Annotated in this window: 54 protein-coding genes (1 of these 54 running past the window's edge); 51 read left to right on the top strand and 3 right to left on the bottom strand. The window is 52.8% G+C overall.

The features are described 5' to 3' along the window. The 20 genes from IEW70_RS14400 to IEW70_RS18560 all read left to right on the top strand — a co-directional run. Positions 1-259 carry the final stretch of a ClpP family protease gene (locus tag IEW70_RS14400; RefSeq protein ID WP_188648612.1) on the top strand. 518 nt of this gene lie to the left of the window's left edge, so only the last 259 of its 777 coding nucleotides appear in the window; the start codon falls outside the window, past its left edge; it ends in the stop codon at positions 257-259. After that, positions 256-459 (top strand): YlzJ-like family protein, encoded by a 204-nt coding sequence (locus tag IEW70_RS14395; protein ID WP_188648611.1) that lies wholly within the window; start codon positions 256-258, stop codon positions 457-459. The genes IEW70_RS14400 and IEW70_RS14395 overlap by 4 nt, the downstream gene beginning before the upstream one ends. A 462-nt stretch (positions 460-921) precedes the next feature. Next, complete coding sequence (locus IEW70_RS14390) at positions 922-3,291, top strand: FtsK/SpoIIIE family DNA translocase (protein WP_188648610.1); 2,370 nt, start codon at positions 922-924, stop codon at positions 3,289-3,291. Positions 3,292-3,510: 219 nt separating this feature from the next. Continuing rightward, on the top strand, positions 3,511-4,542 hold the full coding sequence (locus tag IEW70_RS14385) for a BMP family lipoprotein (protein ID WP_188648609.1): 1,032 nt from the start codon (positions 3,511-3,513) through the stop codon (positions 4,540-4,542). A gap of 69 nt (positions 4,543-4,611) precedes the next feature. Further along, a complete protein-coding gene (locus tag IEW70_RS14380; protein WP_188648608.1) occupies positions 4,612-6,138 on the top strand; it encodes an ABC transporter ATP-binding protein in 1,527 nt (508 codons plus the stop codon). After that, positions 6,135-7,202, top strand: a complete 1,068-nt coding sequence (locus tag IEW70_RS14375) for an ABC transporter permease (protein ID WP_188648607.1) — start codon at positions 6,135-6,137, stop codon at positions 7,200-7,202. Before IEW70_RS14380 ends, IEW70_RS14375 begins: the two co-directional genes overlap by 4 nt. Continuing rightward, entirely contained in the window at positions 7,195-8,127 is a 933-nt protein-coding gene (locus tag IEW70_RS14370) for an ABC transporter permease (protein ID WP_188648606.1), read from the top strand. The genes IEW70_RS14375 and IEW70_RS14370 overlap by 8 nt, the downstream gene beginning before the upstream one ends. A gap of 206 nt (positions 8,128-8,333) precedes the next feature. Further along, positions 8,334-9,638, top strand: a complete 1,305-nt coding sequence (yfmF, locus tag IEW70_RS14365; RefSeq protein ID WP_188648605.1) for an EF-P 5-aminopentanol modification-associated protein YfmF — start codon at positions 8,334-8,336, stop codon at positions 9,636-9,638. Further along, a complete protein-coding gene (yfmH, locus tag IEW70_RS14360) occupies positions 9,619-10,899 on the top strand; it encodes an EF-P 5-aminopentanol modification-associated protein YfmH (protein ID WP_188648604.1) in 1,281 nt (426 codons plus the stop codon). Before yfmF ends, yfmH begins: the two co-directional genes overlap by 20 nt. 265 nt (positions 10,900-11,164) lie before the next feature. Then, positions 11,165-11,974, top strand: coding sequence for an elongation factor P 5-aminopentanone reductase (gene ymfI / locus IEW70_RS14355; protein ID WP_188648603.1), 810 nt, complete (start codon positions 11,165-11,167; stop codon positions 11,972-11,974). 104 nt (positions 11,975-12,078) lie between these two features. Next, the gene (locus tag IEW70_RS14350) at positions 12,079-12,333 is read left to right on the top strand and encodes a DUF3243 domain-containing protein (protein WP_188648602.1); all 255 of its coding nucleotides are present in this window, start codon (positions 12,079-12,081) and stop codon (positions 12,331-12,333) included. Between the two features lie 192 nt (positions 12,334-12,525). After that, positions 12,526-13,302 (top strand): DUF3388 domain-containing protein, encoded by a 777-nt coding sequence (locus IEW70_RS14345; protein ID WP_188648601.1) that lies wholly within the window; start codon positions 12,526-12,528, stop codon positions 13,300-13,302. 23 nt (positions 13,303-13,325) lie between these two features. Beyond that, positions 13,326-14,003, top strand: a complete 678-nt coding sequence (locus tag IEW70_RS14340) for a helix-turn-helix domain-containing protein (RefSeq protein WP_188648600.1) — start codon at positions 13,326-13,328, stop codon at positions 14,001-14,003. 87 nt (positions 14,004-14,090) lie between these two features. Next, entirely contained in the window at positions 14,091-14,513 is a 423-nt protein-coding gene (locus IEW70_RS14335; RefSeq protein WP_188648599.1) for a hypothetical protein, read from the top strand. Between the two features lie 27 nt (positions 14,514-14,540). Then, positions 14,541-15,800, top strand: a complete 1,260-nt coding sequence (locus tag IEW70_RS14330; protein ID WP_188648598.1) for a helix-turn-helix domain-containing protein — start codon at positions 14,541-14,543, stop codon at positions 15,798-15,800. 142 nt (positions 15,801-15,942) lie between these two features. Continuing rightward, entirely contained in the window at positions 15,943-16,800 is an 858-nt protein-coding gene (locus IEW70_RS14325) for a helix-turn-helix domain-containing protein (protein ID WP_188648597.1), read from the top strand. A gap of 306 nt (positions 16,801-17,106) precedes the next feature. Continuing rightward, a complete protein-coding gene (gene pgsA, locus IEW70_RS14320) occupies positions 17,107-17,691 on the top strand; it encodes a CDP-diacylglycerol--glycerol-3-phosphate 3-phosphatidyltransferase (RefSeq protein ID WP_188648596.1) in 585 nt (194 codons plus the stop codon). 29 nt (positions 17,692-17,720) lie between these two features. Next, entirely contained in the window at positions 17,721-18,971 is a 1,251-nt protein-coding gene (locus IEW70_RS14315; protein WP_188648595.1) for a competence/damage-inducible protein A, read from the top strand. Further along, positions 18,971-20,554, top strand: a complete 1,584-nt coding sequence (locus IEW70_RS14310) for a DEAD/DEAH box helicase (RefSeq protein WP_188648594.1) — start codon at positions 18,971-18,973, stop codon at positions 20,552-20,554. The genes IEW70_RS14315 and IEW70_RS14310 overlap by 1 nt, the downstream gene beginning before the upstream one ends. A 94-nt stretch (positions 20,555-20,648) precedes the next feature. After that, positions 20,649-20,792 carry a 3-oxoacyl-[acyl-carrier-protein] synthase III C-terminal domain-containing protein gene (locus IEW70_RS18560; protein ID WP_373285978.1) on the top strand — a complete coding sequence of 48 codons (144 nt, stop codon included), beginning with the start codon at positions 20,649-20,651 and terminating at the stop codon, positions 20,790-20,792. A gap of 66 nt (positions 20,793-20,858) precedes the next feature. Here IEW70_RS18560 and IEW70_RS14300 read toward each other — a convergent pair whose 3' ends face one another. Beyond that, positions 20,859-21,170 (bottom strand): metal-sulfur cluster assembly factor, encoded by a 312-nt coding sequence (locus IEW70_RS14300; protein ID WP_188648593.1) that lies wholly within the window; start codon positions 21,168-21,170, stop codon positions 20,859-20,861. A 185-nt stretch (positions 21,171-21,355) separates the two neighbouring features. Here IEW70_RS14300 and recA point away from each other — a divergent pair, with 185 nt between their 5' ends. The 14 genes from recA (at position 21,356) to IEW70_RS14230 (ending at position 35,180) form a co-directional block, all read left to right on the top strand. Then, entirely contained in the window at positions 21,356-22,414 is a 1,059-nt protein-coding gene (recA, locus tag IEW70_RS14295; RefSeq protein WP_188648592.1) for a recombinase RecA, read from the top strand. A 20-nt stretch (positions 22,415-22,434) separates the two neighbouring features. Beyond that, positions 22,435-23,088, top strand: a complete 654-nt coding sequence (locus IEW70_RS14290; RefSeq protein ID WP_188648591.1) for a RecX family transcriptional regulator — start codon at positions 22,435-22,437, stop codon at positions 23,086-23,088. Then, positions 23,085-24,071 (top strand): metallophosphoesterase family protein, encoded by a 987-nt coding sequence (locus IEW70_RS14285; RefSeq protein WP_188648590.1) that lies wholly within the window; start codon positions 23,085-23,087, stop codon positions 24,069-24,071. Before IEW70_RS14290 ends, IEW70_RS14285 begins: the two co-directional genes overlap by 4 nt. 4 nt (positions 24,072-24,075) lie before the next feature. Further along, on the top strand, positions 24,076-25,554 hold the full coding sequence (locus tag IEW70_RS14280) for an AAA family ATPase (protein ID WP_188648589.1): 1,479 nt from the start codon (positions 24,076-24,078) through the stop codon (positions 25,552-25,554). Further along, positions 25,529-25,789: a hypothetical protein gene (locus IEW70_RS14275; protein WP_188648588.1), complete on the top strand. Its 261-nt coding sequence runs from the start codon at positions 25,529-25,531 to the stop codon at positions 25,787-25,789. Before IEW70_RS14280 ends, IEW70_RS14275 begins: the two co-directional genes overlap by 26 nt. Then, the gene (locus IEW70_RS14270) at positions 25,776-26,453 is read left to right on the top strand and encodes an ATP-binding protein (protein ID WP_188648587.1); all 678 of its coding nucleotides are present in this window, start codon (positions 25,776-25,778) and stop codon (positions 26,451-26,453) included. The genes IEW70_RS14275 and IEW70_RS14270 overlap by 14 nt, the downstream gene beginning before the upstream one ends. A gap of 285 nt (positions 26,454-26,738) precedes the next feature. Continuing rightward, positions 26,739-28,283, top strand: a complete 1,545-nt coding sequence (rny, locus tag IEW70_RS14265) for a ribonuclease Y (RefSeq protein WP_188648586.1) — start codon at positions 26,739-26,741, stop codon at positions 28,281-28,283. A gap of 48 nt (positions 28,284-28,331) precedes the next feature. Continuing rightward, positions 28,332-29,123: a TIGR00282 family metallophosphoesterase gene (locus IEW70_RS14260; RefSeq protein WP_188648585.1), complete on the top strand. Its 792-nt coding sequence runs from the start codon at positions 28,332-28,334 to the stop codon at positions 29,121-29,123. A gap of 91 nt (positions 29,124-29,214) precedes the next feature. Beyond that, a complete protein-coding gene (locus IEW70_RS14255; protein WP_040387185.1) occupies positions 29,215-29,475 on the top strand; it encodes a stage V sporulation protein S in 261 nt (86 codons plus the stop codon). A 72-nt stretch (positions 29,476-29,547) separates the two neighbouring features. Continuing rightward, on the top strand, positions 29,548-30,495 hold the full coding sequence (locus tag IEW70_RS14250; RefSeq protein ID WP_188648584.1) for a dipeptidase: 948 nt from the start codon (positions 29,548-29,550) through the stop codon (positions 30,493-30,495). Positions 30,496-30,875: 380 nt separating this feature from the next. Continuing rightward, positions 30,876-32,639 (top strand): 2-oxoacid:acceptor oxidoreductase subunit alpha, encoded by a 1,764-nt coding sequence (locus IEW70_RS14245; protein ID WP_188648583.1) that lies wholly within the window; start codon positions 30,876-30,878, stop codon positions 32,637-32,639. Next, on the top strand, positions 32,626-33,492 hold the full coding sequence (locus tag IEW70_RS14240) for a 2-oxoacid:ferredoxin oxidoreductase subunit beta (RefSeq protein ID WP_188648582.1): 867 nt from the start codon (positions 32,626-32,628) through the stop codon (positions 33,490-33,492). The genes IEW70_RS14245 and IEW70_RS14240 overlap by 14 nt, the downstream gene beginning before the upstream one ends. Before the next feature lie 74 nt (positions 33,493-33,566). Beyond that, positions 33,567-34,313 (top strand): MBL fold metallo-hydrolase, encoded by a 747-nt coding sequence (locus tag IEW70_RS14235; RefSeq protein WP_188648581.1) that lies wholly within the window; start codon positions 33,567-33,569, stop codon positions 34,311-34,313. Positions 34,314-34,532: 219 nt separating this feature from the next. Next, positions 34,533-35,180: a hypothetical protein gene (locus tag IEW70_RS14230; protein WP_188648580.1), complete on the top strand. Its 648-nt coding sequence runs from the start codon at positions 34,533-34,535 to the stop codon at positions 35,178-35,180. A gap of 112 nt (positions 35,181-35,292) precedes the next feature. On the opposite strand, the gene IEW70_RS14225 is transcribed toward IEW70_RS14230, so the two are convergent. Continuing rightward, positions 35,293-36,051 carry a tetratricopeptide repeat protein gene (locus IEW70_RS14225; RefSeq protein ID WP_188648579.1) on the bottom strand — a complete coding sequence of 253 codons (759 nt, stop codon included), beginning with the start codon at positions 36,049-36,051 and terminating at the stop codon, positions 35,293-35,295. 217 nt (positions 36,052-36,268) lie between these two features. Between IEW70_RS14225 and tdh the strand changes: the two genes are divergently transcribed. From tdh to glnA, 17 genes are all read left to right on the top strand, one after another. Beyond that, the gene (gene tdh, locus IEW70_RS14220) at positions 36,269-37,309 is read left to right on the top strand and encodes an L-threonine 3-dehydrogenase (protein ID WP_188648578.1); all 1,041 of its coding nucleotides are present in this window, start codon (positions 36,269-36,271) and stop codon (positions 37,307-37,309) included. Between the two features lie 49 nt (positions 37,310-37,358). Further along, positions 37,359-38,534, top strand: coding sequence for a glycine C-acetyltransferase (locus IEW70_RS14215; RefSeq protein WP_188648577.1), 1,176 nt, complete (start codon positions 37,359-37,361; stop codon positions 38,532-38,534). A gap of 216 nt (positions 38,535-38,750) precedes the next feature. After that, complete coding sequence (gene miaB / locus IEW70_RS14210; protein WP_188648576.1) at positions 38,751-40,232, top strand: tRNA (N6-isopentenyl adenosine(37)-C2)-methylthiotransferase MiaB; 1,482 nt, start codon at positions 38,751-38,753, stop codon at positions 40,230-40,232. Further along, a complete protein-coding gene (locus IEW70_RS14205; RefSeq protein ID WP_188648575.1) occupies positions 40,232-40,654 on the top strand; it encodes a YlbF/YmcA family competence regulator in 423 nt (140 codons plus the stop codon). The genes miaB and IEW70_RS14205 overlap by 1 nt, the downstream gene beginning before the upstream one ends. Before the next feature lie 144 nt (positions 40,655-40,798). Continuing rightward, positions 40,799-41,260, top strand: a complete 462-nt coding sequence (cotE, locus tag IEW70_RS14200) for an outer spore coat protein CotE (RefSeq protein ID WP_188648670.1) — start codon at positions 40,799-40,801, stop codon at positions 41,258-41,260. 133 nt (positions 41,261-41,393) lie between these two features. Further along, positions 41,394-42,791 carry a putative amidoligase domain-containing protein gene (locus tag IEW70_RS14195; protein ID WP_188648574.1) on the top strand — a complete coding sequence of 466 codons (1,398 nt, stop codon included), beginning with the start codon at positions 41,394-41,396 and terminating at the stop codon, positions 42,789-42,791. A gap of 95 nt (positions 42,792-42,886) precedes the next feature. Beyond that, positions 42,887-45,625 carry a DNA mismatch repair protein MutS gene (gene mutS / locus IEW70_RS14190; protein WP_188648573.1) on the top strand — a complete coding sequence of 913 codons (2,739 nt, stop codon included), beginning with the start codon at positions 42,887-42,889 and terminating at the stop codon, positions 45,623-45,625. Further along, entirely contained in the window at positions 45,618-47,630 is a 2,013-nt protein-coding gene (gene mutL, locus IEW70_RS14185) for a DNA mismatch repair endonuclease MutL (RefSeq protein WP_188648572.1), read from the top strand. Before mutS ends, mutL begins: the two co-directional genes overlap by 8 nt. Further along, the gene (locus tag IEW70_RS14180; RefSeq protein WP_188648571.1) at positions 47,630-48,415 is read left to right on the top strand and encodes a class I SAM-dependent methyltransferase; all 786 of its coding nucleotides are present in this window, start codon (positions 47,630-47,632) and stop codon (positions 48,413-48,415) included. The genes mutL and IEW70_RS14180 overlap by 1 nt, the downstream gene beginning before the upstream one ends. Then, positions 48,412-49,341: a tRNA (adenosine(37)-N6)-dimethylallyltransferase MiaA gene (gene miaA / locus IEW70_RS14175; RefSeq protein ID WP_188648570.1), complete on the top strand. Its 930-nt coding sequence runs from the start codon at positions 48,412-48,414 to the stop codon at positions 49,339-49,341. Before IEW70_RS14180 ends, miaA begins: the two co-directional genes overlap by 4 nt. Before the next feature lie 40 nt (positions 49,342-49,381). Continuing rightward, entirely contained in the window at positions 49,382-49,627 is a 246-nt protein-coding gene (gene hfq / locus IEW70_RS14170; protein WP_188648569.1) for an RNA chaperone Hfq, read from the top strand. Positions 49,628-49,726: 99 nt separating this feature from the next. Next, complete coding sequence (locus tag IEW70_RS14165) at positions 49,727-50,701, top strand: AAA family ATPase (RefSeq protein ID WP_229752011.1); 975 nt, start codon at positions 49,727-49,729, stop codon at positions 50,699-50,701. An 84-nt stretch (positions 50,702-50,785) separates the two neighbouring features. Then, a complete protein-coding gene (gene hflX, locus IEW70_RS14160; RefSeq protein ID WP_229752010.1) occupies positions 50,786-52,018 on the top strand; it encodes a GTPase HflX in 1,233 nt (410 codons plus the stop codon). 26 nt (positions 52,019-52,044) lie between these two features. Next, positions 52,045-53,328 carry a methionine gamma-lyase family protein gene (locus tag IEW70_RS14155; protein ID WP_188648568.1) on the top strand — a complete coding sequence of 428 codons (1,284 nt, stop codon included), beginning with the start codon at positions 52,045-52,047 and terminating at the stop codon, positions 53,326-53,328. A gap of 2 nt (positions 53,329-53,330) precedes the next feature. Then, on the top strand, positions 53,331-53,810 hold the full coding sequence (locus IEW70_RS14150) for a DUF456 domain-containing protein (RefSeq protein WP_188648567.1): 480 nt from the start codon (positions 53,331-53,333) through the stop codon (positions 53,808-53,810). Positions 53,811-53,999: 189 nt separating this feature from the next. After that, on the top strand, positions 54,000-54,434 hold the full coding sequence (locus IEW70_RS14145; protein WP_188648566.1) for a MerR family transcriptional regulator: 435 nt from the start codon (positions 54,000-54,002) through the stop codon (positions 54,432-54,434). Between the two features lie 49 nt (positions 54,435-54,483). Next, the gene (gene glnA, locus IEW70_RS14140) at positions 54,484-55,824 is read left to right on the top strand and encodes a type I glutamate--ammonia ligase (RefSeq protein WP_188648565.1); all 1,341 of its coding nucleotides are present in this window, start codon (positions 54,484-54,486) and stop codon (positions 55,822-55,824) included. Between the two features lie 714 nt (positions 55,825-56,538). On the opposite strand, the gene IEW70_RS14135 is transcribed toward glnA, so the two are convergent. Then, complete coding sequence (locus tag IEW70_RS14135; protein WP_188648564.1) at positions 56,539-57,330, bottom strand: YheC/YheD family protein; 792 nt, start codon at positions 57,328-57,330, stop codon at positions 56,539-56,541. Positions 57,331-57,671: the final 341 nt, after the last annotated feature.

The raw sequence follows: 57,671 nt of genomic DNA, 5'->3' as shown, positions 1-57,671 counted from the left end.
TCCGCAGACTTTTGAATATATGGAAAAGATGCAGGAGCGGGTGATCCGTTTTGTTGCCCGTCATTCCAACATTACGGAAGAGAAATTCCGCGAGTTGATGTTCCGCACCGGCGAACTGGCCCGAGATATCGGTACCAATGTAATCGGACGGGATGCCGTCCATCATGGATTGATCGATCAGGTGGGCGGGTTGTCAGACGCTTTGGAAGAACTGAATCGTCGGATCGAGATGAATCGAAACGGAGGCGTCATTCAGTGATTCATTATTCGGTGGTCCCTGCGGACATGGTGTTTTACGATCCCACTCTGCCGCAGCCGGAATATCGGGAAGCCGTGGTGGAAGGGGTTCCCATGTTGGTGGAGCAAGTGGGTCTTCATGATACGAGGATCGTCCGCTTGCTCTCAATGGACCCCGCACACTACCTCGATCCCCGCTTCCAGCCGGGTAGTCGGTTATAGTTTTAACACCTAAAGAGGTTTTTCCGACCTCTCAGCTTATCCAGTGTAACAGAGAATCCCGTCTCTCCCTTTCTGACATCACAGATAAATATAGCGTGGCTATGGAGTGCAGCGACACGTAGCACGACGAAATGCCCCGTGAGGTGCGATGACGAGGCGCGAACCAAGGAAAATGCTTTAGTGTGCCCACGGGCAAGGGAGCAACGGGCAAAAGAGTCGAAGCGATCCTACAGGTTTGTCATCGATCTGAGAAGCTTTTTCCAAGCTTCTTTTCTTTTTGGCAGGAGATCACCGAAGGGGATCACGAAATGGTAGGCGAAGATTGGCTGCCCTTTCCATGTTATAATAAGGTGAGGGCTGGCGAAAAACGCCATGGAATCATATGGGAAATCCGGCGTTGCAGCGCGAAAGGAGCGACATTTTGTTCCGCAACGAGGCATCATAGAGAAAAGGTGATTGTACATGGCGAAAGGAAAAAAGAAAAAAGAAAACAAGCAAACCAAACAAACAGGCCTGAAACGGGCGATCCGTTACGAACTGTACGGGATCGGCATTTTCACCTTATCCTTGATGGCGATGGCCAACTTGGGGGCGACTGGGCGTTCTCTTACATACTTGTCCCGTTTTTTTGTAGGAAACTGGGACTTTTTACTCCCTCTTGGCGGTATCGTTCTGTCTGTGTATGTGATGGTGCAGCGGCGGTGGCCGAAAGAGTGGTCTCCCCGGTGGACGGGGATTTTGCTGATGGTGCTTGCCTTTCTGATTATGAACCATATGGATACCTTTGACACGCTCGAAGCCAAAGGCCAAGGCGGCCCCATCCTGGCGACGACATGGAAATTGGTGTTGGAGGAGCGCGAGTCCCGTCTTCCCACGGACATCGGAGGAGGTATGGTGGGCGCTTTTGGTTATGCCTTGTTTTATTATCTGTTTGATCGGACGGGCTCCACTATCGCCGTGACGGCGTTGGCTCTGGCGGGTGTGTTGTTGACTACCGGCTTTTCCTATGTCACCGCTTTTCGGAAACTGCGTGCCTGGTGGCAAAACAAAGTGGCCGAGTGGAAGCGGGATCTTTCCCGCCGGTTTACGGCACTGCAACAAAAGAAGGAACAAGGAGACTCTTCCGGCTTCACTCGGAAAGCGAAAAAGCGAGACTGGCTGGGGAAAAAAGCTCCTCAGTACGAACAGTTGGAAATGCCGGTCATTCATGATTTTGCGGACCGAAGTGAACCGGCGGCGGAGGAAGATTCCAAACCGTCTCCCGATTTGGCAGCATCGATTCTGGGCCAGGCCAAACCGGCACCCGGCTCCGCTTCTGGCTCGGGAGCGGAACAAGCGGCAGAGAAACCGAAGGAATCGGAAAAAGACGGTACGGTTGTGGTACAGTTCCACCCTGAAAAAGAGATGGCGGAATATCGCCTTCCATCCTATTCTCTTTTGGATAAGCCGAAAAAATCCGGCAGGCAGCAAGAACGCCGCGGCATGACGGAAAACGCGAAAAAGCTGGAAGCCACCTTAGAGAGTTTCGGTGTCAAGGCAACGGTCACCCAGATCCACAGGGGGCCCGCTGTCACCCGATACGAAGTACAGCCCAGCACAGGGGTAAAAGTGAGCCGAATCGTCAATTTGGCGGATGATCTTGCACTGGCTTTGGCGGCCAAGGATATTCGGATAGAGGCGCCTATTCCGGGAAAAGCCGCGGTGGGGATCGAAGTGCCCAATCCCGAGGTTTCCATCGTCAGCCTGCGGGATGTGCTGGAAAGCTCCCAGTACCATGAGTCCAAATCCAAGCTCTCCCTGGCGCTGGGGCGGGATATTTCCGGTGAAGCGATCGTGGGGGATCTCACCAAGATGCCTCACTTGTTGGTGGCTGGTGCCACCGGGGCAGGAAAAAGTGTCTGCATCAACGACATTATCTGCAGCATTTTGTATAAGGCGAAACCCAATGAGGTCCGTTTCATGATGATTGATCCCAAGATGGTGGAACTCAACGTGTATAACGGAATTCCCCATTTGTTGGCGCCGGTAGTGACAGATTCCCGCCGGGCTGCAGTGGCGCTGAAAAAAGTGGTGGCGGAAATGGAGAAGCGGTATGAATTGTTTGCCAAATCCGGCGCACGGGATATTGAACGATATAACCAACTGATCCAAGAGCAGAAAGATCGTCCACCGTTGCCGTATATTGTGGTGATTGTCGACGAACTGGCGGATTTGATGATGGTGGCCCCCGCTGATGTAGAGGATGCCATCTGCCGGCTGGCACAAATGGCGCGCGCGGCGGGAATTCATTTGATTATCGCCACTCAGCGCCCGTCGGTGGATGTGATCACCGGTGTGATCAAGGCAAACATCCCCTCCCGGATTGCTTTCGGTGTGTCTTCCCAGGCCGATTCCCGCACCATTTTGGATATGGGCGGCGCAGAGAAGCTGCTGGGACGCGGGGATATGCTGTATTTGCCCGTAGGCGCATCCAAGCCGATTCGGGTACAAGGTTCCTTTGTGTCGGATAAAGAGGTGGAGGCGGTGGTTCGCTTTGTGAAGGACCAGCAGGAAGCCCGCTACCAGGAAGAGATGATTCCCGAGGCAAAAGAAGCCGAGGACGGGGAAACAGTGGAGGACGAATTGTATCCCCAAGCGGTGCAGCTGGTGGTGGAAGCGAAAACGGCATCCGTTTCTCTTTTGCAACGACGCCTGCGCATCGGCTATACCCGGGCAGCTCGCTTGATTGACGCCATGGAACAGAATGGGGTTGTCGGCCCTTATGAAGGCAGCAAGCCGCGGGAGGTGCTGGTGCATCCGGAGCAGTTGCAGCAGCAAAACATCCCGATGTAGATCGAAGGGAGGAAAACAATAGGCTAGCAATTCATACAAACGCATGGTATAAATGTAAAGGGATAACCCTTTTGAAATAGGAGGAGTTGTCCAACCGCAGCGGTTCGGCCGTTGTCCTTCGGGACTGCGGCATCCAAAATGTCGAAAAAGGCCGAATCGGATGAGGATTGGCACTTGTTCGGGTATCCCTTTATTTTTCTATCAAGGGGGTTGCTTGGGATGAGCAAAAAAGGATGGGCTATCCTGATGCTCAGTCTGGTGACGGTGCTGGCCATCAGCGGGTGCGGGGCTGCCAACAATCAGGCTGACGGCGGGTTCAAGGCGGGGCTGGTGACGGATACCGGCGGGCTGAACGACGAGTCGTTCAACCAAACAGCTTGGGAAGGCATGGAAAAAGCTAAGAAAGAGCTGGGGGCCGATGTGAAGGCATTGGAATCCAAGCGGGATGAAGATTACATACCCAACCTGACCCGGTTTATCCGTGAAAAACGGGATATCACCTGGGGAATCGGTTTTAAGTTTGAAAAGTCGATGCGGGATGTAGCGGAGCAGTTCCCGGATGCCAAACTGGGCATCGTCGACTCCAATATGGGAGGAAAGATTCCTTCCAATGTCGTTGCGGTCACCTTTAAAGAAGAAGAAGGTTCCTTCCTGATGGGTGTGATCGCGGGATCCATGACCAAAACGAACAAAGTCGGTTTCATCGGTGGAATTACGTCCCCTTTGATCAAAAAATTTGAAGCTGGCTATGTAGCGGGGGTACATGCGGTAAACCCCAAGGCAAAAGTGGAAGTGGTCTATGCGGAAAGCTTTACGGATGAGGCCAAAGGACGGACGATTGCCGCCAACATGTATGATCAGGGCGTAGATATCGTTTACCATGCTTCTGGCGGTGTGGGCAAAGGGCTCTTCAACGAGGTGAAGACCCGGAAGAAGGGGAAGTATTGGGCGATCGGGGTGGATATGGATCAGTCCCGGCTGGCACCGGATCATACCTTGAGCTCCATGGTGAAAAGGGTGGATGTGGCTGTCTTCGACGTGATGAAAGATCTGAAGGACGGCAAGTTTGCCGGCGGAAAACAAGTCGAGCTCGGTTTGAAGGACCAGGCGGTTGCTGTGGCGGATACCACGGATAAATACGTGCCGGCTGACGTGATGAAAAAGGTGGAGGATTACAGGCAGCAAATTGTCGACGGGAAAATCAATGTGCCTGCAACAGACGAGGAATTGAAAAGCTTCCTCAAAAAATAACCGATGGAAAAGAAAAAGGGCTGGCCCCCAAGCTGGCCCTTTTTTCGGGTGGGCAAGGAGGGTGAAAAAATGAATGCAGTGGAAATGAGGGGGATCACGAAACGATTTCCCGGCATTGTCGCCAACGATCAGGTTCATCTATCGGTCAATCAGGGAGAGATTCATGCGTTGCTGGGAGAAAACGGCGCAGGCAAATCCACTCTGATGAATATCCTATTCGGTTTGTATCAGCCGGATGAAGGAGAGATTTTCATCCGGGAGAAACCGGTGAAAATCACTGGGCCGACCAAGGCAGCAGCATTGGGAATCGGCATGGTTCACCAGCACTTTATGTTGGTGGAACCTTTTACAGTGACGGAAAATATTATCCTGGGGGCCGAACCTACGAGCAGAGGCTGCATCGATCGGCATCGGGCTGAACGAGAAGTGAGGGAGATTTCTGAAAAGTACGGCTTGCGTGTGGATCCAACCGCGCGGATTCGGGATATTTCCGTCGGGATGCAACAACGGGTGGAAATTTTGAAAACTCTCTACCGGGGCGCTGAAGTACTGATTTTTGACGAACCGACAGCGGTATTATCCCCCCAGGAGATCGACGAACTGATGGAGATCATGGAGAATTTGGTGCGGGAAGGGAAAACGATCATCTTTATTACGCACAAGTTGAAAGAGATCATGCGGATCTGCGATACCGTAACGGTGATTCGCAGGGGAAAAACGATCGGATCCACTTCCGTGAAGGGAACCAGTGAACAAGAGCTGGCTTCCATGATGGTGGGGCGCGAAGTCTCGTTTTCGGTGAATAAGCAGGAGTCACGCCCCGGAAAGACGGTGTTGAAGGTCCAGTCTCTCACTGTAAAGGACAGTCGTGGAGTGGAGGCGGTCCGAGGGTTGGATCTGGAAGTCCGGGCGGGAGAAATCGTCGGCTTGGCCGGTGTGGATGGGAATGGTCAATCGGAGCTGCTGGAAGCCATCACGGGTTTGCGCAAGGCTCATGCGGGGGACATCCTGCTGAATGGCGAGGCGATTACCCGGCTTCAGCCTAGGGCCATTGCCCGCCGGGGTGTGGGGCATATCCCGGAAGACCGGCAGAAACGAGGGCTGGTGCTTGATTTTTCCATCGGGGAAAACATGGTGCTGCAGACCTATGACCAGACCCCTTTCGCCAAAGGGTTTCTTTTGCGTTATCCGGAGATTTTCCGTCATGCAAAGCGGCTGATCGAAGATTTTGATGTACGCACACCGGATGAACAAACACATGCCCGGGCTTTGTCCGGCGGGAACCAGCAAAAAGCGATCATCGCCCGGGAAGTGGACCGGGATCCGGATCTTTTGATTGCTGCACAGCCGACACGGGGGCTGGATGTCGGGGCCATCGAATTTATCCATCGCCGTTTGGTGGAGCAACGGGACAAGGGAAAGGCTGTTTTGCTGATGTCATTGGAGCTGGATGAGATATTGAAATTAAGTGATCGGATCGCCGTCATGTATGGAGGACGGATTGCTGGTTGGCTAAACCCGAAGACAACGAACGAAGAGGAAATCGGCCTCTTGATGGCGGGCGGCAAGGTGGGGGAGGAAGTGGCACAAGGATGAAACACTTGGAACAGATACACAACCAGTCGGCATGGCTGACTTCGTTGATCTCCGTCCTGTTGGGGATGCTTGTTGGCGCTGGGATGATGCTGGCGGCAGGATATGATCCTTTGCTGGCTTATGGTGCCCTCTTTCAAAACGCAATTTTTCAGCCCTATGATTTGGGAGAAACCATCCGCACCATTACACCATTGATCTTGACCGGTTTGGCTGTGGGTTTGGCTTTTCGGACAGGATTGTTCAATATCGGGGTGGAAGGGCAGATGATCATCGGCTCCCTGGCTGCCGCCATTGTGGGGTTGAAGTTTTCTTTGCCGCCGGTGTTGCACTCAGCGGCCGCTGTGGCCGCTGCAGCTGTTGCCGGAGCATTGTGGGCCTTCATCCCGGGATTGTTAAAAGCGGTTCGCGGTGTACACGAAGTCATCACCACCATTATGATGAATTTTATTGCATTAAACTTGTCCAACTGGTTAGTTCGGACCTGGTTGTCCAACGGGGCCGATTCCACGGACAAAATCAAAGAATCCGCTTCATTGCGCTGGGATTTGCTGTCGCAATGGTTCGACAACTCCCGCATTCATTTGGGTATCATGATCGCTCTCTTGGCGGCTTATGGGATGTATGTGTTGCTGTGGAAGACGACGTACGGATTTGAATTGCGAGCTGTTGGTTACAATCCCCATGCTTCTGAATATGCGGGAATGAATGTCAAACGCAGCATCCTCTCCTCGATGATGATCAGCGGGATGTTTGCCGGACTGGCAGGAGCGTGTCAGCTTTTGGGCACCTCCGGATATTTGTCTATCCGCGGCGGTTTTGAAGGAATCGGCTTTGATGGGATTGCTGTCGCACTCCTGGGAGCCAATGCTCCGATCGGGATTTTGCTGGCAGCAGTGTTGTTCGGTGTGCTGACCTACGGCGGCGGAAACATGCAATTTGCTGCAGATGTTCCTTTCGAAGTGATCCGGGTGGTGTTTGCGGCGATTATTTTGTTCGTGGCAGCCAATCTATCCCAATCGATATTCAGCCGCGCTCGCGGAATGAGGAGGGAACCTCATGCTTGATGTGATGGCCAATATCCTTCAGACAACGGTGCTGTATTCCACTCCGCTGGTTCTGGCTGCGATGGGGGGATTATTCTCCGAGCGTTCCGGTGTGGTCAACATCGCGTTGGAAGGCCTGATGACCATTGGGGCATTTACTGCAGCGGTGGCCACGTTAGCTACGGGCAACCCGTGGTTGGGACTGGCGGCGGCGATGTTGTCCGGAGTGGCGTTTGCCTGGCCCCATGCGGCAGCTTCCATCCGTTTCAAAGCCGACCAAGTGGTGAGCGGTGTCGCCATCAACTTTCTTGCTCTGGGTACGTCCGTCTACTTGGTGAAACATCTCTATGATTCGGGACAGACGCCGACTGTTCAGGAAACGTTAAAGCGGATGCCGATTCCGGGTTTGGATCAAATTCCTGTGATCGGTCCTTCGCTGTTCAATGCGTTCCCCACAACCTATATCGCTTTGGTGGTGTCGATTTTGTCCTATATCGTGTTGTACCGCACCCCTTTCGGCATGCGCTTGCGGGCGGTGGGGGAACATCCCAGGGCAGCGGAAACCATGGGGGTAAACGTTGTTCGCATGCGCTATACGGCGGTGTTGATCAGCGGGGCTTTGGCAGCTCTGGGCGGTGCCGGACTTTCGATTGCCATCGGGAGTGAATTTAACCAGAATACGGTGGCCGGACAAGGGTTTATCGCTCTAGCGGCGCTTATTTTCGGCAAATGGCATCCTTTCGGTGCCTTGGGAGCGGCATCGTTCTTTGGATTTGCCGTCGCCCTGGCCTTAATGGGTCAATTCTTCGGATTGACGCAATATGTTTCCAGTGAAGTGCTGAATATGCTTCCCTATGTCTTAACGATTCTGGCTTTGGCAGGTTTTGTCGGGCGGGCGGAAGCGCCGGCTGCGATCGGCAAAGTATATGAAACGGACAGCCGATAGAAAAGGCGCCCCATTCGCGGGCGTCTATTTTTCTAAGGATGACGATGCCAAGAAATCGTTTCTCTTTTTCCATCAGGGCAAATAGGATATATCACATGCCTTCTGTGGAATACTAGATCTGAGAATTTTGACCGTCCCTCTCTCTTTCAAGGGACAGAACTGTTACACTATAATGGTGAGGAATTGTGAGAAGGAGAGGTGTCTGTGTGAACTATCTAAGGTTTGAAACAGTTCCGGTAGGCAACCTTCGGGTTCATGTCTGTTCGACGGACAAATTTAAGACCAACGCCCTATCCATCATGGTTCAGCAATCGCTGACTCCGGAAAATGTAACGCGTACGGCGCTTTTGCCCAGTGTACTCCAACGGGGGACCCGGTCCATTCCTTCCACGTTGGAATTGAAACGCAAACTGGAAGACCTCTATGGTGCCAGCTTATTCGGCGATGTCTATAAACGGGGCGAACGCCATATTATCCAATTCGGCATGGAGCTGGCCAACGAGGAGTATTTGACAGAAACTTCTTCCCTGCTGGAGGAAGGGGTAGCTTTTCTCGGAGAGGTGGTCAACCATCCCGCGGAGGAGAACGGTGCCTTTAAAGCATCCTATGTGAAGGCGGAAAAGAAAAATCTGAAGCAAAAAATCGAGAGCCTGATGGATGATAAGATCCGGTATGCGGCTCAACGGTGCGTGGCGGAGATGTGCGAGGGAGAACCCTACAGCTTGTTTAACCACGGCCGCGTGGAAGACTTGGAGGGGATTCAACCCGACAACCTGTATACATATTTCGAGGAATTGATCTCCGGCCGCCCGATGGATATTTACTTTGTCGGCAAGCTGTCGGTGGATGAAGTGGTGCGGTTGGTGGAGAAACATTTTCCTGTATCGGAAGGGAAACGGCAGGATGTGCAGGTGTCTAACGTCCAGCATCCGGTGCAGAAAGTCAAAGAAGTCGTCGATCGGATGAATGTGAACCAGGGCAAACTGAACATGGGTTGCCGCACGCAAACATCGATCGCGGACGACGATTATATTCCGCTGATGGTATACAACGGAATTCTCGGCGGCTTCCCCCACTCCAAACTGTTCATCAATGTGCGGGAAAAAGCCAGCCTGGCTTATTATGCAGCCTCCCGTCTGGAAAGTCACAAAGGGATTCTCACTGTGCAATCCGGCATCGAAATCGGCAACTATCAAAAGGCGGTCGACATCATTAAGGAGCAATTTGATCTGATGCAGCAAGGACAATTTTCCGATAAGGAATTGGCACAGACCCGCGCGATGTTGATCAACCAATTGAGAGAGCGCCAGGATCGGCCTTTTGACCTGATCGATGCTCACTATCACGGTGTGTTGAGCGGAAAAGACCGGCCGTTGGATGACATGATCCGTCAAATCCAGCAAGTAAGCAAAGACGAGATCCGCAAAGTAGCTGAAAAGGTGCAGCTGGATACCATTTATTTCCTTCGGGATAAAAAGGAGGGAGCTGCCGATGGAACGGATCGAGCATAAACAGTTGAAAGAAACCCTCTATCACGAAACCCTGCCGAACGGCATGGAAGTATACCTCTTGCCAAAGCCTGGCTTTTTCAAAACGTATGCCACCTTTACCACCCGGTACGGCTCCATCGACAATCATTTTCAACCGCCGGGCAAAGAGGAGCTGAAGGTTCCGGACGGTATCGCTCACTTCTTGGAGCACAAAATGTTCGAAGAAGAGGACGGAGATGTGTTTGCCGAGTTTTCCAACCAAGGAGCGTCCGCCAACGCTTTTACCAGCTTTGATCGGACAGCATACTTGTTTTCCTGTACGGAACAGGTAGAAAAAAACTTAACCACACTGATCGATTTCGTACAGCGCCCCTATTTCACAGATCAAAATGTGGAGAAAGAAAAAGGGATTATCGGGCAAGAGATTCGCATGTACGATGACAATCCGGATTGGCGTTCCTATTTTGGTCTGATTCAAGCGATGTTTCAAAACCACCCTGTGAAAATAGACATCGCAGGAACGGTGGAGTCGATCGCTAAGATCAACAAGGAGCTGCTTTACACCTGTTATGAAACCTTCTACCATCCCAGCAACATGCTGCTGTTCGTGGTGGGGCCGATCGATCCCGATAAGATCATGGAACTGGTCCGGCAAAACCAGGCAGCCAAAGAATACGGAAAACAAGAAGAGATCCGCCGCTTCTACCCAGATGAACCGAAGAAGGTTGCCGAGAAAAGGAAAGAAGTGCAGTTAAGTGTAGGAATCTCTAAGTGCTTGTTCGGCTTTAAGGAAAAAACAATCGGCTTGTCGGGAGATGATCTGGTACGGCAGGAGCTGGCGACGGAAGTGATGCTGGAAGCGTTGTTTGGTCCGGGATCGGATCTGTATCAATCCCTTTATGATGACGGGTTGATCGACGACAACTTCAGTTACGACTATTCGCTCGAACATGGTTACGGCTTCTCCATGGCCGGGGGGGATACACCCGACCCCGATACGCTGGTAAAACGCATCGAAACGGAATTGCCCAAGGTGAGACAGACAGGGATTCGAGAGAATGTCGTCGAGCGAATCCGGAAGAAGAAATTGGGCAATAATCTCCGCCTTTTGAATTCACCGGAGTGGATTGCCAACCAGTTTACGCGCTATCGGTTTAACGAAACGGACCTGTTCCGCATCGTACCACTCTTGGAGGAGCTGACACCGGAAGATGTGAATGCCCGCTTGCAGGAACACATCGACTGGGACTGCTTTGCCGTCTCCATCGTTCGGCCCCACTAATCCACACGAGCGTGCCCTACGGGGCACGCCGATGTTGCTGATACAGGCTCAGCAGTTGTATAGAGGCGGGAAGAAGCCCTTCTGCTAAGTCGCGACTTCTGAACGGCGTACCTAGCGGAAAAAAGTGGGAGCGAGGCGAAAACGAGCCATATATAGCATTTCCTTTGGCTCGGGCCTCGGTCATCGTTTTTTGCGGACAGTATGACATCTGACGTCGGAAAGGGAGCGACGGGTAGAAGGGCGTTCTCTGCTTAACTGGACAGGTTTGTCATCAACTCTTACGTGCCCTACGGGGCACGCCTTTTTTCGGGAGGGGAGAAAACTGAAGCCGCTAAAGAATCAAGTCGCTTTCGTTTCCGGAGCCAGCCGGGGGATTGGGGCAGCTGTGGCTGTGGCACTCGCGCGTGAAGGGGCGGATGTGGCAGTGGGTTATTACCAGTCGGAAGGCCAGGCACGTCACGTAGTGGAGAAGTGTCGGCAAAAGGGAGTACGATCCCATGCCTATCCGATGAATGTGGCGGAGGAGACAGATGTGGAGCAGGCGTTGTTGGAGGTGCAAAATACACTGGGGTCCCCGGACATCTTGGTGCACAGTGCCGGTATTACGGGTGACAGCCTGTTGTTTCAGGATGTGACTCCCCAAGAGTATGACCGGGTGATGGATGTCCATGTCAGAGGGGCTTATCACTTGATCCGACATACCATACCGGATATGATCTCTCGCAAACACGGGCGAATCATATTGCTTTCCTCGATTTGGGGAGAAGCGGGCGGTGCCGGTGAAGTGGTGTACTCTGCCGCGAAAGGTGCGATCAACGCCTTGGCCCGGGCGCTGGCCAAAGAGCTGGCTCCTTCCGGAATCACGGTCAATACCGTATCTCCGGGCGCGATTGACACGGATATGCTCCGGGCTCAGTTAAGTGAGGAAGAGCTGGAATCCCTGGCCACGGTGATTCCAGCAGGGCGGTTGGGAAAGCCGGAAGAAGTGGCCAAAATGGTGGTTTATCTGTGTCACCCGGATGCAGGCTATGTGACGGGACAAGTGATGCATATCAATGGCGGGTGGTACCCGTGAGCGCCCTCTCGCCTCTCTTTTTTCTCCGGTATCTGCATAAGCCGAAGGTGTTTGATTCATATTACCCATAGAGAAAACCTGTTAAGGCAAAAGGAGGACTTCACATGTCCGTTTTAGACAACTTTCAGGATTGGAAAAACTTCTTAAGTGAGCGTGTCCAACAAGCGCAAAAGATGGGGATGAATCAAGACACGATCTCCGAGGTGGCATATCAAATCGGAGATTATCTGGCCCAGGATGTAGAACCTAAGAACGAACAAGAGCGGGTTCTGAAAGAGTTGTGGAATGCTGCCGACGAACAAGAGCAGAAAACGATGGCCAATTTGATGGTCAAACTGGTCTCTGAAAACAAACAGTGATTTCTGTATCGACAGAAACCGACACAAAGGTGGGAAAAACGCCCGAATGAAGGGCGTTTTCTTTTTTTGACAAGGTGAATGATTTTGTCGAACAGGCTTATCTTCTTGTGAAACATATGATATACTATTAATCAAATTTGCTCTGGTCTTTCAATTCTGGTGAATTGTGCGATAACGAGGGGAGGGGTGCGAGTGGACGGGCATGAATGGTACCTGGAATACCAGATTCACAAAAACCGTCCAGGTTTGCTGGGTGACATTGCCTCGCTGTTGGGCATGCTTTCCATCAATATTATTACAATCAACGGGGTCGAACATAAACGGCGGGGGATGCTTCTGCGCACGGACGACCGTGAAAAGATTCATGCCTTAAAACAAATTCTCAACCGTGTAGACAACATCACGATCACGGCCATTCGCCCCCCGACCCTGATGGACCGTTTAGCTGTACGACACGGTCGTTATCTGGACCGGTGCCTCGAGGACAAGCGAACCTATCGTTTTACGCGGGATGAATTGGGGTTGTTGGTGGACTTTATGGCGGAGTTGTTCCAAAAGGAAGGTCATCAAGTGATCGGGGTGAGAGGCATGCCCCGCGTTGGAAAGACGGAGTCCATCGTTGCTTCCAGTGTCTGTGCCAATAAGCGCTGGACTTTTGTTTCCTCGACACTCTTGCGCCAAACGGTGCGAAAACAGTTGGCCGTGGATGAAATGACTCCCAACAACGTCTTTATCATCGACGGAATCGTCTCCACCTTAAGGTCTACGGAACGACACCACATGTTGGTTCAGGAAATTATGAGAATGAATGCAACGAAGGTGATCGAACATCCGGATATCTTTGTTCGTGAAACGGAAACCACCATGGACGACTTTGATTACATAATCGAACTGCGAAACGACCCAGATGAAATCATCACTTACGATGTTTTGGCCAACAGCGATTTAACTGGATTTGAGTTTCGTTGAACGGCGGATAGGAGGTGTACCCCTTGTCAGGGATTGGCTTGCAATTAAAAGAAACAAGGGAATCGCTGGGAATTTCCCTTGAAGAAGTGCAGCAGACAACCAAAATTCATATTCAGTATTTGCGGGCGATGGAATCAGATCAGTTTGATTCGCTGCCCAGTCCGTTTTATGCCCGGGCATTTTTGCGTACATATGCGCACAGTCTTGGCGTAGATGCTCAGCCCTTGTTGGAACGATACGATCTGTTGATCGGTGGAGGAAAGCCGGTCAAGCGGGAACCCGCACAAAACACCATGGAGCGCCGGGAGAGGCCTTCTGCCAACACCCAACGCTTCCGTACGGAGCCGCGTCTGGGCAGAACATACTCCACCCGTTCTCAGCGGATGGCGCCTCCCCAACCCAACCGCCAGCCTTCTCGAGGACAAGCTTTCCAGCATACGCAGCGGTTGAAGACAGGTGCTTTAAACCAGCAGGCGACGGGTCGTTTCCGCACGGTGAAACAACCTCAGCTCCCTTCTTCCGGACAGCAAGGAAAAGGGAACGTACCGCAAACGACCCAGCGTTCCTTACCGGCAGCTTCACCCGCCCACCGCGGGGTTTCACAAAGCACGCAACAGATGGACGCCTTGTCGCAAACTTCCTCTTTTACACCCCGACGGGTAGCTCTTGAAGCCAAACGGGGGGTGGAAGAGACGGCATGAAAAGCCAAGAAAGCGGCAACCCGCAGATGGATCGTCGGTGTAGCGGCCATCGGTGCGTTGCTGTTGGTGCCGATCGGTGGATACTACATGCTCATGGGTGGTTCCAACTCAGCCGAACAAGCCTCCGATAAACAAGATCAAGTGAACATGGCCAGTCAGGATGACGGGGATAGCGTAGCCAACGCCAAGGTTCCTCAAACCACTACGCTGACCAAAGTGGAGACAGGCGAAGATTTGGAAGGGGACTTGTACGAGCTCAAGGGAGCTGAGGATCTGAATGTGGAAATCAAAGCGGTGAAAGGCGAATGCCAGCTGCAATACGGATATGGAGTGAATCAGGAAGAAGAACGATTCACCCTGGAAATCGGTGAAAAGAAACAGATCGAAGGAAAAGACCTGATCTGGTTCCGATTGTCCAAACCTTCCAACGTGGAGATTAAAGTCAGCGGGCAAGAAATTGACACAACAGCTCAAGATGTCGCCAAGAGCTACCGTATCAAGAAAAAATAATGTATTTAACTGCAGGAGGTGGGGCGGTTGTCGGCTGAGATTGGCAGCCAGCTGAAACGCGCCAGGGAGGCTGCCGGGTATACGCTGGAAGCTTTGGAACACGAAACCCGGATTCCCCGAAAATATTTGGTCGCTTTGGAGTCGGGCCAACTGGACAGCTTGCCCAGCCCCTACTATGTTCGTTCTTACTTACGCGCCTATGCTCATTGTGTCGGGTTGGATGCACGGAGCTTGCTGAAACGGTATCGAGACGCCGAGGCTGAAGGGAGCTCTTCCGGAACGATGGGTCTCAGCCGTACTTCCCGGATGCGACGGGTCCGGGAGCCATTGGAAAACACGGGATCCCGCCATTCCCTTCCCTCGTCAACATCCGTGGAAGAAACCTTCCCCCAAAAACCTCAGACATTCGATCGTGAGGAGGACGGGGAGATTTCCTTGCTGTCTCGTTCTGCAGGACGCAAGAAAAAAGGCGGTTTCTGGAGCCGCAAACGTCATAAAGGTGTAGATACAGAATCGCCACGTGACGAAGCGGCTGCTTCCTTGGAGGAGACGAACCAATTTCCTGCCGGAAGTACCGGGCGCCGAGTAAAGATGCCTCCGGATCTTCCCGCACCTCAAGAGATCGGTCTCCCCTCACCGGTTGAAGCACCGGAAAGGGAGAGGGGGAGCGAGGAGGAGAGCGTTCAGTTGAGCCGGCGCACCCGCCGGTCGGCTGAAGATTTACCGGCGGGCTCCCGTACGGACCGGTTGAGTCGTACCGCGAAATCCAAGAGCTCGGATGAAGAAGACGGTCCGATCGGTATCTGGTATACGCGTTTTTTGATTGTGGGGGCATTGCTGCTCATTCCAGCGGCTCTGTGGCTTTTGTATACAGTCGCTTTCGGTGATTCGCCCAAGGAAAACTCCGCAGGCAACAAACAGACCGAAGCCAGCCCGGAAAAGCGGGATCAACCTCCCTCGATCCAGGAGAAGAAAGGCGATCCAAAGTTGACACCGATGTCTCAGAATGAAAATGGCGCAGACCATTACGAATTGACGAATGCCGAGGAGATTCAGTTGGAGATCGAAGCGGAAGGCGAATGCTGGCTCGACATTCGTTCCCAGGAAGTAGGGGCATCGCTGAAGGAAGCCACCTTGCAAAAAGGAGATTCTCTCAGCTATACCTATAAAGACGGAGATGAAATTTGGATCGAAATGGGGCGTCCAGAAGAAACGAAGATCAAAGTAAATGGGCAAAAATTAAACGTAGATGAAACGAAAAAGATTCATATCACGTTGTTGCGTTAGAAAGCTCTCCAATTTGCGGGAGCTTTTTGACATTGCAGGGACTCTCGGGTATACTGAACGGGAAATTCTCGGGTGATGGGCCTCTCTGTTTTTTGGAGGTCGTTGCGTGCGGGGGATGTGACCTCAGGAGGTGCAAGGCGCCATGTCCAAACCGACGGAACAACTTCGGCAATCGCGAAAAGCCGCAGGACTCAGTCTGGAAGATGTACAAAAACATACCAAGATCCAAACGAAATATCTTGAAGCTGTGGAAGAAGGGGACTTTTCCCTGCTCCCCGGAAAATTTTACGCACGGGCTTTTATTCGATCTTATGCGGAGTTTCTACAGGTGGATCCTACTCCGATCTTAGCTTACTTTGAATCTGCGGTTGCATCGGAGCAGCCCGCTGATGAAACTGAGGATTCTCCATCCAAGGAATCTCCTGTCCCCTCCCTGAGCCGCAGCGAACGGTTCGCCCGTCGGCGTCGGCCCAAAAGGAACTTTCTTCCCCCTATATCGCCAAAGTCCATCGGACCCAAGTGGTACGCGGGGCTGTTGCTGGTTTTGTTTGTCCTGTTGATCCCCATTGTCATCTATGCCTTTGGTGCTTTTGATGAACCGCAGCCAAAGGATCCGACCGCTGAGAGAAACAAAGACGGCGTCCAAGCTCAACGTGTTGGCGATGGGCAATCAGGCAAAATGGCCGATGTGCAACTGGTCAAGCCTTCGGAAACGCACAAGTTCGGCGATGTGTTTCACATATCCAAAGCCGGCAAGGTGGAAGTGACTCTGAAGGCGAAAGAAGCTACTTGGTTCCGTTATCGTGCTGGTGGTCCTACCGAGGAAGTAACCGCGGAAGGTGAGCTGCAGCCGGGAGAAACCAAAACGTTTAAACATCCGAATTGGGTTTCTCTGCGGGTAGAAAACCCCAGTGCGGTGGAATTGAAAGCAAATGGCAACGTGATTGACACCACGGGTGAATCGTCTCCGCATACGTATCAATTTCAGTTGAAAAACTGAGTAATAGAGCGGATAACGCCTCCTGCGGCGATTATCCGCTCTTTTTTTTGACATAGCGGAATTGCTTATATTATACTTACGAAAGAATTGGAGTAGGTTCATGATGGCAACATGTGTCTTCCGTTGGTCTGATCCATTGGGCAATCGATTGGCAGGATCTGCACTTCCAATATAGATAGCATGTAAGGACAGAGGTCATCGCGGCGCGTGGTTTGATTGGGTGGCGGCCTCTCGGGGCGCAACCGTCTTTTTTTATTTTTGACTGCACGCTGCGGTGTGTTGATCTCGCAGGGGAGGTTCGCTGACGTGAATCTGGCCAATAAAATCACCCTGGTTCGTATTTTCTTGGTTCCTGTGGTGATGTTGTTTTTACTGGTAAAATACGATCTGGGTCGTGTCCAGCTTGGTAACGAGGTGATCACGGTCAGCGAAATCATCGCGGCCTTGATCTTTATTTTGGCTGCGGTAACAGATGGACTGGACGGTTATATCGCCCGTAAAAAGAAGCTGGTCACCAACTTAGGTAAGTTTCTGGATCCACTGGCAGATAAATTGCTGATCTCAGCAGCACTCATCTCGTTGGTGGAAATGCAGCGACTCGATGCCTGGATCGCTATCGTCATTATCAGCCGAGAATTCGCTGTAACGGGGTTACGGCTGGTTGCCGCAGCTGAAGGACACGTGATCGCAGCCAGTGCCATGGGAAAACTGAAAACCATTGTTCAGATTATTGCTATTGTAGCTCTGATGTTGAACAACTTCCCGTTTTCATCCATTTCACTTCCCTTTTCTCGAATTTTTGTGTGGCTGGCGGTTATCGTGACCGTGTGGTCCGGGGTGGATTATTTTATTAAAAACAAAACCGTGATCCGTTTTTCCAAGTCCCGGTAAAGGCTGGATGAAGGGAAAGGAAGAGATTGATGCGAGCGGAACTGATCGCAGTTGGTACTGAATTGTTGTTGGGACAAATCGTCGACACCCATTCGGCCTATTTATCACAGGAATTGTCCCGGCTGGGAATTGACGTCTATTACCACTCCACGGTCGGTGACAATCGGGGCCGGCTGCAGGAAGTGATCCGACTGGCAAAAAGCCGTTCCGATATCGTGATCTTTACGGGCGGCTTGGGGCCGACGGAGGATGATCTTACGAAAGAAGCCTTGGCGGAGGTACTTGGGGTCTCTTTGATCGAACATGCCCCTTCGTTGGAACATATACGGGGTTTTTTCAAAGCACGAGGGTTAACCATGCCGGAAGCCAATCGGAAACAGGCCATGGTTTTCCCCGGTGGTGTGGTATTTCCCAATCCCAACGGAACTGCCCCTGGTGTGGCAGTCACACATGACCAAGTTACATACGTGTTGTTGCCCGGCCCACCTGTGGAGTTAATTCCGATGTTTGAAGACCACGTGCGTTCCTTTTTGCACGGCCTGCTACCTCACGATGAAGTGGTCGTTTCTCGGGTCTTGCGTTTTTATGGGATTGGCGAGTCTCATTTGGAGGAAAAAGTGGGCCACATCCTGCGGCAACAATCCAATCCCACGATTGCCCCCTTGGCCAAGGAAGGGGAAGTGACGCTGCGATTGACCGCAAAAGCTGCAAGTGAAGCGGAAGCGCAAGCGCTGATTCAACCTGTCCGGCAAGCATTGCTGGAAGTTGTCGGAAAGTACTGTTACAGTGATAATGATGAGCCCTTGGAACGGATTTGTATTCGACGGCTGACGGAACAGCAGCGTACGGTGGCTTTGGCCGAGAGTTGTTCCGGAGGATTGCTGGCGGAAACGCTGACCTCGATTCCGGGAAGCAGCCAAGCAGTGAAAGGCGGGATCGTTTCCTATTCGAACGAGGCAAAAGAACGATTGCTGCAAGTACCCGCCTCTGTCTTGGAGCGCTTTGGCGCCGTCAGTATGGAGGCCGCCTTACACATGGCGGAGGGAGCCAGAGCAGCTCTGAACACCGACTTTGCCCTCAGCATCACCGGTGTCGCCGGGCCGGAGCCGGCGGAAGAAAAGCCGGTCGGATTGGTGTATGTCGGTTTGGCGGAAAAGGGACAACCTTCCCGGGCTTACCGGCTTCAGTTGAGCGGGTCCCGTCGCAAGATCCAGATCCGTTCCGTCAAACATGCGATGTTTATTCTACAGGAGCGACTAAAGAAAGGTGAAACGACATAATGAAGCAATTTGACGACTTTCAATTGGATTCCCTCGTGTTAAAAGGGATTCGGGAAATGGGTTTTGAAGAACCTTCTCCCATTCAAGCAGAATGCATTCCTGCAGTGTTACGGGGCGAAGATGTGATTGGTCAAGCACAGACCGGAACGGGAAAAACAGCGGCCTTTGGCATCCCGCTGTTGGAACGGGTGAACGCTGCACAAAAGCGGGTGCAGAGTGTCGTATTGGCGCCGACACGTGAGTTGGCGATTCAAGTGTCGGAAGAACTGCGGAAGATTGGGAAGCATAAACGGGTACGGACCCTCCCCATCTACGGTGGACAATCCATCGGCCGCCAGATCAAGGCGTTGAAACAAGGGGTGCATGTGGTGATCGGAACACCCGGCCGTATGTTGGACCATTTGCGTCGTGGGACCCTCCGCTTGGATGATGTGGAAACACTGGTCCTGGATGAAGCGGATGAAATGTTGGATATGGGGTTTATCGATGATATCGAAGCGGTGATGCGCTTTTTGCCCGAACATCGGCAGCTCTTGCTTTTCTCGGCGACGATGCCTTCGGGGATCCGTCACCTGGCACGGAAATACATGAAAAAACCCCGTTATATTACGGTCAGCCGCGGTGAAGTGACTGCACCGGTGATCGAACAAGTTTATTATAAGGTCTTGGAAAACGGGAAACTGGAATCTTTGTGCCGTATTTTGGACAGCGAAGAAGTGGAACAAGGGATTTTGTTCGGCCGTACCAAAAAAGGTGTGGATGAGTTGGCTGAAGCCCTGCAAGCCCGAGGCTATCTCGCTGGCGGTTTGCATGGCGACATGGCTCAGCAGCAGCGGGACCGGGTGATGAACGCCTTCCGCCGCGGGGATCTGGAGCTGTTGGTGGCTACCGATGTGGCGGCCCGTGGAATTGATGTGGGCAGCGTCTCTCACGTAATCAACTATGATATTCCGCAAGATGCAGAAAGCTATGTCCACCGCATTGGCCGTACGGGACGCGCCGGCCGGACCGGAATGGCACTGACTTTGGTTACACCCCGGGAGATGAAACAGCTTCGCTCCATCGAAGAGGAGATCGGTGACCGCTTGATTGCAAAAGAGCTGCCCACGTTGGAAGAAGTAGCAGAGCGGCAGCAAAAGGTGCTAATCGAACAGCTGGAGGAGACGATCCAATCCGATGAGCCCATCTCCATCTTCGAAGAGATGGTGAAAGAGCTCACCTCCCGTCACGATGCGGAAAAAGTGGCTATGGCCGCCTTGCATCTGGCCTTTGCCGACCGTTTTACCGCCAGCAACGATGCGGTATACGACTTTGGAGAAACGGGGGCATCTCCCGGTATGGTCCGCTTCTTTATCAACGTGGGCCGCAATGCCAACATTCGCCCGCCGGAACTGGTCAAGGCCATCGCCGAACAGGCGGGCATTGCAGCGAAAAAAGTAGGGCGGATCAATATCTACGACCGTTTTTCCTTTGTGGAAGTGCCGGAGGAGGCAGCGCCCTTCGTCTTCGAGGCGTTGCGCCAAACGAAGATCAACGGTGCCCGGGTCAATCTGGAACCGGCCCGTCCTCGCAACCTGTCGTAATTAGAGAAAGAAACCTGTTGACATCTTGTCAGCAGGTTTCTTTCATTTTCCAGTCAACCGCTGAAATCAGGAGTCAGCGGACCGATAGCGAAATATTTTTTTCCTTTATTTTGGCAATAACTCTGCGGCCACGATTCCACTGGCCTTTGATATTGCGGTCAAAGACGGCCGGATCAAGCGCGGGAATCACATTGTCCTTACTGCTTTTGCGGGGGATTGGTTTGGGGCTCGTTGTTGATGGAGTATTGATAAAAAAACCCCGGAAGATGTGCAATCTCCGGGGGTTGAATACCAGGCTCTCCGTTTAGTGAATGCCCAGGGCCATTTTGGCATAGCGAGACATGCGGTCTTTCGTCCACGGCGGATTCCAGACGATTTCCACTTCTACATCCTTGACGCCGTCCACTTGTTTGACGGCGTTGGTCACCATTTCGTTGATCATTCCGGCCAGGGGGCAGCCCATCGCGGTCAGGGTCATGGTGATTTTCACGTTGGCTTCGTCATCGATGTCGACGCCGTATACCAGTCCAAGGTTGACGATATCGATATGAAGTTCCGGATCTTCCACTTCTTCCAGAGCTTCCATGATCTCTTCCTTCATCTTTTCCTTATCCATATCTTTCCCACTCCTTTGCCTGCGGCTCTCCGCTATACTATTTAATGTACCACAAGCGTGTCGGCAGTAAAACCCGGCCAAGAACCAAAAAAACGAATAAATGTTCGCAAATGATCTTGGCAGGGATTCCAAAACAATGTATGATGAGGGTATCGTGATAGACGAATCGAAGGAGTGAAGCATACATGTCCGACCGCCGTCAGGCACTGGAAATGGCCTTGAGACAGATTGAGAAACAGTTCGGCAAAGGATCGATCATGAAGATGGGGGAAGACACCGGCCGCCGGGTGGAGACGGTCTCCAGCGGTGCCCTCGCCCTGGATATCTCGCTGGGTGTGGGAGGTTATCCTCGCGGGCGGATCATCGAAGTGTACGGGCCGGAATCTTCGGGGAAAACGACCGTTGCTTTGCATGCCATCGCTGAGGTGCAGCGGGAGGGCGGTCAAGCGGCATTTATCGATGCGGAGCACGCCCTGGATCCGGTCTATGCGCAAAAGCTGGGTGTTAACATCGACGAGCTGCTGCTCTCCCAGCCGGATACGGGAGAACAAGCCTTGGAAATCGCCGAAGCCCTGGTACGCAGCGGTGCCATCGACATCATCGTAGTGGACTCTGTGGCAGCATTGGTTCCCAAAGCAGAAATCGAAGGGGAGATGGGCGACTCCCATGTGGGTCTGCAAGCCCGCTTAATGTCTCAGGCCCTCCGGAAATTGTCCGGTGCCATCAGCAAGTCGAAGACCATCGCCATTTTTATCAACCAGATTCGGGAAAAGGTCGGCGTGATGTTCGGCAATCCGGAAACGACCCCGGGTGGAAGGGCTCTCAAATTCTATTCCAGTGTTCGGCTTGAAGTGCGCCGAGCAGAAACCATCAAGCAAGGCAACGAGATGGTGGGGAACCGCACGCGGATTAAAGTGGTGAAAAACAAGGTGGCCCCGCCCTTTAAACAGGCGGAAGTGGATATCATGTACGGAGAAGGTATCTCCAAAGAAGGCAGCATACTCGATATCGGCAGCGACCTGGATATCGTGAAGAAGAGCGGCGCCTGGTACTCCTTTGAAGGGGACCGTCTCGGCCAGGGGCGGGAAAACGCCAAGCAGTTCTTGAAAGAAAATCCCACTATAGCCAAACAAATCGAGAACAAAATCCGTGAGCACTACGAGTTGATTCCCGCTGAATCCCAAGAATCTGCCAAACCCGCAGAAGAGGCCGACGAATCGCTTTCGCTGGATACGGAGCAGTAATGCTGTTTAGGTGACTCATCATGGGAATCATCACCAAAATCGAACGGCAAAAAAACCAAGCGCCGCGATATAACATTTATATCGACGGCGCTTTCCGGTTTGGCATTCATGAGGATGTACTGGTCAAGCATGCCTTGTCCAAGGGGATGGAAGTCAACCCGGAGGAGATCGAGGCGATTTTGCATGCGGAGGAAATGAGCAAGGTTCGGCAGGCAGCTCTCCGCTATATCGGTCATCGGCCGCGAACGACAGAGGAAGTACGGCGTTATCTGCTCGGTAAGGGGTATGAAGGCGAACCGGTCGCTGAAATCCTGCAGGAGATGCAGCGGCTCAACTACCTGGATGACCGCCGGTTTGCCCGAGAGTGGGTGGAATCGCGCAGCACCTCCAAAGGTTATGGCCCCCGTCTGCTGCGTCAGGAGCTGGAACAAAAAGGAGTTTCTGGTCAATATATCGAAGAAGCATTGGACGAACTGGATCAAGAGGAGGAACGGCGGTTGGCAGAGCAGGCGGCGGAGAAACGGTACCGGCGTCTGTCGAACCAGCCATGGCCGGTGGTAGAACGGCGCCTGGGTCATTTTTTATTGCGGAGAGGGTTTCCGCAGCCTCTGGTGATGGACATTCTTCGCCGTTACCGCTCCCGCCACTGTGAACAGGAGGAGGGATGGTCATGATTCGCCTGTTGTATGTGACGGATACCCATATTCGGGGAACGGCTCCCCGTAGCCGGACAGACGACTTTGTGGCCGCGTTACGGAACAAATTACAGGAAGTGGTAGAGATCGCCCGCAAGGAGCGGGTGGATGCGGTGCTTCATGGTGGCGATCTGTTTGACCGTCCAGATATCTCCCCGGCGGTGGTTCGGGAGTTTGCTCGGTTGCTGCGCCGGTTTGAGGTGCCGGTTTACACTGTCGCCGGCAACCATGACATCTACGGGCATAATCCCGATACCGTAGATCGTTCGATGCTGGGATTGCTGGATGCTTTTGGAACGGTTCGCCTGCTCCGCTCCGGAGAGAAAATCGTAATGGAAAAAGAAGGGCTACGCATTCAGCTGTCCGCCCAACCCTTTCATTACGATCTTGACAAGCGGGATCCCCGGTTGGATTATGCGGTTGCCAACGAGACGGGTGCGGACTTCTGCGTACATATGGTGCATGGGATGGCAGTGGATCGGGCGTTGCCTGAAGGAGTAGCCCACTCCATGGTGCACGAGCTATTTTTCGATGAGGTAGATGTACTCTTGACCGGCCATTATCATGCCGGCTTTCCTTTGCAACACCGGGATGGCAAATATATCGTGAACCCTGGTGCCTTGGCACGGATCAACAATCACCCTTCGGAAATGCGCCGCATCCCCCAGGTGGCTTTGCTGGATTTTGACGACACGATTCATATCCGGGTGATTCCGATCCAGTGTGCCGCTCCCGGTGAAGAAGTGCTGGACCGCTCCTACTTGGAACAGGCAGCCTATCGGGAGGAAAAAATGGTATCCTTTGTGCAGGAAGTTCGGGCCGCCGGGGAGTTTCGCGGCTTAGACGTGGCCGACATCGTGGAAGAGATCGCCCGGCTGGAAGGAATTGAGGACGACGTGAAGTTTGAAGCGATGCGCCGGATCGCCGTGGTGCAGGAGCGCCTGGGTTCGGAAGGGGGTTGAGAGGATGAAACGATTGGACAAACTGCATATCGAAAACTTTCAATCCCACGAGTCGACAGAGATCGTCTTCTCTGATGGGTTGAATGTATTTGTCGGCCCTTCTGACAGCGGAAAAAGCGCCATCTTGCGGGCGCTCAAATGGGTATTGTACAACCAGCCCAGGGGCAGTGAGTTCATTCGCACCGGGGCATCCCGATGCCGGGTAACCCTGACGCTTTCGGATGGGGTGGAGATCATCCGGGAGCGCTCCAGTTCCCTCAACCGCTACATTCTGCGCCAGCCTGACGGCTCGGAGCAGGTCTATGAAGGCTTTGGTGGCAATGTCCCGGAAGAGATCTTGGAAGCTCATGGAATGCATCCTTTGCGCTTGGATCAGGACTGGTATATCCCCGCGCAGTTCGGCACTCAATTGGAAGGCCCCTTTTTGTTGTCGGAAACCGGCGGTGCGCGGGCCAAATCCATCGGCCGGGTGAGCGGCGCTCACATCATGGACATCGCGTTAAAGGAGACGGTGCGGGACCGGCAACGGGTAGCGAGCAAGATCAAGTACCGGGAAGAGGATCTGGAACGGGTACAGGAAGCACTGAAGCCCTATGAGAATCTTGCGGAACTGATGCAACGGCTGGAAGAGACAAAAGGGTTGCATGCCTCTGCTTCCCGCCGGCAGGAGCGTCTGGAGCGCCTGCAACGGTTGCGGGAGCTGTGGTTGCAATGCCGTCGGGACAAACAGGTGATCGAGGAAAAACTTTCGGCGTTGTCCCGGTTGGAGCGGGGAGAGCAACTTTTGATCGAGATCGAGCGGAACCAAGACCAGCGCCGGCGCTTGTTGCGGCTCCGGGAAGATTGGCAGCGATTCAAGGACGAGCGGGGCCAATGGCAACAAGTACAGGAGCAGACCCGCCATTGCAAAGAGGCAGAAGATCGGGTGCAGGCGTCGGAAGAAGCGCTTCGTTTGCTGCTACGTCTATGGAAGGCTAAAAAAACGTGGCAGGACTGTCAGGCACAAATCACCCGGCTGAAAGGGATCCGAGAGCGGATGGAGGTTCTTCCGCAAGCGGAGGCGTGTTTGATCTCCATGGAAGACCGTTTGTCCCGACATCAACGCCTTCAAGCGGTGCTCCCTCGATGGGAGCAGGTAAGCCGCGGGATGACAGAAACCAAACGATGGTTACAACAAACGGATCGTCTGGTGGACGCGGCCGCGGTGATGGAGCATGCGGAAGAAAAGCTGTCCAGGCTGCAGACTCTGGCCGCAAGGGCCGGGAAGTTGCGGGAGCTTCGCCAGCGCTTATCCGACGGTTACGCCTACAAGAAAGACCGGGAGGAAGAAGTGGAGCGATTGACGCAGGAGCTGGTGGCGGAATATCGGAAGCTGGACAAGTGCCCCACGTGCGGATCCGCCATCAATGCTAATCTGTTGGAACATGTGATGGAGGAATATCTGGGAGGGATCACCCATGCAGCAGCCGGAAGAGAGGATTAAAGAGCTGAAATCGGTGTTGGAAAAAGCGAAAAATCTCCGGTACAAAGCGGAGTTGCGCTTGGAACACCTGGAACGGCAAGAGGAAGAGATTTTGCAGGAATTAAAAGAGCTGGGTGTTGAGCCGGAACAATTGGATGAAGAGATTGCCAAGCTGGAGAAGGAAATCGATGAACAGATCCAGCAAGCATGGGAGCTCTTGCCGCGGGAGCTGATCGAGCGCCATGGATCGGCTTAAGTCATTGGAACAGCTGGCGGCATCCATTGAAGCGGTACGAGAAGAAGCGCTAAAACGGGAGGCGCGAAAAGAAGAGTTGGAACGCCGTAAGAGAGAGATCGAAGCGGAATGCAAACAGCTGGGGCAAGAACGGGAACTTTTTGACAAGGTGCGGGTGCTGCTTCAAGAATCTGCCGACTATGCTCGGATGCAGGCCAAAGAGCAGATGGAGGGTTTGGTCACCAATGCACTCCAATATGTCTTTGGTCCGTTGTTCCGCTTTGAAATCGAACTCTTTGAGCACAGCGGCAAACCCTCGGCGGAATTTTATGTGATTACCGAGTGGGAAGGGCAGACAGTGCGGACCAAGCCCCAGGATGCTCGGGGCGGAGGGATCGTGGACATCGTTTCCCTGGCGCTTCGGGTAGCGATGGTGGAAACCTTCCGTCCGCGTCCAGAAGGACCGCTCATTTTGGACGAGCCGGGGAAGCATGTCAGTGCCGACTATGTAGTACCTATGTTGGAGTTTCTGAAGTCGATAGGAGAAACATTCGGTCGTCAAGTCATCCTGGTGACCCATGATCCCCACCTGAGCGAAGGAGCGGATCAAGCTTACCATGTCAGTATTCATGGGGGGCGCACGGTGGTCTGGCCCTCCCGTTTGCTTGACAATGGGACAAACTAAATAATACAATTGGATTGTATCTTTTTTTCTTCCTCAATGAGGTGTACATAATTTGTCGGAGATGAAAAGATGCTGGATGATTGGATGGAATCTAATTTACCCTGTAAGAAACAGGGCTAGGGGTTAATGAACGTCAACATTGGAACCAGGGTGCGCCGAAAATTCCACCCGCCCTTCGTTTGACAGGGTAGGCTTGCCTGACCAACCGATGGAATGTTTTGGGACAGACCGATTGCACTCGGTCTTGTTTTATACTTATAGAAGGGAGGAGGTGGGTAGCGGTAAATGGTTGATTTTGTTTTGCTATTGTTGCTGTTTCTCCTCGGTGCCGCTATGGGGTTGGCCGCTGGATATTGGATTCGCAAATTAACGGCGGAAGCCCGGATCGGCAGTGCGGAAAAAGAGGCGGAACAGATTATCGATAAAGCGCGCAGTGATGCGGAAGCGATAAAAAAGGAAAAGGTCCTGGAGGCGAGGGATGAAGCCCATCGTCTGCGGACGGAAGCCGAAAAAGAAATCCGTGAACAGCGCAATGATTTGCAGCGTCTGGAACGCCGTCTGATGCAGAAGGAAGAGACCTTGGACCGGAAGCAGGAAGCACAGGAGAAGCGGGAAGAAGCATTGGCTCGCCAAGAAAGCGAGATCCAAACCCGCAAAGAAGAAGTGGAAAAACTGTACCGGGATCAAGTGGCGGAATTGGAGCGCGTGTCCGGGTTGAGCACAGAAGAAGCCAAACAGATCATTCTCAACAAAGTGGAGAGCGAAATGCGCCATGAAACGGCGCAGATGATCAAAGAGATGGAACAGCAGGCCATCGAAGAGGCTGATAAACGGGCGCGAAGCATCCTGTCCCTGGCGATTCAGCGCTGCGCGGCGGATCATGTGGCGGAAACCACCGTTTCGGTGGTCAACCTGCCAAACGATGAGATGAAAGGCCGGATCATCGGTCGCGAAGGGCGCAACATTCGAGCCCTCGAAACGCTAACCGGGATCGACCTCATCATTGATGATACGCCAGAAGCGGTGATCCTGTCGGGTTTCGATCCGATCCGGCGGGAAGTGGCCCGTGTCGCGCTGGAGAAATTGGTTGCCGATGGTCGCATTCACCCGGCGCGTATTGAGGAAATGGTGGAAAAATCCCGCCGGGAAGTGGATGAGCGGATTCGGGAATACGGGGAGCAAGCCACCTTTGAGACGGGGGTGCATGGATTGCACCCGGATCTCATCAAAATCCTCGGCCGGCTCAAGTTCCGTACCAGTTACGGCCAAAATGTGCTGAAACACTCGATGGAAGTGGCGCATCTGGCCGGGTTGCTGGCTGCGGAATTGGGTGAGGACATCCATTTGGCCAAGCGTGCGGGTCTACTTCATGATATCGGGAAGGCGATCGATCACGAAGTGGAAGGTTCCCATGTGGAAATCGGCATTGAACTGGCTAAGAAGTACAATGAGCACCCAGCAGTCATCAACGGAATTGCCTCTCACCATGGGGATGTGGAGGCTACCAGCGTGATCTCCGTCCTGGTGGGGGCTGCGGATGCTCTGTCTGCAGCACGTCCGGGAGCCCGTCGGGAAACCCTGGAAGCGTATATCAAACGCTTGGAAAAGTTGGAGGAGATCTGCGAATCCTTCGACGGCGTGGAAAAATCCTACGCCATTCAGGCGGGCCGCGAGGTGCGGATTCTCGTGCGCCCCGATGAAATCAGTGACAGCGAATCGACGCGTTTGGCCCGTGAGATCAAGAAACAGATAGAGAATCAACTGGATTATCCGGGGCACATCAAGGTCACGGTGATCCGGGAAACCCGTGCTGTGGAATATGCTAAATAAAGTGGCCTATCGCCACTTTTTTTTCTTAGAGAGCTTGGAGGCGTACACATGCGAGTGTTGATGATCGGAGATATTGTCGGGAGACCGGGTCTGTCGACCCTGTATCATTTTTTACCCCGGTTGAAACGGTCGTTCCAGCCGGATGTCGTCGTAGCCAACGGAGAAAATGCAGCGGACGACGGACGGGGCATCACCCGTGGGATTGCGCGGGAGATGTTTGGTGCCGGGGTCGACTGTATCACCCTTGGGAATCACGCCTGGGATAAACGGGAGATTTTCGATTTTATCGATCAGGAAGCTCGCATGGTGCGCCCTGCCAATTTTCCGGAAGGAACACCCGGCCAGGGCTATACCGTGATCCCGTCGCCTCGGGGAGAGTTGGCGGTGGTCAATCTGATGGGCCGTTCCTTTCTTTCCACCTTAGATTGTCCTTTTCGTGAAGCGGATGCCATCCTGAGGACGCTCAAAGGAAAACCGGTGCTGGTGGACTTTCATGCCGAGACGACATCGGAAAAACAAGCGTTGGCGTGGTATTTGGACGGCCGGGTGTCGGCGGTCATCGGCACGCATACCCATGTGCAGACCGGGGATGAACGGATTTTGCCCCAAGGTACCGCCTACTTGTCAGATGTGGGCATGGTCGGTCCCTACGACTCGATTCTCGGAATGGAAAAGGAATCTGTTGTCAAGCGGTTTGTCACGCAGCTTCCGGTTCGCTTTGAGGTGTCGGGTGGACGAACGCAGTTTAACGCCGTTCTTTTGGATTTTCACCGTACTTCCGGTTTGGCAGAGAACATTCAACGTATTCGGATCGATGATGATCAACCGTGGTTTGATTGATCATCATTCTTTTTCAATAGCAGGAATTTATGAAAGATTGACGAATATATTAAAAGTGGACTCACTCCAAACCATCGAGGAGGTACCTGACATGGAAGTATTAAAAGTTTCAGCAAAGTCCAACCCGAACTCCGTCGCTGGTGCACTTGCAGGTGTCCTGCGGGAACGAGGCAATGCCGAGATTCAGGCGATTGGGGCAGGTGCACTAAACCAATCTGTTAAAGCGGTTGCAATCGCAAGAGGATTTGTAGCACCCAGCGGCATCGACTTGATCTGTATCCCTGCATTTACCGACATTGTCATCGATGGTGAGGAACGTACGGCCATTAAGCTGATCGTGGAACCTCGCTGATGTACCAACCAAATCAGAGAACCTGTTTATCTCGCATAGACAGGTTTTCTTTTCGTATGGAGGAACCCTATCATGCAATGGATGGACGGCCACTGTGATACGTTATTTAAAATATGGAAATATTCATTATTCAAGAAACAACTCTCTTTTTACGAACGGGGTCCACTCGATGTAAATTTTCCAACCGCCAAAGAAGCGGGACTGGGGTTGCAGGTGTTTGCCCTATTTGTTCCTGACTGGATTCCGCGCAGCCAGAGCTGGCATTTGGCTTTGACTCAAGTGGATCTGTTTTATGAACGGATTGTTCAGGATGGAGCCCGTGTTTTACCCGTTTTGTCCAAAGAAGATCTGTTTCGGGTGAAAGAGACGGGAAAGCTGGGTGCTCTCCTTCACCTGGAAGGGGCGGATGCTTTGCAGGGCGAACTGAGCCACTTGCGTCTATTGCACCGGTTAGGGGTACGGCAGCTGGGGCTTACCTGGAATCATGCCAATGAAGCGGCAGACGGGATCGAAGAAGACCGCAACGGCGGGCTGACTCGTTTCGGTCGTTCGGTGATTGAGGAGATGAAACGGCACCAGATGATTCTCGATGTCTCCCATTTATCGGTGAAGGGGTTCTGGGAGGTGACCGAGGCCGATCTGCCGATTCTGGCCTCCCATTCCAACTGCAGGGCTTTGTGTCCCCACATACGCAATCTGGAAGATGATCAGATCCGTGCCTTGATCCGGCGGAACGGCATCATTGGAATGAATTTTCTGCCCAAATTTGTGAGTGAACCGGCGGAAAAAGCGACGATCGATAAGGTCCTCCGCCATATCGAGCATATTTGTTCTCTGGGCGGTGAAAAACATGTCGCCCTCGGTTCTGATTTTGACGGAATAGAGGATAAAATCCCCGGATTGGAAAATGTGGCCGATTTGCATCGGCTGAAAGAAGCGTTGATCAAACGGTACCCCGACCATCTCGTCCGGGGATGGATGTGGGAAAACGGGTATCGGTTTTATCAAAGGAATCTATGAGACTTGGGAAACTTTTATAGTCCAGCGTTCGCAGACTGCCCGGTTGACTGCAGTTTTCGGATGCTGGGTTCTTTTTTTGGAAAAAAGGCCGAATGTTAAGAAAAAACCGGTTTTGTAAACAGGCTTTTAAACTTTCATAAAATCGAGCAAATCCCCTGTTAATTTTTTGTGATCGCTCTATAGAGGGGAGGAAAGGCGATATTGAAGAGAATTTCAAGTGTGAACGGTTGCGTTTTTTGCAGAAGGGGTCTAGAATTGAAACAGAAAACAGCGTATCGGAACACCACAGGACCGAATGCCCGGCCTTGTGGGGCTTCGGTATGTTCATACAACCCCATGGTTGAACGAGTTGCAGGGAAGACCTAAAGGAGATGAGTTCATTGATCAAGCAGCTTTCGTGGAAAGTGGGCGGACAACAGGGGGAAGGAATCGACAGTACCGGCGAGATATTCTCGATTGCCCTCAATCGCATGGGATATTATTTATACGGTTATCGTCATTTTTCTTCTCGGATTAAAGGTGGTCACTCCAACACCAAGATCCGAATCAGTGTTCGCCCTATCCGCGCTGTTTCCGACGAGCTGGATGTGTTAGTTGCGTTCGACCAAGAAACCATCGATCTCAATGCCCATGAGTTGCATGAAGGCGGTGTCATTCTGGCTGACGCCAAGTTTAACCCGACATTGCCGGAGGGAGTATCGGCTCAGCTGTTTGCTGTTCCCTTTACCAAAATAGCACAAGACGTCGGCTTGGCCCAGATGAAGAACATGGTGGCTGTGGGTGCCTCCAGCGCCCTGTTGGGATTGCCGCTGGAAGCATTCCAAAGTGTGATCGAAGAGAAATTCTCCCGTAAGGGCCAGCAAGTGGTGGACAAAAACATGCAGGCCATCCAGCGGGGGGTTGAATATATAACCGAACAAACCGGAGGTCCGCTGAACGCGTTGCGGCTAGAAAAATCCGATGGCAAAAAGCGGCTCTACATGATTGGAAACGATGCCATCGCCCTCGGTGCCTTGGCGGCAGGTGCCCGCATCATGGCGGCGTATCCGATTACACCTTCTTCTGAAATTATGGAATATCTGATCAAGCAGTTGCCGAAGTTTGGCGGTACCGTTGTGCAAACGGAAGATGAAATCGCTGCCATATCCATGGTTATCGGTGCCAACTACGGCGGGGTGCGTGCGCTGACGGCATCCGCCGGACCGGGTCTGTCCCTGATGACGGAAGCGATTGGACTGTCCGGTATGACGGAAACCCCGGCGGTGATCGTAAACACCCAGCGGGGCGGTCCGTCGACGGGTCTTCCAACGAAACAGGAGCAGTCTGACATCAACGCCATGATCTACAGCACCCACGGAGAAATCCCGAAAATCGTGATCGCTCCCAGCACTGCCGAGGAATGTTTCTATGATACCATTCAAGCATTCAATCTGGCGGAAAAATATCAGTGTCCGGTAATCATCCTCTCCGACCTGGCGCTCTCCCTCGGGAAGCAAACGGTGGAACCGCTGGATTACGACCGGATCCAGATCGAACGCGGCAACCTCGTGACAGACGATCAAGAGCTGGAAGAGCTGGAGAACTCTCAGTTGTTCAAACGTTATCAGTTTACGGACAACGGTATTTCTCCCCGGATCCTGCCCGGCAAGAAACATGGTTTGCATCATGTAACCGGGGTGGAGCACGACGAAACCGGCCGTCCCTCTGAAAATCCGCTCAACCGGAAGAAAATGATGGAAAAACGGTTGCGGAAACTGGAGCAGGGGATCGATTTTAAAGATCCGGTTCATCTGGATTGCAAACATGAAGAAGCCGATCTGCTCATTGTTGGAATCAACTCCACTCGCGGCGTCATCCACGAAGCGATGGAACGCCTGGAAGAAAAAGAAGGCGTCAAAGTAAACCACGCGCACGTACGTCAAGTCCTGCCTTTCCCGACCGATATTCTGCGGGAACAAATGGCAAAAGCCAAAAAAGTGGTGGTCGTCGAAAACAATGCCACGGGGCAGTTGGCCAACCTGTTGAAGCTGCATGTGGGTATGGCGGACAAAATCACCCATATCGGCAAATACGACGGAAACCCCTTCCTGCCTTCGGAAATTTACAATCAGTGTAAGGAGCTGTTGGTCCATGGCCACGTTTAAAGATTTCCGCAACAAAGTAAAACCCAACTGGTGTCCCGGCTGCGGCGACTTCTCGGTGCTGGCCGCCATGCAGCGCGCTTTCGCCAACCAGGGCCTGGAGCCGGAAGATGTGGCCATCGTTTCCGGGATCGGATGCTCCGGCCGGATTTCCGGTTATGTCAATGCTTACGGTTTTCACGGCGTACACGGTCGTGCGCTGCCGATCGCCCAAGGGCTCAAATTGGCCAACCGCGACCTGACTGTGGTAGCTGCTGGCGGGGATGGCGATGGGTTCGCCATCGGAATGGGCCACACGATCCATGCCATCCGCCGCAATGTGGACATCACCTACATCGTGATGGATAACCAAGTGTATGGTTTGACCAAAGGGCAAACATCGCCGCGGAGTGAAATGGGCTTCAAAACGAAAAGCACGCCGAAAGGATCCATCGAAGCGACGATCGCACCGATGGAAATGGCGCTGACGGCAGGAGCCGGTTTTGTTGCGCAAGCGGTATCCAGCGATTTGAAACAGCTGACCCGTTTGGTCGAGGAAGGCCTGAAGCACAAAGGATTCTCCCTGATCAACGTGTACAGCCCCTGTGTCACCTACAATAAGGTAAACACCTACGACTGGTTCAAAGAGCATCTGGTCAACTTGGACGATGAGGAAGGGTATGATCCTTCCAACCGGATGCAAGCCATGCAGAAGCTGATGGAACACAACGGCCTGGTGACCGGTTTGATCTACCAAAACAAAGAACGGAAAGCTTATGAAGAGCTGATTCCCGGTTTTGATGAAAAGCCGCTGGCGAAACAGGATCTGAAGATCAACAAGGAGCAATTTGAAGAACTGGTGGCGGAGTTTGCATAAATGGAACGCCATCCGGCCACTTTCCTTAATGGAAAGTGGCTTTTTTTATGGGACGATGAACAGGAGGAAAAGAAGTGAAATGGACCGTGTTGGGGTGTCACTCCCCTTATCCCGGGCCGGGTGGCGCGACACCGGGTTATCTGTTGGAAACGAAAGGAAAGAAGTTGTTGATGGATTGCGGGAGCGGTGTTCTGAGTCAATTGGCCAAGATCACGGAATTGCATACCTTGGATGCTGTCCTGTTGAGCCATTTGCATCATGACCACATTGCCGATTTTTTTGTCCTGCAATATGCCGTGCAAACAGCCATCAAAACCGGGAAGCGTCAAGGGCCGCTCACGGTCCTGGCTCCTCAGTATCCGGAAAAATGGGGTCGGTTGCTGGCTTACCATCAAGCGATTGATTTGCATCCGATACAAGAAGGGGATCCGCTTCACTTGTGCGGACTTGCCATCTCGTTTTTTCAAACGGATCACAAAGTGCCCTGTTTTGCGATGCGGTTCGACAATGGGGCGGCCTGTATCCTTTACGGAGCGGACGCCGGCCCGCAGACAAAATGGGACAAGATGGGTACGAATCCGGAACTCTTCATTTGTGAGAGCACTTTTTTGGAGAAAGATATGCCGCTATCTCCCATGGGACATCTTTCCGCCCGGCAGGCGGCGATAGCCGGGGAGAGTATGGGAGCTAAGCGGTTGTTGTTGACCCACCTTTATCCTGAATACAACCCGAATCACTTGTACGATGAAGCAAGGCCATATTTTTCCGGTGAGCTGACAGTGGCTCGTAACGGGTTGGTAATCGATGTAGGGGAAGCCTGATGCGATGGAATCGATAAGTAGAGGATGCGTGGGGAGGTGTGACCGGAATCCACTGAGCCCTTCCGCTTGTAGAAAAAGGTTGTCTTTCATGGTGGCAGGGTATACAATCATCGGAGGAAAATTTTATTCCGGCTTGAAATGGACAAAAAAGACCGGCTAGCCGCCGAATACGATAGGGAATGGGATGGTCGCTCCCACAACGGAGGAGGGTAACCAATCATGCCGGATTTTTTTAATAAAGACGTCAAGGAAAAATGGAAAAGCCAAGCCAAACAATTTTTGGAAAAGCGGCGGGAAGATATGCAAAAGCTTTGGACCAAAGTGCGTGAAGAACAAGCCCGGCGCGAGCGGGAAAAAGAAGGAGATTATGCGGCTGAATTTCGTTATCAGGATGAAGAGATGGATTTTATCATGCTTATTTCTTTTGAGGAAGCGGAAATCTACGAAAAAGCAAAGAAAAAGCTGAAGGAAGTACGCAAAATTCATTCGGATCCAAAAATCCGCAAGCAGTGGGAGTCCAAAAAATATCTCAGCCTGCACGATCATTTTACGGAGCAGATCGAATATTATTTCCAACGCCGGAAGGAGGATCCGGTGGCGATGGAACGGGCAATACGTTACTGCAAACGGCAAATTTACTACGCTCCCGTTGCCGCCAAGGCATACCGCATGGATCCGACCGTATTCAGTCTGCCGGAGCATCCGGGTTATGATCGTTTAATCACCATGTACGAGGAACGGAAAAACTGGACGGAGGCTCTTCGGTTGTGTCAACAGGCCGCCGAGCAGGGTTGGCAAGGCGACTGGAGCAAACGGTACAATTACCTGGAAGAACAGCGGGTTCGTGCCGTTACAACGGGGGAATAAGTTCTCCGCGAGCAAACAGATTGACAGGAGCGATGGGTTAAGTTCCAAACAAGAGATTTTTCCATAAAACACAGCCTGGGATCACTCCCAGGCTGTTTGTGTGACCAAAAACTCACCCCGTTGCCGATGTAGCGGCTTTTTCCCGATTCTTTTTATATCGTACGATACGCTTTTCCCAATCCCCGTTCCAACCTTCCGTCAACGCCTGCTCACACAGCTGAATGGCCTCGTCGTATCTGCCTTCTCTGTCATAAATAATGGATAATTGCTTGTATCCATAATGCTGCGGCAGGGAATCCTTTGCTTGGGGATCCAACTCATGGGCATAGATCGCCATTGGAGCATAAGCAATCTGTTTTTGGCAGTAGGCGATTGCTTCCTGCAAAGCTTTCGTATCCTCATCCCGTAGTTTGTAGCAGGCTTGGGCACGGTCTTTAAAGTAGATCTGAAGCGCCCAATACTGTTTTGCTTCATAATGCTTCAATAATTGCTGCTCCCAGTTATTCGGATTGTCTCCATACTTTTCTTTCATCTCTTGGTACTGAGTAACCGCAGCTTTGACCACTTCATATTCATCTTGAGTGAGCGGTGTTTCAAACTGAAAGTCTCCATCACGGTATGTAAAACGGTTCGGAGACAAGTGGAAGATTACTTCGTGCTCCTTCTTCTCGGGCGAAGTCGTTTCCGGAGCCTCGGGAAGAGCGGATTCCCTGGAAGACGCGTCGGCTGTAGACGGAGCAGGATCGACATGCTGCATCAGAGGCGTTTGTTGCGAAGAGGAAGGTGTCGCCGCTTGTTCCTCGGAGCTTGCCGTCTCACGGGATGCAGGCCGCAACCACGCTCTGGCTTTGTTGAGCCATTTTCCTAACATGGATTCTTACCTCCTTTGTCTCCATTTGGTTGGGTTCATAAGCCTACCGAAATGGTATTATTTTTCGGGGTTCGGTGTCAATTTGTCCAGGAAGGGGAGTCCAAATCTTTTCAGAAAATGTCCTCTAATAACGGACACTATGCTGCGGAGGGAATCGGTGATATAATTAATATCGACAGACTTAATAAGGATTTTGGGGAAAAGGAAGGTGTACGCCGTGGGTGGAACCATGCGCGCGCTGGTGAAACACCATGCCGGTTTTGGAGCGGAACTTCGGGAAGTGCCGATCCCGACCATCGGTCCAAATGAGGTGTTGGTGAAAGTGAAAGCAACCACCATTTGTGGAACGGATGTTCATATATACAAGTGGGACGATTGGGCTGCGGGCCGGGTAAAGCCGCCGCTCGTATTCGGCCACGAGTTCTCTGGTGAAGTGGTGGAAGTAGGAGATCAAGTCACCCATCTGCAAATCGGGGACCATGTGTCGGCAGAGACGCATATCGTTTGTCATCGGTGTCCCCAGTGTCTCCGCGGAGACTATCATATCTGCGCAAATACGCAGATCATCGGAGTTGACCGGAATGGCTGCTTTGCCGAATATGCGGCGATGCCAGCTGAAAACCTATGGAAGAACAACAAGGACCTGCCTCCGGAAGTGGCATCAGCGATGGAACCGATGGGGAATGCGGTGCACACGGCCTTATCCGGTCCGATCACCGGAAAAAGGGTGGCTGTCATCGGCTGCGGTCCGATCGGAGTCATGGCGGTGGCAGTAGCCAAAGCTTCCGGTGCTTCTCAGGTGATCGCACTGGATATCAATGAATATCGACTGAATCTGGCGGGCACCATGGGAGCTACAACATTGATAAACTCCCAAGAGGTGGATCCGGTAACACGTGTGAAAGAGCTAACCGGCGGCCACGGCGTCGATGTGGTGCTGGAGATGTCCGGTCACCCTGTGGCCATTCAACAAGGGTTTGCTATGCTCAGCTTGGGCGGGCGAATCTCTATGCTGGGGCTTCCGACGAAGCCGGTGGAACTGGATATCTCCAATGAAATCGTATTCAAAGGGATTCAGGTGCACGGGATCGTGGGCCGCCGGATGTATGAAACCTGGGAGCAAACTGCCGGTTTCTTGAACTCCGGCCAGGTGGATCTGAAACCGATGATTACCCACCGCTTCTCGCTGGAGGAGTTTGAAAAAGGTTTTGAGCTGATGATGAGCGGCAAATCCGGGAAAGTGGTATTATACCCCTGAGGGAGCTTTCCATGGCTCTACCAAACCATACGGAACGGGAGGGACGGGTGTGAAAGGCTTTGAACATTTGAAACAAGAGATTCAGGAGTGGAAAGAAAAGGGTGTATATCGCCCGCTGACGGAGTTGGAATCGGATCAAGGTTCCAAAGTGGTGATCGACGGTCGGGAAGTGATTCAGCTTTCGTCCAACAACTATTTGGGATTGACCACCCATCCGCGGTTGAAAAAAGCGGCCTTGGCGGCGATCGAAAAGTATGGAGCCGGAACAGGTTCGGTCCGCACCATCGCGGGTACTTTCTCGATGCATGAGCGGTTTGAAGAAAAGCTGGCCAAGTTTAAGCACACGGAAGCCGCTTTGGTGTTTCAATCCGGCTTTACCTCCAACGTGGGCGTTATCGCATCCATCCTCGGCAAAGAGGACGTCGTAATTTCCGATGCGCTCAACCACGCCAGCATCATCGACGGGATCCGCTTGACGAAAGCCCAGCGTCGCATCTATAACCACTGCGATATGGACGATTTGGAAAAGGCGTTGAAGGAAACGGAAGGCGCCCGTACCCGTCTCGTGGTGACCGACGGAGTGTTCAGCATGGATGGAGATGTGGCTCCGTTGCCGGACATCGTGGAGCTATGCGAAAAATACGGCGCTCTGGTGATGGTGGATGACGCCCATGCCAGCGGTGTCATGGGTAAAAACGGCCGGGGAACGGTGGATCATTTTGACTTGCACGGACGGGTACATATCCAGGTGGGTACGCTGTCCAAAGCCATTGGTGTGTTGGGCGGATATGTCGCCGGGCCGAAGGTGCTTCGGGATTACCTGATTCACCGGGCGCGCCCATTCTTATTCAGTACCTCTCATCCGCCGGCTGTGACGGCAGCCTGTGACGAAGCGATCCAGGTGCTGTTGGAAGAGCCTGAGCTGATCGACCGTCTGTGGGAGAATACCCGCTTCTTCAAAGAGGGATTGCATAACCTCGGCTTTAACACCGGTAAGAGTGAAACACCGATCACTCCCGTGCTGGTGGGCGAAGGTGCACTTGCGATGAAATTCTCCGACGAACTGCTTCAAGAAGGTGTCTACGCTCAAGGAATCGTTTTCCCGACAGTACCCAAAGGAGAAGCCCGCGTACGTACCATTGTGACGGCGGCGCACAGCCGGGAAGAGTTGGAACAAGCCCTGGAAGCCTTTGGACGGGCAGGACAAAAGTTGGGGATTATCTAAAACAGAACAACCGGAGACGGACACTAACAGTCCGCTCCGGCTTTTTTATGGGTATGTAGATGGATTCAGGCCATTGATTTCCCTTAAAAAAAAGACGGTTGATGCGGTCCTCTTGCTGAAAGCTTCCCTCCATTGAAGGAAACCGTTTTTTCGTATATAATAATACAATTGCAAAGGAAGCATTTGACTCACCCGGTAGAAAGGTGTTGAGTATAGATGAGTCAGAAGACGAAAGATATGTCCCGTTACTTTACGCCGCCGGATCTGAAGGCGGCCAAAAAACGCGGCAAAGAACAAGTGTCGGTGTTGGAGTTTGAGAGCCTTCCCGAAGAGATGCGGGAAATAGGAAAAGGAAAGAAGTATCTGATCAAGACCTTCGGCTGCCAGATGAACGTTCATGACAGCGAAACCATGGCCGGGATTCTGGAGTTGATGGGGTATGAGCCGACGGAAACGGAAGCGGACGCTTCCATTATTCTGATCAACACCTGTGCCATCCGGGAAAATGCGGAGGACAAGGTGTTTGGTGAGATCGGACGGCTGAAAACCTTGAAAACGGAAAACCCGGAGCTGATCCTCGGGGTGTGCGGCTGTATGTCCCAGGAAGAGTCCGTGGTAAACCGGATTTTGCAAAAGCATCAGTTTGTCGATCTCATCTTTGGTACCCACAACATTCACCGCCTGCCCCATTTGCTCCAGGAAGCCCTCTTCAGCAAAGAGATGGTGGTGGAAGTTTGGTCCAAAGAAGGGGACATCATCGAAAACCTCCCCAAAGTGCGGGAAGACGGCCTGAAAGCCTGGGTCAACATTATGTACGGTTGCGATAAGTTTTGTACCTATTGCATCGTTCCATACACACGAGGCAAAGAGCGGAGCCGCCGTCCGGAAGATGTTTTGGCGGAAATTCGGGAGTTGGCCCGCAAAGGTTACCAAGAAGTGACGCTGTTGGGGCAAAATGTGAATGCTTACGGAAAAGATTTTACGGACCGCACGTACACCTTCGGTGACCTGATGGACGATGTGCGCAAAATCGGGATTCCGCGGGTACGCTTTACCACAAGCCATCCCCGGGATTTTGACGATCACCTGATCGAAGTGCTGGCCAAACGAGGCAACTTGGTGGAGCATATCCATCTGCCGGTACAGTCCGGGAACAGCGATATACTGAAGCGGATGGCTCGGAAATATACCCGGGAGCAGTACCTGGAGCTGGTGCGCAAGATTAAGAAGGCGATCCCGGATGTGGTATTGACTACAGATATTATCGTCGGTTTCCCCGGTGAGACGGACGAACAGTTTGAGGATACGCTGTCCCTGATGCGGGAAGTGGAGTATGATTCTGCCTTTACCTTCATTTATTCTCCCCGGGAAGGAACACCGGCGGCGAAGATGAAGGACGATATCCCGATGGAAGTGAAAAAGGAACGCCTGCAGCGGTTAAACAAGTTGCAGGATGAGATCAGCCGCAAGAAGAACGAAGCCCTGCGCGGTAAAGTGGTAGAAGTGTTGGTGGAAGGGGAAAGCAAGAAAAACTCCGAAGTGCTGTCCGGCCGTACCCGGACCAATAAGCTGGTCAACTTTAAAGGACCGAAACACCTGATCGGCCAATTCACCCATGTGCGTATCACCGAACCGCAAACCTACACCCTGAAAGGGGAATGGGTGGAAGAAATGACGGTTTCCCGGGTGAGCGGCTGATGATGGAACAACGCACGGTGCATCATCCAATCCTGGCCAAAGCTCAACGCTTGGGACGTTTGATTCAACAGGCGGAGGAAGTGCGCCGGTTTCGGGCTGCGGAAACGCAGGTGGAAAAAAGTGCACGGGTGCAGGGCCTGATCGATGAGATCAAACGGAAACAAAAAGAGCTGGTTCATGCCAAGCACTATCAAAAGACGAAATATATCCGTCAGGTGGAAGCGGATCTGGATCGGTTGAATGCGGAACTGGATCAACTGCCGATCGTACGAGAATACCAGCAATCTCAAGTAGAAATGAATGATCTCCTCCAAATGTTGCAGCAAGCCATTGCCGATACGGTATCAAAAAAGATCGAAGTAGAAACCGGAGGCGAAGCCCCTGGCGGTTGCGGGAGCGGCGGTCCGTGCGGTTGTCGGTAACATTTGGGCATCAGCTGAATATGATTCTAAAAAACCCTACGGAGATTCCGTAGGGTTTTTGACACCCTAGACTATCGCCCTGCATACACATGTACTGAACGATCGTTTGGAGGAGGGAGCATCGTGTCAAATACAGATACCGGAATGCAATGCCGTCAAATCATTACCAAAGCGGTCACCGGTAAAGGTCGTAAGTTCTCCCAGGCGACGCACTCCGTCAGACCCCCGGGCAATATTTCCAATATCTTGGGTTGCTGGATTATCAACCACACTTATGACGCCAGCCGAGTGGGTGACGTGGTCGAAGNTCCGCTTAGCTACTTTGATTCCAACACCCGGGAAGGTACCTTGGAAGTGAGTGCAGTCGCCACCCAGCCGCCGAACTGCATCGAAGCGAAAATTGCCGGTGACGGTTCTGCCCTGGTTCGCGTCGAGAGGGAATTTTACGTGGAGATGGTGGGCGAAACCAAAGTGTGGGTTGTAGTAGGCTCCGGATCGGAGGACATCTGGGATGACAAACTGTTGGATGTATCTACGGCGGATGGGGGCTCCAGTGATTTCGAAGATTTGGATCCGGATCTTGTCATCGATGACCTGGACGACTGAACAAAACTGGATAAGAGCGGCCCCCCGTGGAGGCAGGAGCCTCCTTTTTCTTTTTTTCTCTAACCATCTGCAGGCATGCCACATACCATAACAGCAGAGTGCGGCTTTTGGGGAAAACGAAAGGGGAAAGCAAATGAAATCCCTCGACCTAACCAACCTTTCTATGGACAGTGTCCAACAGGTATGTGAAACAATGATGACGGAACAAGGTACACTTTCCCCCACCGTAGAGATTCAAGGCACCTGCGAAGATTATGTCCCATCCTTGCGTACGTTGAATCAACCGGATTTGTTGCAACGTTATGAAGGCAAAGAAGAAAAGTATCGTTGTTTTCAGCTGCACGGGATCACGGCACATGCTCAAAAAACGGATGTGCTCAAGCGATACATTGTGTATCTTTTTCAGAACCATGTGCTGTTGATGTTCCGATCCAAAGGAAAAAATGTATGGCTGGCCCGCAGCAAGAGAAGTAAACCCGTGAGGTATGAAAGGGTTTCCTTACAAGAGAAGAGCCGGGAAGTTCGTAAAGTTTCCTCTTTGGCGATCCGGGCCCTGTATGCGTTGGGATGGGATTATGGAGCCGTGAAAGTGGTGGTATTGCCGAGGCAAAAGCTGGCCGTGGCTGATATTAACCCCTCTCCGCCTCTAAATGAAGAGGTGGGTGGTGCATTTTCCAGGGCAGTCTATCGGTATACACAAGGGTTGCCGGGGTTGGCTGTCCCATTGGATCACATCTTGATGGGAGCTGATCCGGAGTTTATCATGCGTCGTTCCAACGGCCAATTGGTGATGGCATCCCAGTATTTTCCCCGGTTTGGTCAGGTGGGGTGCGATGCGATTTGGTGGGGGCGGGACCGATCCGTAAAACCCTTGGTGGAGTTGCGTCCCAAGCCCAGCATGGATCCCCGGCAGTTGGTCATTCGCATGTACCAGGGGATGCTGTATGCTTCCAAAAAAGTGAAAGATCCTGACATCCATTGGTTATCCGGTTCCCTGCCCCATCCCAACTATCCGCTGGGAGGACATATACACTTCAGCGGCATTCCATTGACCTTTCAACTGCTGCGTGCCCTTGACAATTATTTGGCATTGCCGTTGGTATTGCTGGAAGACAGCAAGGGGATCAAGCGGCGTCCACGGTATGGTTTTTTGGGAGATTTCCGCACCCAATTTCATGGGGGGTTCGAGTATCGAACCCTGCCCAGTTGGTTGATCTCACCGACGGTCACAAAAGGCGTATTGGCCGCTGCCAAGGTGATCGCATCGTCTTATCCGTATTTGCCCAAGGATTACTTAAAAGACTTTTCCATGCAAAAGGCGTATTATCACGGAGATAAAACGGAAATCAAAAAGGTGCTGGAAAGTTTATGGAAGGATTTGCGTAGCAGGAAAGAGTATCAACAGTACCAAGAATATCTGGATAACTATTATCAGAAACTCACAACCGGATCTACATGGGATGAGAGTCGGGATATTCGTGTCGCATGGAAAATTCCGCCTTATCACCCATTGAAGGGCGGCATTTTCTAAGGGAGGAATCAGGGCGGATCGCTTGTTCCCCCTTAAGGGCCATGGTACAATTAAGGTCATGAACTCATGAAAAAATAAGGATCGGAGGGGTCAGAGTGGCCAAGTACACTCCGATGATACAGCAATATCTCTCGATTAAGGCAGAGTATCCCGATGCCTTTTTATTTTTTCGTCTCGGAGACTTTTACGAGATGTTTTTTGAGGATGCCCAAAAAGCGGCGGAAGAGCTGGAAATTACGCTGACGGGCAGGGACGGCGGAGCAGAGCGTATTCCGATGTGCGGGGTTCCCCATCATTCGGCGGAGATGTACATCGCCCGCCTGATTGAAAAAGGCTACAAAGTAGCTATTTGCGAACAAGTGGAAGATCCGGCTTCCGCCAAAGGGGTCGTGCGGCGGGAAGTGGTTCGGGTCATCACCCCCGGTACGGTGATGGATGAAAAGATGTTGGTGGATAAGGAGAACAACTTTTTGGCGGCCCTTTCCGCTGGGGATGCGGGGGAATTCGGTTTGGCCGCCAGCGACCTATCCACGGGAGAGTTTCATGTCACCACGTTGACAGGCGACGCCGATCAGCTGTTGGATGAGCTGGCTTCATTTCAACCGCGGGAAGTGCTGTTGGATCCCCGTTTGTCCCAGCACCCCGCCTTGTTGAAGCAGATTCGGCTCCGTTTGGGAAGTTTAATTACCACTACCGCGGAGAAGGAAGTTCCTGGAATCAATGTGCTGGAACAGGAATTGGCTGCCCAGTTCCCCGAGTATCAGCAGGCCTGTACGACGCCGATTGCGACACAGGTAGCGGGGCTTTTGCTTCACTACCTACAACAGACGCAAAAACGGGCACTTCGCCACATGAACCGGATTCGGCGCTACGATGCCAAGCAGTACATGGTGCTGGACGAGTCGGCCCGCAGTACGCTGGAGCTGACGGTAACCCTTAGAGAAGGCAAGCGAAAAGGTTCCCTTCTGTGGCTGCTGGATCAAACGGGTACTGCGATGGGCAGCCGGTTGTTGAAAAAATGGCTGGACAAGCCGCTGCTCAGCAAAGAGGCTATCGAAGCCCGCCAAGAAGCGGTACGTGCCTTTGCAGAGGACCTGTTGCTATTGGAAGAAGTGCGGGATCGGTTGAAAGAAGTTTATGATTTGGAACGGTTGTCCGCTCGGATTGCTTACGGCTCTGCCAATGCCCGGGATTTGCAGTCGCTGCGCCGGTCGATCGCGGCGGTTCCCGGATTGAAAGATCGTCTGATGGAGAGTGACAGCCGGACGTTGCAACAAATCGCTCATGAGATGGATCTGTGTGAAGACCTTTTGTCCTCCGTGGAACAGGCCATCGTGGATGATCCCCCTGTCACGGTGAAGGAAGGCGGCATTATCCGAGAAGGTTATGATGAAGAACTGGACCGCCTTCGTACGATCCAGCGGGAGGGACGCACCTGGATCAGCCAGCTGGAACAGAGGGAGCGGGAAGCGACCGGGATTAAATCCCTCAAAGTCGGATTCAATAAAGTGTTCGGATATTATATCGAGGTGACGAAAACCAACCTGCGCCATTTGCCGGAAGGGCGATATCAGCGGAAACAGACGTTGGCCAATGCGGAACGTTTCGTTACACCGGAGCTGAAGGAACGGGAGCGTATGATTCTGGAGGCGGAGGAAAAATCGGTGGAGCTGGAGTATCGGCTGTTTACCGAGCTGCGGGAAAAAATTGCCCGGGAAATCCCCCGGATTCAAGCACTGGCCGAGCGAGTGGCTCAATTGGATGTACTTCACTCCTTTGCGGTCATCGCGAAAAAGTACCGCTACGTCTGCCCGGTCATCCGGACCGATGATACGCTCCTGATCGAGGAAGGGCGCCACCCGGTAGTGGAAGCGGCTGTCGGCGAAGGGGAGTTTGTCGCCAATGACGTGCATTTGGATAACCGTAAACGTCAAGTACTGCTGATTACCGGCCCCAATATGGCGGGAAAAAGTACATACATGCGGCAGGTGGCTCTCATTACGTTGATGGCACAGATCGGTAGTTTCGTACCGGTGAAGAAAGCGGAGATTTCATTGGTTGACCGTATTTTCACCCGGATCGGGGCGGCTGACGATCTGGTCGGTGGCCGGAGCACGTTTATGGTGGAGATGGACGAAACGCGGCAGGCGCTGGCCCAGGCAACCCCGCGCAGCTTGATTTTGCTCGATGAAGTGGGACGGGGTACCTCCACCTATGACGGGATGGCACTAGCCCAAGCCATCGTCGAGTACATCCACGACCATGTGGGTGCGAAGACGCTTTTTTCCACCCATTATCATGAGTTAACCCGGCTGGAAGAGGAATTGGCACGCGTGGTCAATGTAAATGCTCGCTGTATGGAAAAAGACGGTGATGTGGTCTTTCTTCATAAAATCGAGCCCGGCGGTGCGGATCGCAGCTATGGAATTCACGTCGCTCAGCTGGCGGGAATGCCAACCGAGGTGATCGGTCGGGCGCGCTCGATTTTGGAAGGATTGGAAGGTCGGGCGGAAGCGGCACCGGCTCGGCAGTTGGAGCTGTTTCCCTTGGATTGGAGTTCCTCGCCGTCGACGGATGAACAGGGTCTTACTGTTCCGGCTGAAAAGAGCGAAAAGGCGGGCGAGGAAGCTTCCGCAAAAGAAGTACCTGTCCATCAAGAGGCCGAGGAAGCCGCATGCGTTGTTCGTGAATCCGCGCCATCCTTCAGCCGAGCAGATCAGGAAGTGCTCGAAGCACTGCGGGATTTTGATTTGATGAGCCAAACCCCGCTGTCGACGATGCAGTTTGTCCATGAGTTACAGCGGCGTCTTCGGGAAGGTGGTTCCCATGGCTAAAATCCAGGTGATGGATGAGCATTTGGCCAACCAGATCGCAGCGGGCGAGGTGGTGGAGCGTCCCGCTTCCGTTGTCAAAGAGCTGGTGGAAAACGCGCTGGATGCGAAAGCGGACCGAATCCAGGTGGAGATCGAAGAGGGAGGTATCCAATTCATCCGGGTAAACGACAACGGCTTTGGCATGGACCGGGAAGATGCCGTGCGCGCCTTTGAGCGGCATGCGACCAGCAAAATCCGTCGGGAGCGAGACTTGTTTGCCATCCGTTCCCTCGGCTTTCGTGGTGAAGCGCTCCCCAGTATCGCTTCTGTGTCCCGGTTAACCTTGACCACTTCGGAGGGCAAGGGGGAACCGTCAACGTGTGTCCGCTTGGAAGGGGGCAAGGTGTTATCTGTCGAGGATACCACCCGCTCTCAAGGGACGGAAGTGGTGGTAAAGGACTTGTTCTTCAACACTCCGGCCCGTTTGAAATACCTGAAAACCGTCAACACTGAGGTTAGTCATGTGGCGGATGTGATCGGGCGTCTGGCCTTGGCTCATCCATCGGTCGCCTTTTCTCTCCGCCATAAGGAGCGGGAGTTGTTCCGCACGCCGGGAGACGGTAAGCTGCTGCACGTGGTACATGCTCTCTACGGGAAGCAGGTGGCGCGAAAAATGCTCTCCTTTTCGGCGGAAGATATGGACTTTCAAGTGACGGGGTGGATCGCCCGCCCGGAAGTGACCCGCTCCAACCGCTCGTATGTGTCCACTGTGATCAATGGCCGCTATATCCGGAGTATCCCCGTGGTGCAAACGGTATTGAAGGCCTATGATACGCTGCTTCCCGTCGGCCGGTATCCGATTGCGGTCTTGGCGATCGAGATGGACCCCAAACTGGTGGATGTCAATGTTCATCCTTCCAAACTGGAAGTACGCCTGTCCAAAGAGAAAGAGCTGTGCCACCTGATCCGGGAAGGGATACGGGGGGCTTTCCAGAAAAGCGTCCTGATCCCCAAGGCGGATCAGCCTGCTAAACGGGGGGCCTCGACCCGAGCGGTGCAAGAGCGGTTCAGCTGGGATGAGAAAGGTTTCAGCACCGGCAATGTCCATCGAGCTGACCGGGTGCATGAGTCGGCGTTTCCCTTATATCGGGGAGTGTCTGATACGACTACCGATCGGCGGAACGATCCACAAAAGGAAACGGAAAACGCGCAGCTCTCTTATGAGCAGAAGCAAAGGACTGCTGAACAAGGACTCTCCAACCTTCGGAATGAAGCGGACACCACTCGCCGCTACAAGGCGAAGGAAGCTCCTTTACAAGAGACTGCCGCTGCCGTTGATCACGTATCTGAGCCGAAGACATTACCCGGGGAAATGAGGGACAGCGGTCCAACCAGGGAGAATGATGATGGCGGCAAGGCCGGTTCCGAACTGCACACCGATGGGTCCTTTCCCGCTCTGACCCCCTTGGCGCAAGTGCATGGGACGTATATCATCGCCCAGTCGGAGGATGGATTTTATTTGTTGGATCAGCATGCAGCCCACGAACGGATTTATTATGAACAGTTTTACCGGCGGTTGCAGGAGCAGGACCGTGAACAGCAGCAACTGCTGATTCCGATGACAGTGGAATGCACACCGGCGGAAGCGGAATCGATCACCGGCCGGCTGGCCGATTTGCAGGAGATGGGAATTGAGATCGAACCATTCGGTGGTACCTCCTTTTTAATCCGTTCTCACCCCAAGTGGTTTCCCCAGGGATGTGAAGAGGCCCTGCTCAGGGAGATCTTGGATTGGTTGAAAAAAGGGGAAAAGGTGGACCGTGCCCGGTTGCAGGATGATGGGGCCAAGACGATGGCTTGCAAGGCGGCAATCAAGGCGAACCGCCATTTACGGAAAGACGAGATGGAGGAGTTGCTTCAACAGCTTCGCCGTTGTGAAACGCCTTACACTTGCCCTCACGGCCGTCCGATTTTGGTCCATTTCTCCACCTACGAAATCGAAAAGATGTTTAAACGGGTGATGTGATGCTGATTGTAACGACTTCGCAGCGCCCTGCAAAGGAACATATTCTACTGGCCCGTCGGCTGGCGTCTCAATTAAAAGCCCCTTTGGTGAAACGGGACCGTTCCATCGCTCAGCTGTTGAAAGTCCATAAAGCAGCGGAAGCGGTGGTGGTCTCCGGTGCAGGGGTTCGCTGGGTAACGGCGGAAGGGGAACCGTTTTTCTTTCACCCCAATATGTCGGCCGTCCGTGTGCGCCAGCTGCGCAAAGGCGGAGAAGACTCCTTTCTACAAGCAGCACAGCTCCGTCCGGGAGATCATGTGTTGGATTGCACCTTGGGCCTGGGTGCTGACGCGATTGTCGCCGCATTTGCCGTTGGAGTGGAAGGCCGGGTACTGGGCTTAGAGAGCCAACCGGTGATTGCTGCACTCGTGGAGCATGGACTGCAAACCTATGAGGTGGACACGCCGGTGCTGAAAGAAGCAATGAAGCGTGTCGAAGTCCGTTGTGTAGATTATCGGGACTTCCTCCCCCGATGTCCGGATGACGCTTTTGATGTGGTCTATTTCGATCCGATGTTTCGCCATACGGTAAAGCGCTCCTCGGCGATGCAATCGTTGCGCCGGTTGGCCAACATGGCTCCGGTGGATGAAGCGATGGTTCGGGAAGCTCGTCGTGTAGCCCGCCGCCGGGTCGTGCTCAAGGAGCGTCCCAGTAGCGGCGAGTTTGCCCGTCTCGGATTTCAAGTGGTAAAAGAAGCTTCCAGCTTTGCCTTTGGAGTGATTGAGAAAGGAGGGGAGGGGACATGAAAGAAGATTTGCTGGTGATTGTCGGTCCGACGGCGGTGGGGAAAACAGCGCTCAGTTTGCAGCTGGCCCGCAATTTTCACGGGGAGATCATCTCCGGTGATTCGATGCAAATCTATCGGGGCATGGATATCGGGACGGCGAAGGCATCACCGGAGGAACGTGCGCAAGTTCCTCACCATCTGATCGATATCGCGGATCCGGATTACCCTTTTTCGGTAGAGGAGTTTCAAAAAGAGGCCCGGCGGAAGATCACCGAGATTTATTCCCGGAATCATCTGCCGATGCTGGTGGGCGGTACCGGGTTGTACATCCAGGCAGTGACCCACGGCTATCGGCTGCCGGGAACGGAAGAGAACCCGGCTTTCCGTCGGGAAATGACCCGCTTTGCCGATCAACATGGCAATGAGGCGCTCCATCAAAAGTTGAGAGAAGTGGATCCCCCCTCGGCTGAGAAGCTGCACCCCAACGACCGCCGCCGCATCATCCGGGCACTGGAGGTATATGAGGCGACGGGAAAACCTTTTTCCTCGATGCAAACCATGGAACCTCCCCCTTACAATATTTGCTGGGTGGGGCTCACGATGCCCAGGGAACAGTTGTATGAACGGGTGAATCAACGGGTGGACCAGATGATGGAAGAAGGTTTGGTAGAGGAAGTGAAGCGGTTGCGGGAGAAAGGCTACTACGGCAATCTGGTCTCTATGCAAGCTCTCGGCTATAAAGAGATCATGCTGTATCTGGACGGAGAGGTCAGCCTGGAAGAAGCGGTGAATATGATCAAAAAAGGGACACGTAAGTTTGCAAAAAGGCAATTATCATGGTTTCGCCGGATTTCCGAAATCCGATGGTTTGATGTTACAATGGAGGGGGCATCCCAAGAAATTCACCGCTATGTAGCAGGAAACTTCCCTCAGTACACAGAATAGAGTAAACTAATGCCAAAACGACCTTAGGAGGTACATAATTTTGAAGCAATCGATCAACATCCAGGACACCTTTTTGAACCAGATCCGCAAAGAATCCGTGCCAGTGACGATTTACCTGATCAATGGATTCCAGTTGCGCGGCGTCGTGCGTGGATTTGACAACTTTACGATTGTAATCGACAGCGACGGCAAACAACAAATGGTATACAAGCATGCGATCTCCACCTTTACTCCCGCCCGCCCGGTTTCTTTGATGTCTAACGACGATTCGAATAAGCAAAGCTGAAAACCAAGTGGTGACACTTGGTTTTTCCATGTCTGTTCACCAAAATCTAGGCATCTGCGTATATTGAGATGAGCCGATACGATCAAAGAGGTGACAGACGTGGCGAACCATGTAATCACGCGGGAAACCAACCGTATTCACGTGGTACTGGATCACGGCCAAAATCGAAAACCGTCGTTGAACGCCTCTTTTCCTCTCGAAGACACCCTGGCTGAGGAAGGGCACCTCCCTCTCAAGCGGTGCCTGGAGGAGTTGGAGGGGTTGGTGGGTCTGTCGAAAATCAAGGCCTTCATTCATGAGATTTATGCCTGGCTAGAAATGAACCGGCGCCGGACAGCAGCCGGGTTAACGACGGAGGGTCAAGTTTTGCATATGGTGTTTGAAGGCAATCCGGGTACCGGAAAAACAACGGTGGCCCGTATTATGGCCCGGATGCTGAAAGAGATGGGCATCCTTTCGAAAGGGCATTTGGTAGAAGTGGAACGGGCCGACTTGGTAGGGGAGTATATCGGCCATACGGCGCAAAAAACCCGGGAGCATGTGAAACGGGCGATGGGCGGCATTTTATTCATCGATGAGGCCTACGCACTGTCCCGCGGCGGGGAAAAGGATTTCGGCAAGGAAGCGATCGATACCCTCGTTAAATCGATGGAGGACCACAAAGATGATTTTGTATTGATTCTGGCGGGATATCCCCTGGAGATGAAGCGATTTCTCCGTTCCAACCCCGGGCTGCCCTCCCGGTTTCCGATTCACTTGCAATTTTCCGATTTTACGATCGATGAGCTGATGAAGATATCGGAATGTATGGTGGAAAAGCGGCAGTACCGGTTGTCTTCGGCTGCAAAGGAAACCCTCCGCAGGCAGCTTTTGAAGGAAATGGCCGAAGAGGTGCAAACCTTTGGAAACGCCCGCTACGTACGCAATGTGGTGGAGCATGCCATTCGGCAACAAGCGGTCCGTCTCTTGCACTGCCGTCAGGTTTCCAAAGAGGATTTGATGATTTTGCGAGCAGAGGATTTGCACATTCCCGGGAAAAAAGAGAACTCCACTGTATACTCATGGTATAATTAAACTACCGATGTATAAGGAATGTATTTGTTTAAAGGAGGATGATCCACGATCAACGAGATCGTCCATGAAAAGGAGCGGGCGGTTTTGGTTGGATGCGGTGCCAAAGCCGACGAGCGGTTCCTGCGTTCTTCTCTGGAAGAATTGGCCCGGTTGGCGGATACGGTTCAGGCGGAAGTGGCGGCTACGATTATCCAGTTCCGCGACAGACCGGATCCTGCCTGGGTGATTGGACGCGGGAAGGCAGAGGAGGTTGCTCAGCTCGTCAAAGACCAAGGGATCGATGTGGTTATTTTTGACCGGGAGCTATCTCCGAGACAACTGCACAACTTGGAATCGATATGGGAGTGCAAGGTGCTGGACCGCACCCAGTTGATCCTGGATATTTTCGCCATGCGCGCCCAAACGAAAGAAGGAAGTCTACAAGTGGAGTTGGCTCAACTTCAGTATTTACTTCCGCGTTTGGTTGGTCAGGGAAGGGAGCTTTCCCGTCTTGGCGGCGGCATCGGTACCCGGGGTCCCGGGGAGAAAAAGCTGGAGACAGACCGGCGCCACATCCAGCGTCGGATCCGGGACTTAAAGCGGGAATTGGAACAGGTGCACAAGCATCGGCAGCTCCATCAGGCCCGCCGCCGCAAGATGGAGATCACGCAGGTGGCGCTGGTAGGGTATACCAATGCTGGGAAATCAACCTTGTTGAACCGGCTGACCCGGGCGGAAGTGCTGGAGGAGGACCAGCTGTTTGCGACTTTGGACCCCACTTCCCGCTTTTTGGAGCTGCCATCCGGCGAAAATGTTCTGTTGACGGATACAGTGGGCTTTATCCGCAATCTTCCTGTGGAGTTGGTGGCTGCTTTCCGTTCCACCTTGGAGCAGGTCAGGAAGGCAGATCTCCTTTTACATGTGGTGGATGCCAGCCATCCGGAAGCGCAGGAGCAGATGGAAGCAGTGGATCGGGTGCTGCAGGAGCTGGATGCCGATCAGATTCCGGTGCTGACGGTTTTTAACAAAAAAGATCAAGCGAAGGAAAATGTACTGATGGCCGAAGGGGAGTCCATTCGTATTTCCGCATTGGATGAGCAGGATCGGGAGCGATTGAAGCTGAAGATGGATCAGATGCTTCACGCGGCACAGATCTGCGGGGTGGCGGAAATTCCGGTGAGCAAAGGGGAATGGATTTCTCGCTTGTACCAAACGGCGGATGTGTTGAGTTCGGAAGTGAAGGGGATGACCCTTGAGGTGAATTTCCAACTGCCGTTGCGCCGGTATGAACGTCTCTCTCCGGAGATGAAGGCGATGATTCGCCGTACGCATCCGTAATCTCAGATAGAAATGGTGTTGTATCGGTGTATAGTCAGTTGAAACACGGTGCTTTGTTGAAAGACTGGGCAGAAGAGGTTGAAATGCAAATCGCTTCTCGCATCCGCGGGATTGAGCGTCGGGTGGAAGAACATCAATGGCGGTTATTGGAGGCTTATCGCAGTCACGGAATCAGCGAACAACACCTGGCTGATTCCACCGGCTATGGATATGACGATACCGGTAGGGCGGCACTGGAAGGGATCGCCGCTGCCGTGTTTGGTGCCGAGGCGGCGTTGGTCCGGCCGCACATTGTATCCGGAACCCATGCCATCACGGCCTGTTTGTTTGGCGTGTTGCGTCCGGGGGATGAGTTGATCTACCTCACGGGCGATCCTTACGATACCCTGGAAAAAGTAATCGGGCAAACAAAGGACGGCAGCGGGTCGCTGGCTGATTGGGGCGTCTCCTATCAAGCCATCCCATTGACCGAGCATGGACAAGTCGACTGGAAGGCTTTTGCCCGTGCTGCCGGTCCTCAAACCAAATGTGTCGGTATACAACGCTCCCGCGGATATGCTGATCGGGCGTCTTTTACGGTGCAAGAGATCGGGGAAATGGTGCGCCGGATCCGGGAAACGGCACCGGATGCGGTTATTTTCGTCGATAACTGTTACGGGGAATTTGTCGAGTCGATGGAACCCACTCATGTAGGCGCCGATTTGATGGCGGGCTCCCTGATTAAAAATCCCGGCGGCGGGTTGGCCAAATCGGGCGGTTATATCGCCGGAAAAAAGCGATATGTGGACCAGGCGGCATCCCGGATGGTTGCTCCCGGCATTTTGGCGGAAGGGGGAGCCACTCACGGTTATATGCGGGATTATCTGCAAGGGTTCTTTTTGGCTCCCCACGTGGTGGGAGAAGCCCTCAAAGGGGCGGTTTTTGCTTCGGCTATACTGGAGAAAGCGGGATTTTCGACAACACCTGGCTGGAACGATCCCCGAACGGATATCATACAACTGATTCGTTTGGGACAGCCGGAGCTGTTGATCGCCTTTTGCCAGGGGATCCAGGCGGCTTCTCCCGTCGATGCCCATGTCCGGCCCGAACCCTCTCCCATGCCGGGTTATGAGGATCCCGTCATTATGGCGGCGGGGACGTTTGTTCAGGGAGCGAGCATTGAATTATCTGCGGATGGGCCGCTGCGACCACCTTATCTCGCCTATATGCAAGGCGGCCTAACTTACGCGCATGTGAAGATCGGGATTCTCTCCGCATTGGATCGCATGCTGGACACGGGTGCTGTTCAACGAAACAACGGAAGGGGTTAGCCATGGAAACCTTGTGGTGGAGCATCATTATCCTGCTCTTTGTCAGCGCCTATATGGGTCTGGTACTGCCGGTTTTGCCGGATGCCCCGTTGATGTTGGGCGGTTTTCTACTGTATCATTTTCTGATCGATGATCAGGCGCTCAGCTGGTCCTTCTGGGTGACAGCCGTGGTCTTGACGGTGCTACTTTTTGCAACGGACTACTTGGCCGGAGCTGTGGCAGCCAAAACCTACGGTGCTTCCAAGACGTCGATCTGGGCAGCAGTTGCTGGTGCTTTGTTGTTCAGCCTGGTCATGGGGCCCGCCGGGTTTATTGTAGGGCCGTTGGTATCCGTGATCGCTGTTGAAATGGCGCAGAAAAAAAGCTGGCAGCAAGCGGTCAAAACCGGACTGGGTACGTTGGTCGGTTTTTTGGGCGGAATTTTCCTCAAAGGTGTATTGATGACGGGGATGTTGGTATGGTTTTTGGTGCTAGTATTGTAAAAAGCCTTCGCTCGAGTAACGGGCGAAGGCTTTTTCATGGTATAAGGAATCGGTTTGAGCTCAAATATAGAGGGGGAGGAAGTGCTTTCTTAAAATATTAATGTCAAATTCTCTAACATGCATTGACAAAATAACCTAACATAAATATAATGAAAACAACGTTGACGGACGTAGGAGGAGGCGCTGCAGATGCGCGATCAAATCCGTCGAAGCATGCCTTTGTTTCCCATAGGCATTGTGACCAAGTTGACTGAGCTTACCCCGCGTCAGGTGCGGTACTATGAACAGCAAGGCTTGATCCAGCCAGCCCGATCAGAAGGCAACCAGCGGTTGTTTTCCTTTAACGATGTAGATCGGCTGCTAAAGATCAAGTCCCTGATGGAAAAAGGGGTGAATATCGCCGGGGTGAAGGAGGTCCTGCAACAGGAAGACCTGCAAAAAGCCCGGGAGCAACAACAGCTCCAAGAGGCGGCCCTCTCGCAACCGGCGGCATCCAAAGCTTCACGGTCGCCAATATCCGACACGCAACTGCGTCGCTTATTGAAGCGTCAGTTGAGCGAATTGTCGGCTCGACCGAACCAAAGCCACCTGATCCGCGGTGAGCTGTCGCGTTTCTTTCATTGATATGGTCTCTGAGAATTTCTACCACATCTGAAGGGAGAACAAACATCTCATGGCCACCAAGTTTACCAAAGAAGACATTCTAAAGTCCGTTGAAGAAGAAAATGTCCAGTATATCCGACTGCAATTCACTGATCTCTTGGGAACCATTAAAAACGTGGAAATTCCCCGCAGCCAATTGCAAAAAGCACTGGATAACAAAATGATGTTCGACGGTTCTTCCATTGAAGGATTTGTGCGGATCGAAGAATCCGACATGTATCTCTATCCCGACCTGGACAGCTGGGTGATCTATCCCTGGGGCGGTGTAGACGGCGGTAAAGTGGCCGGGCTCACCTGTGACGTATATAACCCGGATGGCACTCCTTTTGAAGGGGACCCCCGCGGTATCCTGAAAAAGGTGCTTGCAGAGGCAAGGGATATGGGCTTCACTTCTTTTAACGTGGGTCCGGAACCGGAATTCTTCCTGTTCAAATCCGATGAAAAAGGCGAACCTACCCTGGACCTGAACGACAAAGGCGGTTACTTCGATCTGGCTCCGCTGGATCTGGGCGAAAACTGCCGCCGCGATATCGTGGTGACTCTGGATGAAATGGGCTTCAATGTGGAAGCTTCCCACCACGAAGTGGCTCCGGGTCAGCATGAGATCGACTTCCAGTATGCCGATGCTGTCACGGCCGCTGACAACATCCAAACCTTCAAGCTGGTCGTGAAAAACATCGCTCGCCGTTACGGCTTGCATGCCACCTTTATGCCGAAACCGTTGTTCGGTGTGAACGGTTCCGGTATGCACTGCCATATGTCTCTGTTCCGCGGCAATGAAAATGCCTTCTACGATGAAAACGACGAGCTGGGTCTGAGCGAGACCGCCCGTTACTTCCTGGCCGGGATTCTGAAGCACGCCAAAGCCTTTACGGCCATCACGAACCCGCTTGTAAACTCCTACAAGCGCCTGGTGCCGGGTTACGAAGCACCGTGTTACGTGGCTTGGTCTCCGAAAAACCGGAGCCCGCTTGTACGTGTGCCGGCTTCCCGCGGGATGAGCACCCGGATCGAAGTACGCAGCCCCGACCCGTCCGCCAACCCGTATCTGGCTCTGGCTGTGATGCTGAAAGCAGGTCTGGACGGTATCAAAAATCAACTGGAGCTGCCGAAAGAAACCGACCGCAACATCTACGTCATGGATGAAGATGAGCGGAAGGAAGCTGGTATCGAAAGCTTGCCGGCACACCTGAAAGCGGCTCTGGAGGAGCTGGCCAATGATCCGGTGATCGCTGAAGCGCTGGGTGATCACGCCCTGGCTCACTTCATCGAAGCCAAAGAAATAGAATGGGATATGTTCCGTACCCAAGTGCACCCCTGGGAACGCGAACAATATATCTCCTTGTACTAATCAGGGAAACGGAAAGAAGCAAAGGGAGAGAAGGAACCACCTCCGACGTATTGTCGGGGGTGGCTTTTTTTGGGGGAGTACCGGGTTCGGTTGTATGGTCCCGAATCACAACATCGCAACAAAAATTTTTCCAACTCCGATGATGATAGGGGGGAAATGGTACCCGTATGGCGGGAATTGCAGCTGCGATCACGAACAATAGGATTGGAGTAGTTGGAGTAGCCGGAGAGCTAAGGGAATTGCATGGAATAGTGACGATAGCTAAAGGAAGCAGAGCAGTAGCAAGAGCTAAGGCATAAATAATCCGCTTAGATAGGCCGTATTCATAAAACCCGTTTCCTAGTATAGGGGATTTGTAAGTAGAGTGAGTAATCTTAAACGGCAGGAGACGGCGTAGCATGTGAATCTCTTGCCGAAGCTTAATCGATGCCGTTCGACCACTGCAAGTGGTGGCCAATTGGGCATGAGAGCTTGGAGACTACCCGGTGCTACATCCCCCCCGAGTGAGCATGGGTTGCGGAGAGCTGTGGATAGCATTTCGTAGGAGAAAGGTAGATGCAGAGGAGGGGGCACGGAAAAACGCCGCTAACCCCAGAAGTGACAAGGTTTTACGGCGTTTTTGCTAAATGGTCACATAGCAGGCATTCCTAATAATCATTGTCTGGTTATAGAAACCCTGCGCGAAAAGGAGTTCGACGACTTGATGGCCGCTTCTTACTCTACCTCCTCGGGGACCCGGGGGGAGTCCGGCGATCCCTCCTGCGACGCTTCCAGGGATCGTTGAAAGCCCATGATACGGCGATACATGGATTTGTCTTTCAGCTTCCTAAACGCGTTGAGACTCGGCCTGGGGTTGGCCTCGATGATCCATACCCTGCCGTCCCTGTCGATGCCCATGTCAAAACCAATCATCTTTTTTTGCGGTACATCCTTCCCCAGTATTCGGGCGGCGAGCAGGGAGACTTCCTTCAGTTCCTTCAGCACATGTTTCCTTCCCCGGCGGACATTTGATTTGGTTAGGGCCTTCTCCACAGTATAAACCCCGCCCCCCGATCGGCCGTTGGTGATGAAGTACCCATTACCGGCGGTTTTAGCCACCCATCCCGTCAAGACCCAAGGGGAACCGGGTTTCCGCTGAGTGATGGTCCGGACGGTAAAGGGGTGGGGTCCGATCCGTGCCAGGGAGACGCATTTTTGCACCAGATATCGCGATTTGGAACGGGAGTTAATTTTCCGCACCATTGCGGCCAGGGATCCGGCATTCTTCAAAGTATTGACTTTCTGGTTAACGTGGGCCACATATCCTCCCTTCTTCTGGGGGCCAATGCGGATGACCCCATATCCCCCCGTCCCGCCGGAGGGCTTCAACACCAGCACGCCGTACTGGCGCATCATCCTCTCCAAAGCTTTCGGCGAATACAAAACCGTGGACGGGACCGAACCTTTGAGATCCTGCACCTTGAATAAATTCCGATGGACCGACCATTTGTACCCAACTCTGCTCATCAAACCTCCTCCCTCCACGTTCGGTTTTTTAAGCAGTCGTTGGTTACATACAATATATACCCGTGCGGCACTATTTGCTTAGATACCCGTCCCTACCGTGCGGACATAAAAAGACCGCCGAGTATGGCACTCCCCGAGGCCCGCTGTAAATAAAACGGGCCGTTTTAATTGTTTAAAAACCACCCAGGATCTTCCTCTGTTTTACTAAGACTTTTTATAAATAGCGAGTGGGAAAACCCAGCCCTTTCGGGTTGGGATGAAAGCGAGCATCGGACAAGGGAGGGGCTTGCCCCCTCTCAACAGTCCGACAATTTTTTCGTCCAAAGGCTGGAACATACGTT

Source organism: Marinithermofilum abyssi (assembly GCF_014641195.1).
In the GTDB taxonomy this organism is placed as follows: domain Bacteria; phylum Bacillota; class Bacilli; order Thermoactinomycetales; family DSM-45169; genus Marinithermofilum; species Marinithermofilum abyssi.
Note: the sequence above shows the minus strand (reverse complement) of the source record. Positions and strands in the feature narration are given on the sequence as shown.

Coding starts and splice junctions, on each gene's coding strand:
- IEW70_RS14315 (WP_188648595.1), top strand. CDS start 17,721: ATGCGAGCGGAACTGATCGCAGTTGGTACTGAATTGTTGTTGGGACAA.
- IEW70_RS14350 (WP_188648602.1), top strand. CDS start 12,079: ATGTCCGTTTTAGACAACTTTCAGGATTGGAAAAACTTCTTAAGTGAG.
- IEW70_RS14230 (WP_188648580.1), top strand. CDS start 34,533: ATGCCGGATTTTTTTAATAAAGACGTCAAGGAAAAATGGAAAAGCCAA.
- IEW70_RS14150 (WP_188648567.1), top strand. CDS start 53,331: ATGGAAACCTTGTGGTGGAGCATCATTATCCTGCTCTTTGTCAGCGCC.
- IEW70_RS14285 (WP_188648590.1), top strand. CDS start 23,085: ATGATTCGCCTGTTGTATGTGACGGATACCCATATTCGGGGAACGGCT.
- IEW70_RS14260 (WP_188648585.1), top strand. CDS start 28,332: ATGCGAGTGTTGATGATCGGAGATATTGTCGGGAGACCGGGTCTGTCG.
- IEW70_RS14290 (WP_188648591.1), top strand. CDS start 22,435: ATGGGAATCATCACCAAAATCGAACGGCAAAAAAACCAAGCGCCGCGA.
- IEW70_RS14370 (WP_188648606.1), top strand. CDS start 7,195: ATGCTTGATGTGATGGCCAATATCCTTCAGACAACGGTGCTGTATTCC.
- IEW70_RS14195 (WP_188648574.1), top strand. CDS start 41,394: ATGAAATCCCTCGACCTAACCAACCTTTCTATGGACAGTGTCCAACAG.
- recA (WP_188648592.1), top strand. CDS start 21,356: ATGTCCGACCGCCGTCAGGCACTGGAAATGGCCTTGAGACAGATTGAG.
- IEW70_RS14135 (WP_188648564.1), bottom strand. CDS start 57,330: ATGAGCAGAGTTGGGTACAAATGGTCGGTCCATCGGAATTTATTCAAG.
- IEW70_RS14205 (WP_188648575.1), top strand. CDS start 40,232: ATGATGGAACAACGCACGGTGCATCATCCAATCCTGGCCAAAGCTCAA.
- IEW70_RS14145 (WP_188648566.1), top strand. CDS start 54,000: ATGCGCGATCAAATCCGTCGAAGCATGCCTTTGTTTCCCATAGGCATT.
- IEW70_RS14225 (WP_188648579.1), bottom strand. CDS start 36,051: ATGTTAGGAAAATGGCTCAACAAAGCCAGAGCGTGGTTGCGGCCTGCA.
- IEW70_RS14335 (WP_188648599.1), top strand. CDS start 14,091: ATGCTCATGGGTGGTTCCAACTCAGCCGAACAAGCCTCCGATAAACAA.
- IEW70_RS14390 (WP_188648610.1), top strand. CDS start 922: ATGGCGAAAGGAAAAAAGAAAAAAGAAAACAAGCAAACCAAACAAACA.
- IEW70_RS14180 (WP_188648571.1), top strand. CDS start 47,630: ATGCTGATTGTAACGACTTCGCAGCGCCCTGCAAAGGAACATATTCTA.
- IEW70_RS14270 (WP_188648587.1), top strand. CDS start 25,776: ATGGATCGGCTTAAGTCATTGGAACAGCTGGCGGCATCCATTGAAGCG.
- IEW70_RS14375 (WP_188648607.1), top strand. CDS start 6,135: ATGAAACACTTGGAACAGATACACAACCAGTCGGCATGGCTGACTTCG.
- mutL (WP_188648572.1), top strand. CDS start 45,618: ATGGCTAAAATCCAGGTGATGGATGAGCATTTGGCCAACCAGATCGCA.
- IEW70_RS14240 (WP_188648582.1), top strand. CDS start 32,626: ATGGCCACGTTTAAAGATTTCCGCAACAAAGTAAAACCCAACTGGTGT.
- miaA (WP_188648570.1), top strand. CDS start 48,412: ATGAAAGAAGATTTGCTGGTGATTGTCGGTCCGACGGCGGTGGGGAAA.
- IEW70_RS14385 (WP_188648609.1), top strand. CDS start 3,511: ATGAGCAAAAAAGGATGGGCTATCCTGATGCTCAGTCTGGTGACGGTG.
- IEW70_RS14310 (WP_188648594.1), top strand. CDS start 18,971: ATGAAGCAATTTGACGACTTTCAATTGGATTCCCTCGTGTTAAAAGGG.
- glnA (WP_188648565.1), top strand. CDS start 54,484: ATGGCCACCAAGTTTACCAAAGAAGACATTCTAAAGTCCGTTGAAGAA.
- IEW70_RS14380 (WP_188648608.1), top strand. CDS start 4,612: ATGAATGCAGTGGAAATGAGGGGGATCACGAAACGATTTCCCGGCATT.
- IEW70_RS14275 (WP_188648588.1), top strand. CDS start 25,529: ATGCAGCAGCCGGAAGAGAGGATTAAAGAGCTGAAATCGGTGTTGGAA.
- IEW70_RS14255 (WP_040387185.1), top strand. CDS start 29,215: ATGGAAGTATTAAAAGTTTCAGCAAAGTCCAACCCGAACTCCGTCGCT.
- IEW70_RS14300 (WP_188648593.1), bottom strand. CDS start 21,170: ATGGATAAGGAAAAGATGAAGGAAGAGATCATGGAAGCTCTGGAAGAA.
- rny (WP_188648586.1), top strand. CDS start 26,739: ATGGTTGATTTTGTTTTGCTATTGTTGCTGTTTCTCCTCGGTGCCGCT.
- IEW70_RS14325 (WP_188648597.1), top strand. CDS start 15,943: ATGTCCAAACCGACGGAACAACTTCGGCAATCGCGAAAAGCCGCAGGA.
- IEW70_RS14280 (WP_188648589.1), top strand. CDS start 24,076: ATGAAACGATTGGACAAACTGCATATCGAAAACTTTCAATCCCACGAG.
- IEW70_RS14250 (WP_188648584.1), top strand. CDS start 29,548: ATGCAATGGATGGACGGCCACTGTGATACGTTATTTAAAATATGGAAA.
- miaB (WP_188648576.1), top strand. CDS start 38,751: ATGAGTCAGAAGACGAAAGATATGTCCCGTTACTTTACGCCGCCGGAT.
- yfmH (WP_188648604.1), top strand. CDS start 9,619: ATGGAACGGATCGAGCATAAACAGTTGAAAGAAACCCTCTATCACGAA.